General features: G+C 35.1%; 35 protein-coding genes and 1 pseudogene (1 of these 36 cut by a window edge). 11 read left to right on the top strand and 25 right to left on the bottom strand.

The window, feature by feature from the left end:
• Positions 1 to 1,805, bottom strand: a pseudogene (locus EV145_RS20845) (hypothetical protein); the annotation flags it as partial.
• 287 nt (positions 1,806 to 2,092) lie between these two features.
• Here EV145_RS20845 and EV145_RS20840 point away from each other — a divergent pair.
• Both EV145_RS20840 and EV145_RS20835 read left to right on the top strand, forming a co-directional pair.
• A complete protein-coding gene (locus tag EV145_RS20840) occupies positions 2,093 to 2,563 on the top strand; it encodes a regulatory protein RecX (RefSeq protein WP_133527119.1) in 471 nt (156 codons plus the stop codon).
• Positions 2,564 to 3,045: 482 nt separating this feature from the next.
• Complete coding sequence (locus tag EV145_RS20835) at positions 3,046 to 8,202, top strand: T9SS sorting signal type C domain-containing protein (RefSeq protein WP_208110924.1); 5,157 nt, start codon at positions 3,046 to 3,048, stop codon at positions 8,200 to 8,202.
• Between the two features lie 82 nt (positions 8,203 to 8,284).
• On the opposite strand, the gene EV145_RS20830 is transcribed toward EV145_RS20835, so the two are convergent.
• The 17 genes from EV145_RS20830 to EV145_RS20750 all read right to left on the bottom strand — a co-directional run bounded on the left by EV145_RS20830 (position 8,285) and on the right by EV145_RS20750 (position 27,138).
• Positions 8,285 to 9,454, bottom strand: coding sequence for a beta-ketoacyl synthase N-terminal-like domain-containing protein (locus EV145_RS20830; RefSeq protein WP_133527117.1), 1,170 nt, complete (start codon positions 9,452 to 9,454; stop codon positions 8,285 to 8,287).
• Positions 9,455 to 9,596: 142 nt separating this feature from the next.
• Positions 9,597 to 10,868 (bottom strand): adenosylmethionine--8-amino-7-oxononanoate transaminase, encoded by a 1,272-nt coding sequence (bioA, locus tag EV145_RS20825; protein WP_133527116.1) that lies wholly within the window; start codon positions 10,866 to 10,868, stop codon positions 9,597 to 9,599.
• A gap of 62 nt (positions 10,869 to 10,930) precedes the next feature.
• Positions 10,931 to 11,548, bottom strand: a complete 618-nt coding sequence (gene bioD, locus EV145_RS20820) for a dethiobiotin synthase (protein WP_133527115.1) — start codon at positions 11,546 to 11,548, stop codon at positions 10,931 to 10,933.
• Between the two features lie 70 nt (positions 11,549 to 11,618).
• Positions 11,619 to 12,236, bottom strand: a complete 618-nt coding sequence (locus tag EV145_RS20815; protein WP_133527114.1) for a hypothetical protein — start codon at positions 12,234 to 12,236, stop codon at positions 11,619 to 11,621.
• Positions 12,226 to 12,729, bottom strand: coding sequence for an RNA polymerase sigma factor (locus tag EV145_RS20810; RefSeq protein WP_035652894.1), 504 nt, complete (start codon positions 12,727 to 12,729; stop codon positions 12,226 to 12,228). The genes EV145_RS20815 and EV145_RS20810 overlap by 11 nt, the downstream gene beginning before the upstream one ends.
• Positions 12,730 to 12,736: 7 nt before the next feature.
• Positions 12,737 to 13,600, bottom strand: coding sequence for a TraB/GumN family protein (locus EV145_RS20805; RefSeq protein WP_133527113.1), 864 nt, complete (start codon positions 13,598 to 13,600; stop codon positions 12,737 to 12,739).
• Positions 13,601 to 13,677: 77 nt separating this feature from the next.
• Positions 13,678 to 13,872: a hypothetical protein gene (locus EV145_RS20800; RefSeq protein WP_133527112.1), complete on the bottom strand. Its 195-nt coding sequence runs from the start codon at positions 13,870 to 13,872 to the stop codon at positions 13,678 to 13,680.
• 77 nt (positions 13,873 to 13,949) lie between these two features.
• Positions 13,950 to 14,147, bottom strand: coding sequence for a hypothetical protein (locus EV145_RS22555; protein ID WP_133527111.1), 198 nt, complete (start codon positions 14,145 to 14,147; stop codon positions 13,950 to 13,952).
• A 146-nt stretch (positions 14,148 to 14,293) separates the two neighbouring features.
• A complete protein-coding gene (locus EV145_RS20790; protein WP_133527110.1) occupies positions 14,294 to 14,698 on the bottom strand; it encodes a GxxExxY protein in 405 nt (134 codons plus the stop codon).
• Positions 14,699 to 14,739: 41 nt separating this feature from the next.
• A complete protein-coding gene (locus EV145_RS20785) occupies positions 14,740 to 15,876 on the bottom strand; it encodes an aminotransferase class I/II-fold pyridoxal phosphate-dependent enzyme (RefSeq protein ID WP_133527109.1) in 1,137 nt (378 codons plus the stop codon).
• A 105-nt stretch (positions 15,877 to 15,981) separates the two neighbouring features.
• Positions 15,982 to 16,263, bottom strand: a complete 282-nt coding sequence (locus EV145_RS20780; protein ID WP_133527108.1) for a F0F1 ATP synthase subunit epsilon — start codon at positions 16,261 to 16,263, stop codon at positions 15,982 to 15,984.
• Positions 16,264 to 16,342: 79 nt separating this feature from the next.
• Entirely contained in the window at positions 16,343 to 17,854 is a 1,512-nt protein-coding gene (gene atpD, locus EV145_RS20775; protein ID WP_133527107.1) for a F0F1 ATP synthase subunit beta, read from the bottom strand.
• Positions 17,855 to 18,086: 232 nt separating this feature from the next.
• Entirely contained in the window at positions 18,087 to 19,658 is a 1,572-nt protein-coding gene (locus EV145_RS20770) for a G-D-S-L family lipolytic protein (protein WP_133527106.1), read from the bottom strand.
• A 92-nt stretch (positions 19,659 to 19,750) separates the two neighbouring features.
• Positions 19,751 to 22,540 (bottom strand): TonB-dependent receptor, encoded by a 2,790-nt coding sequence (locus tag EV145_RS20765; RefSeq protein ID WP_133527105.1) that lies wholly within the window; start codon positions 22,538 to 22,540, stop codon positions 19,751 to 19,753.
• A gap of 305 nt (positions 22,541 to 22,845) precedes the next feature.
• Positions 22,846 to 24,696: a glutamine--fructose-6-phosphate transaminase (isomerizing) gene (gene glmS / locus EV145_RS20760; protein WP_133527104.1), complete on the bottom strand. Its 1,851-nt coding sequence runs from the start codon at positions 24,694 to 24,696 to the stop codon at positions 22,846 to 22,848.
• Positions 24,697 to 24,705: 9 nt separating this feature from the next.
• The gene (locus EV145_RS20755) at positions 24,706 to 26,313 is read right to left on the bottom strand and encodes a DUF4270 domain-containing protein (RefSeq protein WP_133527103.1); all 1,608 of its coding nucleotides are present in this window, start codon (positions 26,311 to 26,313) and stop codon (positions 24,706 to 24,708) included.
• 18 nt (positions 26,314 to 26,331) lie between these two features.
• Positions 26,332 to 27,138 carry a glycogen/starch synthase gene (locus EV145_RS20750; RefSeq protein ID WP_133527102.1) on the bottom strand — a complete coding sequence of 269 codons (807 nt, stop codon included), beginning with the start codon at positions 27,136 to 27,138 and terminating at the stop codon, positions 26,332 to 26,334.
• Between the two features lie 78 nt (positions 27,139 to 27,216).
• Between EV145_RS20750 and panC the strand changes: the two genes are divergently transcribed.
• From panC to EV145_RS20725, 5 genes are all read left to right on the top strand, one after another.
• Positions 27,217 to 28,095 (top strand): pantoate--beta-alanine ligase, encoded by an 879-nt coding sequence (gene panC / locus EV145_RS20745; RefSeq protein WP_133527101.1) that lies wholly within the window; start codon positions 27,217 to 27,219, stop codon positions 28,093 to 28,095.
• A 14-nt stretch (positions 28,096 to 28,109) separates the two neighbouring features.
• Positions 28,110 to 28,460 carry an aspartate 1-decarboxylase gene (gene panD, locus EV145_RS20740; RefSeq protein WP_035652866.1) on the top strand — a complete coding sequence of 117 codons (351 nt, stop codon included), beginning with the start codon at positions 28,110 to 28,112 and terminating at the stop codon, positions 28,458 to 28,460.
• Positions 28,461 to 28,662: 202 nt separating this feature from the next.
• Positions 28,663 to 29,817 (top strand): alpha/beta hydrolase, encoded by a 1,155-nt coding sequence (locus tag EV145_RS20735; RefSeq protein ID WP_133527100.1) that lies wholly within the window; start codon positions 28,663 to 28,665, stop codon positions 29,815 to 29,817.
• A complete protein-coding gene (gene radA / locus EV145_RS20730) occupies positions 29,817 to 31,178 on the top strand; it encodes a DNA repair protein RadA (RefSeq protein ID WP_133527099.1) in 1,362 nt (453 codons plus the stop codon). The genes EV145_RS20735 and radA overlap by 1 nt, the downstream gene beginning before the upstream one ends.
• A gap of 20 nt (positions 31,179 to 31,198) precedes the next feature.
• The gene (locus EV145_RS20725) at positions 31,199 to 33,163 is read left to right on the top strand and encodes a transglycosylase domain-containing protein (protein WP_133527098.1); all 1,965 of its coding nucleotides are present in this window, start codon (positions 31,199 to 31,201) and stop codon (positions 33,161 to 33,163) included.
• A gap of 282 nt (positions 33,164 to 33,445) precedes the next feature.
• Here EV145_RS20725 and EV145_RS20720 read toward each other — a convergent pair whose 3' ends face one another.
• From EV145_RS20720 to EV145_RS20710, 3 genes are all read right to left on the bottom strand, one after another.
• Positions 33,446 to 34,483, bottom strand: a complete 1,038-nt coding sequence (locus EV145_RS20720) for an aldo/keto reductase (protein WP_133527097.1) — start codon at positions 34,481 to 34,483, stop codon at positions 33,446 to 33,448.
• 244 nt (positions 34,484 to 34,727) lie between these two features.
• Positions 34,728 to 35,672 (bottom strand): OmpA family protein, encoded by a 945-nt coding sequence (locus EV145_RS20715; RefSeq protein ID WP_133527096.1) that lies wholly within the window; start codon positions 35,670 to 35,672, stop codon positions 34,728 to 34,730.
• A 184-nt stretch (positions 35,673 to 35,856) separates the two neighbouring features.
• Positions 35,857 to 36,618 (bottom strand): exodeoxyribonuclease III, encoded by a 762-nt coding sequence (locus EV145_RS20710; protein ID WP_133527095.1) that lies wholly within the window; start codon positions 36,616 to 36,618, stop codon positions 35,857 to 35,859.
• Positions 36,619 to 36,739: 121 nt separating this feature from the next.
• Between EV145_RS20710 and EV145_RS20705 the strand changes: the two genes are divergently transcribed.
• A complete protein-coding gene (locus EV145_RS20705) occupies positions 36,740 to 38,542 on the top strand; it encodes a GNAT family N-acyltransferase (RefSeq protein ID WP_133527094.1) in 1,803 nt (600 codons plus the stop codon).
• A 68-nt stretch (positions 38,543 to 38,610) separates the two neighbouring features.
• On the opposite strand, the gene EV145_RS20700 is transcribed toward EV145_RS20705, so the two are convergent.
• Together EV145_RS20700 and EV145_RS20695 are read right to left on the bottom strand one after the other, a co-directional pair.
• Positions 38,611 to 38,886, bottom strand: a complete 276-nt coding sequence (locus EV145_RS20700; protein WP_133527093.1) for a TM2 domain-containing protein — start codon at positions 38,884 to 38,886, stop codon at positions 38,611 to 38,613.
• A 191-nt stretch (positions 38,887 to 39,077) separates the two neighbouring features.
• Positions 39,078 to 40,040, bottom strand: coding sequence for a 2-hydroxyacid dehydrogenase (locus EV145_RS20695; protein WP_133527092.1), 963 nt, complete (start codon positions 40,038 to 40,040; stop codon positions 39,078 to 39,080).
• 182 nt (positions 40,041 to 40,222) lie between these two features.
• Between EV145_RS20695 and nhaA the strand changes: the two genes are divergently transcribed.
• Genes nhaA through EV145_RS20680 form a run of 3 tightly spaced genes read left to right on the top strand, consistent with a single transcriptional unit; the run spans position 40,223 to position 42,086 of the window.
• A complete protein-coding gene (nhaA, locus tag EV145_RS20690; protein WP_133527091.1) occupies positions 40,223 to 41,359 on the top strand; it encodes a Na+/H+ antiporter NhaA in 1,137 nt (378 codons plus the stop codon).
• Positions 41,360 to 41,369: 10 nt separating this feature from the next.
• The gene (locus EV145_RS20685; RefSeq protein WP_133527090.1) at positions 41,370 to 41,669 is read left to right on the top strand and encodes an antibiotic biosynthesis monooxygenase family protein; all 300 of its coding nucleotides are present in this window, start codon (positions 41,370 to 41,372) and stop codon (positions 41,667 to 41,669) included.
• A gap of 15 nt (positions 41,670 to 41,684) precedes the next feature.
• The gene (locus tag EV145_RS20680) at positions 41,685 to 42,086 is read left to right on the top strand and encodes a c-type cytochrome (RefSeq protein ID WP_133527089.1); all 402 of its coding nucleotides are present in this window, start codon (positions 41,685 to 41,687) and stop codon (positions 42,084 to 42,086) included.
• A 70-nt stretch (positions 42,087 to 42,156) separates the two neighbouring features.
• Here EV145_RS20680 and proC read toward each other — a convergent pair whose 3' ends face one another.
• A complete protein-coding gene (gene proC, locus EV145_RS20675) occupies positions 42,157 to 42,942 on the bottom strand; it encodes a pyrroline-5-carboxylate reductase (protein WP_133527088.1) in 786 nt (261 codons plus the stop codon).
• 113 nt (positions 42,943 to 43,055) lie between these two features.
• Positions 43,056 to 43,521: the end of a magnesium transporter gene (gene mgtE / locus EV145_RS20670; RefSeq protein WP_133527087.1), read on the bottom strand. Its footprint extends 884 nt past the window's final position; only the last 466 of its 1,350 coding nucleotides appear in the window; its start codon lies beyond the right edge, outside the window — the gene reads right to left on this strand; the stop codon is at positions 43,056 to 43,058.

Raw genomic sequence — 43,521 nt, 5'->3', positions numbered from 1 at the left:
GTAGTGGCAGTAAGACCCGCAGGAGGAAGATAAGTCGAGCTTGTAGCGCCGCTTATAGCCGCCGCATAGCCGTCGGCAGAAGATCTCCATGAATAGGTTATAGGTGTCACACCACCGCTTGCATCAGTAGTGCTTCCGATTGTTGTTGCCGGTGTTCCGCCGTAACAGATGGTCTCGCCAGTTGAAGCGATAGTTCCTGTTGAAAACTGGCTTCTTACCGTTACTTGCCAAGTTCCTGTAGCAACTGCTGGTGTTGTGCTGCAGGTATTGTCTTTTGCGTATCTTCTGTAGCTTGTAGTGGCAGTAAGACCCGCAGGAGGAAGATAAGTCGAGCTTGTAGCGCCGCTTATAGCCGCCGCATAGCCGTCGGCAGAAGATCTCCATGAATACGTTATAGGCGCATCGCCACCGCTTGCATCAGTCGTGCTTCCGATTGTTGTTGCCGGTGTTCCGCCGTAACAGATGGTCTCGCCAGTTGAAGCGATAGTTCCTGTTGAAAACTGGCTTCTTACCGTTACTGTTACAACACCAGAATTTACAGCAGGACACAGCCCAGTAGTTACAACAGCTCTATAATAACGTGTAGCAGTTAGCGCTCCAATTTGTGCACTAGTTAGCGGGCTACTTGTTGCCCCTAACACATCACTAAATGCAGAATTATCAGAAGAAACTTGCCATTGAATAGTTCCTGTATTTCCTGTCAATGTTATATTATTTGGTTGCGTGTTATAACAAATTGTTTGATTTGCAGAAACCGCTCCTATTGAACTCGCTACTAAAGTAGCTGAAGAATTAACACTGTTACTACATAGTGAAACTGATGGATTTGCCGATTCACTACCAGATCCTAAATTTGTAATTCTTATTGTACTACCGACTGTTGATATATCTGTTGTCAAAAAGCTTCCCGATCCAGGAGTTGTCACTGTCATTGTAGCAGTTCTCCCGGTTAACGTTGGAGTAGTAGTATTATATGTTACAGTATAAATACCTACAGGTAAACCTGCTGCAGTTCCTGTTAAGGTGATTGATGATGCACCAGATGAACCACAAATTATCCCAGCAACTGATGTAATACTATATGTTTGACAGGTATAGGTAACAGCAACTTTACCAGCTGCTCCATCACCTCCGGCTCTACTCCCCCCAGTTTGAGAAGTTCGAGCTCCACCTCCACCCCCTCCAAAAATACTTCCCGCTACTCCATTATTAGTTCCATCCCAAAAATCGCGCACTCCGCCACCTGCTCCACCACCTGTGCCAGCACCTGATCCACCTGCCCCTGATTCAATTCCGAAACCTGTATCACCATCTCCACCGTTATTACCTGCGGTACGAGTAAAAGTTCCCACAGAATTAGCGACCGTACCTCCTGCGCCACCTAAAGGAGATCCGCCAGAAATATTTCCTTTTCCTCCACTTCCTCCCGCAGCTCGAACAGCATTATTTAGAGAAGGAATACTTGAAGTTATATTAGAAAATCCTCCATCATTACCATCTGCACCAGAGTTACCAATTCCTCCAACTCCAACTACAGCATTAATTTGATTGCCACCAGTAACTGTCAATACAGATCTTGCATAAGCACCCCCTCCGCCTCCAGCTCCTCCTTTTGCGCTAGTTCCGGATATATTAGTTGATCCCCCACCAGCTCCACCTCCACCCCAGCAATCCACTGTTATAGGAGTTGATCCAGCTGGAACTACAAAACTTGTGTTAGTCGTATAAGTCCTAGTTGTTTGTCCGAAAACAACAGTTTGCAAAAAAATAAAAAATAAAAACGAATAAAGTAGTTTTCGAATCATATAAGGCGTGGTATTAAATTTGTTTTTGGCGTTATAAAGAAACAAAACCGCATTGCATTTCTTGGGCAATGCTTTAATTTTGGCTTTTAAAACTTTACTATCAAAGGTTAAAACCCTGTTTTTCAAGCAGTCTTAACTTACGATATTATCGTACAAAAATATTATAATTCCGCACACACACAACATTTTAGCTGTTTTCTTTTTAAGAAATCGAAAAAAATTATCATAAAATTTAACAACAAAATGACTATTTTTAATATTTATAGTTAAAAAGCAAGAAAAAACACATGAATTCAATTTGTACTCCAAAAGAAGCTTTACAGAAATTAGAACACTTTTGTGCGTATCAAGAACGCTGTCACGATGAAGTAGTTTCAAAATTATACAGCTTAAAAATGACGGCAGACGAAATTGATATAATTGTGGTTCAGCTTATTGAAGGGAATTTTTTGAACGAAACTCGATTTGCCTGTTCTTTTGCAAGAGGTAAACATCGCATGAAATCTTGGGGAAAAATCAGAATTACCAATGAACTCAAACTCCGAAATATATCTTCAACAAATATCACTTTGGCACTAAAAGAAATTTCAGCAGAAGAATATGAAATCACTTTTAATGAACTTTCTGAAAAATGCTGGAATAGCATCCAAGAAAAAAATCAACTTAAGAAAAGAAAAAAGTTTTGCGACTATCTTCTTCGTCGGGGTTATGAGAGCAATTTTGTTTATGAAAAAGCTAAAGAACTGGAACAAGAATAACTTCCATTTTTCTCACATAATACTTCTTCTTAATTTCCTGAAAAACAACCAATTTATCAGAAAATACTTTCCTATACAAATGTCGTTTTCTTGCGAATTACGCAATATGTTAGACGTTTTTTGGTTTGAAATTGCAAAAACACAACTGTTTTACCTGATATGTTGCGACTTTTCTTATAATTAATTTTACTGTTTTATAAGAATTACCATAAATACCGCATTTTCAACATGCATTTCAACGATTAATCTAAACACTTCATCGATTAATCACCCTTTCTAAAACCATCTTTTTTCGAAACTCGTAGATGTATATATCTTTGCTAGGTTAAATGCTATGCCAGCATAACATCCTGATTGAAACCACTTAACATGACTACTTGGCTTCTTTTGGATGTAGCTTTTTCAAGAAATTGATGGCATACGAACGTTAAACAAAACAAAATAAAAAAACCGTTTTTAAAAATTAAATGCCACGATTTAATATGATTAGAAAATTACTTTTAAGTTTTTTATTTTTACTATTGCCTTTTTTTGGATTTGCCCAAGCTTTAACCGGTCGTGATTACACAGTTGGTGGTTCAGGCTCTGATTTTCCCACTTTAGCGGATGCAGTAAGCCGCATCAACAGAGACGGAATAAGTGGCGCAGTAACTTTACTTTTAAATGAAAATCAACCACTAGCATCACAAATTGTTATTGATCAAATTGTAGGCTCTAGCGCAACCAACACTCTTACTATTAAACCGAATGTAGGCAAAACTATTACAATTTCTGGAGGTCAAGTTTGGACAAATACTTCGCTAATTAAACTAAACGGAGCTGATTATGTCATTATTGATGGTAGTAATACAATCAATGGCACAACTAAAAACCTGACAATAAAAAGTACTGTTGCTGCCGACAATAACAGCGAAAGCGTAATTTGGATTGGTAGTGCTTCAAACTCTAATGGAGCAACTTATAATACTATTAAAAACACTATCATTCTTGGAAGCCTTAATACTCCAAGTAATGAGAACAGCACTTGCTTAAATGGTATTCTTTCATCAAGTTCTTCTGACATTACAAAGGAAGAAGACAGTCCAAACAGCTACAACACTATTACCAACAATACCATTTCGGCTGTGAGAAATGGTATAAATATTAAAGGAAATAAAAACTCCACTTCAAAAAACTTGACTATTTCAAGTAATGATTTTGGAGGTTCTGGAAAAGAGATCACGCTTAATGGAATTATAATTGATAATGCAGATTCTTTCAGCATCACCAAAAATACTTTAGATAATTTTTTAAGAAGTGACAACAGCACCTTTATCTACGGTATTACAATAAAAGGAAAATCATCAAACGGTTCTATACTTCAGAATAAAATTTCAAATATTAAATCTGTTCAGTCTGGTTCACGAGGAATTTATATTGATTTAGATAATTCTGTTACATCAAATTCAACTATTGCAAATAACTTTATCAGTTCCGTCTATACTTCTCCTTATAACAATAAGGATGATTACAATAATGCAGGACATGGTATCTATATTAACAACGGAAAAAAAATAAACATCTATTACAATACTGTATCATTAAATATGAATCAGAATGTTTTATCAGCTTGTTTATTTATTGCCGATGGCAGTGTTTTGGACATACGAAACAATATATTCTCTAATTCTCAAACTAGTGGTACTCGCTTTGCAATTTATACTAGTACAAATAAAAATGCTTTTTCATTTATAAGATATAATAATTACGTAACCAGCTCTGGTGGCAAGATCGGACACATGGGAAGCCCAAATTCTGATTCATCAACGATTACAGAATGGCAAACAAGTACAGGTCAGGATACGGGTTCACTAAGTGCCGTGCCAACATTCTCATCTGAGTTGTTTTTAGCTGCAGGAAATATAATCAACGAAAGTTTAATTGGGGATTCTACATTATCAGCAATAACAAATGACATTCAAGGCGATAGCAGGACAAAACCTTACATGGGTGCAGATGAAATTTTTAGCTGCACATCACCTTCAATCACAACTCAGCCTGCAATTCCAGCTACTACTTGTTCAGGAAACGGTACGCAGTCAATGACTGTTGCGGCTTCAGGAACAGGATTAACTTATCAATGGAGAAAAGGTGGCATTAACTTGTCAAACGGAACAGTCATTGGCGGGGCAACATCAGCCACGCTTACCTTAACTAATCCGACAACTTCTGACGCAGGAAGTTATGATGTAGTTATAACTGGAACTTGTTCTCCAATCGTAACTTCTAATCCAGTTACTGTCACAATAAATTCCGCTCCTACAATAACAACACAGCCGACTGCTCCTGCAGCAACGTGCTCAGGAAGCGGTACCCAGTCAATGACTGTTGTAGCTTCAGGAACAGGGCCATTAACTTATCAATGGAAAAAAGACGGTACAAATGTAACAAACGGAGGAGTTGTAGCCGGGGCGACAACAGCAACGCTTACTTTAACTAACCCAACAACAGCAAACCAAGGAAGCTATACTGTACAAATCAGTGGTTCTTGCGCACCAGCTGTAACTTCAACTCCTGTTGCTGTTACAATAAATACAGCGACAGCAATAACAACACAACCAACTGCGCCTGCAGCAACTTGTTCAGGAAATGGCACACAGTCAATGACCGTTGTAGCTACAGGAACAGGATTAACTTATCAATGGCGAAAAGACTTAACTCCAATTACAAACGGAGGTGTTATAAGCGGGGCAACATCTGCCACGCTTACTCTAACTAATCCGACAGCTTCTGACGCAGGAAGCTATGACGTAGTTGTAACTGGAACTTGTGCCTCAGCAGTAACATCAACTGCCAGAACAGTAACTGTATATACTCCAACAATTACTACAACACCAAAAGCAAAAACCTGTGCAAATAGGCATATAGCGTATGATACTCAAGGAGGAAAGTCTAATTATATATGGTCTGTTTCAGGAGTACTTAATACTGATTACAAACTTATTGATAAAGGAACTGCTACTGATAGCTATATTGTAATTGAATGGTTAACTACAGGATCAAAAACAGTAAGTGTTAATTATACCAATGCCAATGGATGCACCACTTCTACTCCCGGCACATACACAACAGAAATCGTAATGCTGGACCAAGGTCAAGTTAATGGCGGAAAACATATTTGTCCTGGCGAAACATTACCACCATTAACATTTAATACTTACGCTAATCGCAATGTACCATATCCAGATAGATCAGTAATTGTAAAATGGCAATATAGCACTGGAGGCAACGTAAACTATATCGACATTCCAAATACTGCCGGAGAAATTACCTATACTCCAACATCAATGTCTGGAACAACCAGACAATACCGAGTTGTGGTTGATAACGGAGCATGTAGTGCAGAATCTATATACAGCGCAATAGATATTGACGTAACAACTGCAATTACAGTTGAGTCAATAGCTGGACAGTCAGTATGCAGCGGTACCGCCTTTACACCTATTTCTGTTACTGCAGTAGGAACTCCAAGAGGAGGTCAATCTTCTATTGAATATCAATGGTATAGAAACACAACAAACAGCACTATAGGTGGGACGTCATTAGGCACAGCAAATAATGCTAACACCAATACTTATACTCCACAACCTGGAACTGCAGGAACATCATATTATTACTATTGTATTGTTACCGGAAATTGTGGTACCGCAACAAGTAGTGTTTCAGGCGCCTTTATTACTAATGCAAAACCAACAGCTCCTTCAGCAACCGTAACTACACAGCCAACTTGCTCTGGAACTAAAGGAACTATTACAATTACTCCAGTCAGTGGACTTACCTATAGCATCAACGGAACTGATTATTACAATCAAACTGTATTCGACTCACTAGATCCAAATACTTATATCGTAACTTCAAAAAATGCTTTGGGCTGTATTTCACCAACAGGAACATCATTACAAGTTAATACTCCAATGTCTAAAACATGGACAGGAGCAACAAGCACAGATTGGAATGTAGCAGGTAACTGGAGTCCATCAGGAATTCCATCTGCAACAGACTGTGTTATTATACCTGCGGGCGTAGCAAAAAACCCAGTTATTTCAGATGAAAATTTGGACTCCTACGCCTATACACTAACTATTAATGATCAAGCTTCACTACTTGTTAAAAGCAGTACTACTTTGAGAGTTTACAGTGCCGTTAAAGTTTTATCATCTGCCTCAACATCAGGCTCATTATTTTTCGAAAACAAAGCAAGCTTAATTCAAACAGACAATACGCCAAACATAAACAGCGGTAAAATTTCCTATCAGCGTACAACTCCAGGAATTCGTCAAGCTGATTATACTTATTGGTCAACACCTGTACAAGGGCAAACTCCTGCTGGAATTTCTCCTTTAACTGATCCAAGCAAAATCTATTATCATAGTGGTTCTGGATGGGTTGCAATGTCTAAAACAGGCGTTATGACTCCTGGCAAAGGTTATATTATTCGTGGTCCAGAAAATTATTCGAATACGGACAGAGTTACTTACACGGCGACTTTTTCAGGAATACCAAATAACGGTACTATTAATACTGAAAACTTGAATGCTGACAAATTTTATCTTGTTGGAAATCCTTATCCATCAGCTTTGGATGCTGAAAAATTTATACTTGCAAATCGTGACATGTTAAAAGGAACTCTTTATTTCTGGACACATAACACACCCGTAGTATTAGGAGGTGCATATCAATATGGTTCAGATGATTATGCTACTTATAATCTTACCGGTAGTGTAAAAGTCGCAGAACCGGCAGGATCGGCAAATAATTCAAACAACTATGCAAGACCAAGCGGTCAGATTGGTGCAGGACAAGCTTTCTTTGCGGGAACAAAAACTCCTGGATCACTAGTTTTTACCAACGCTATGCGATCAGGAGGAAAGGATAATGGCCAATTCTATAAGCCAGGAAAAGATTCTAAAACAACTGGATTAGAAAAACATCGTGTATGGTTAAATATGACCAATACAGAAGGCGCTTTTAAGCAGTTAATGGTAGGTTATATTGAAGGAGCGACTGATGCATATGAAAGCCTTTTTGATGGTACCACTTTTGACGCAAATAAGTACCTGGACTTTTACAGCATCAATGAAAGTGATAAATTAGTAATTCAAGGACGTGCGCTTCCTTTTAAAGAAGCAGATATCGTACCATTAGGCTATCGTACGACCATTAATGGCAATTTCACCATTTCTATTGACGAAGTCGACGGAAACATGACTACTCAGAAGATTTATTTAGAAGACAAAACCACTTCTGTAATTCACGACCTAACGGCAAGCAATTACACTTTTACAACTGTCGCAGGAACTTTCCCAGACCGATTTGTACTTCGCTACACTAATAAATCTCTAGGTACAGGTGATTTCGAAAATATCGAAAACGGAGTTTTAGTTTCAGTAAAGGACAAAACAATAAAAGTGCTTTCGTCTAGTGAAATTTTAAAAGAAGTAAATATTTATGACATCTCAGGAAAATTGCTTTACAATAAAACAAAAGTTGCTTCTAACGAATTGCAAGTTTCAAATTTACAGTCAAGCAATCAGGTTTTAATTGTAAAAGTTACTTTAGAAAATGGCTTCACAGTTTCGAAAAAGATTATTTTCCAATAAATAAAAGACACCATTTCATAAAAAAACCATCCGCCGTCACGGATGGTTTTTTTTATTATATTCAGAAGTTTTTCTTCTTTAATTATCTCTTTTCAATTAACACACTGACTGCATTTCCGCCAAAACCAACAGCATTAATTAAAACCTTTTTTATCGCTTTATTCTGATTCTGTTTTTCTCCAAATGGCACAGCAATAAACGTATCCTGCTGCATCATCATAAGCGCTAATTCTAAACTCAAAATTCCAGAAGCACCAAACGTGTGACCTATTTTCCACTTATTAGTGGTCAGCAAAGGCAATTTCGCTCCAAAGACTTTCTCAATTGCGCGCAATTCGGTCAAATCTCCCTTGATTGTTCCTGGTGCATGCATCACGATCGCATCAATACTTTCTAAATCTTCCTCTTTCAAGGCCATTTTCATTGATTTCTGAAAACAAGTTGCTTCCGCAGAAATCGAAATATTATGTTCTAATACTTCCGTTGCATAACCTACTCCGGTTACATAAGCAATGGCATTTTCTGTTTCTCCTGCTTCCAGACAGCAAACTGCTGCTCCTTCCCCTAAAATCATTGTATTTTGCGTTTTCTCAAAATCAAAAGCCAGATTTGGCCAAGCTTCCTGATCTTGATCAATACGAGAATAGATTTTCAAAGCTCTCATTTGAGCAATAGTAAAATCGGTCAATGGCGCTTCACTTCCACCTACCAAAAACTTATCTGCCATTCCAGATTTCAGCCAAGCAACGCCATTTAATAAGGCATGAAGCGCTGTGGAACAAGTTATAGAATGCGAAATTTCTGGACCTGTGCTTTGCAAATCATGAGCAATCCAAGACGAAATATTTCCCAATGTAGTCGTCGGCGAAGCTAAAGTCTGAGCTTTCCCCGTGTTGATATATTCTTTAAAATGTTTTTCAAATAAATCAGTCGCTCCTCTTGAAGAGCCAATATTTATTCCGAAAACATCATCTGAGCTCCAGCCTGCCTGTTCAACCGCTTTACGCGAAGCTGCCAAAGCAAACAAAACCGAATCATCTAAAAACTTATATTTAGGATCTGATTCCCTAATCTCAGAAACAATCTGTTTTGATTCCGCACTTAAAGCAGCAACAGAAGTTTCCTGCTGATCTAAAAATCGTTTCGAAAAGCAGTGTTGGTTATCGAGGTATTTTTTCCAAACTTCATCAGTATTATTTCCTAAAGGAGAAATAGAAGAAAAAGCTGTTATGGAGATTTTTTGTGTATTCAAAATATTGTTTTTATGCTAATTGCATTTAACCGCAAAGGTCGCGAAGGTTTACGCAAAGGTCGCAAAAGTTTATAAAATGTTTGAATTAATTGTCTATAAAGTTTACAAAGCTTTATTAAAAATGGAACACGGATGACGCGGATTAAACCATTTCTATGGCCTCTTCAATTGTCTTATAGACTTTTTGAAGTTGTTCATCTGTCATTATGTATGGAGGAAGAATGTAAACGATGTTTCCAACCGGTCTTAAAATAACTCCTTTATTGATAAAGAAATTATACAATTTTGTACGCATCGATCCATAGTAGCTTTCCTCCGAATCAGATTTGATTTCTACAGCAAAAATAACTCCCAACGTTCTGGCTGTTATTACTTTTGCATGACTTTCAATTTTCTTTTGAAATGTTAAGTGGCTTTTATGGATTCTTTCAATATTAGCCTGCATTTCATTAGTCTGCAATAAATCGATACTGGCCAATGCTGCAGCACAACCTGTTGGATTTGCAGTAAAAGTATGACCGTGAAATAATGCTTTATTGATATCATCGTCATAAAAAGCATCAAAAACTTCTTGGGTAAAAGTCGTAATCGCCATTGGAATTGTACCGCCGGTTAACGCTTTCGACAAACAAATCATATCTGGATCGGCATCGACATAATCCATTGCAAAGGTTTTTCCCGTTTTACCAAAGCCTGTCATTACTTCATCGGCAATGGTTAAAACATTGTTTTCTTTGCAAATTCCGATCAGTTTTGATAAGGCTTCTGGTTCGTACATTACCATTCCGGCTGCACCTTGAACCAAAGGCTCGAAAATGAATCCAGCGCAATTATGTTTTTCAATTACATTTTTCAGTGCCTCAAAACTTGCTTCCTCCTGCCCTTTTATCGGAACCGGAATTCGGACAACATCAATAAACATTCCTTGAAAAGCTTGTGTATAAAATGAAATACCGCTTGCCGCCATGGCAGCAAAAGTATCTCCATGAAAGGCATTTTCGAAAGCAATTATAGTTGTACGCTTTTCATTTTTATTGAAAAAATATTGCAATGCTACTTTAATTGCCACTTCAACCGCAGTTGAACCATTATCAGAAAAGAAGATTTTTTGCTGATTCTTTGGCAAAATTTCCATTAATTTTTCAGCGACTTTTATTGCAGGTTCGTGTGTAAAACCTCCAAATAAAACATGTTCTAAAGTCGTCAACTGTTTGTAGATCGCATCGGCAATAAATTTATTGCTGTGCCCAAACGGATTAACCCACCAAGACGCAATTGCATCAATATATTCTTTATTGTTTTCGTCCCAAAGCAATGCGCCTTCTCCTCTAGAAATGGCAATTGGTGTTTGTGATGTTTTGTGCTGTGTATAAGGATGCCAAAGGTATTGGCTGTCTTTTTCTGTTAATGTCATAGTGGTGAAATGTTTTTTGTTAGATGTGAGATGAAAGCATTTTACTTTTTACAAAACACATTTTACATTTTCAAAAGGTTTTCTCGAAACAAATCAGCGTATTCGCGAATGACGTTTTGATCGAAATAAGGTTCTTCATCAATTCTTCCGATACATTTAATTCCAGTTTTATTCAGAATTAAACTTTCAGTCGATTTGTTTTCGCTTCCGCTGAAGATAATTCCGGCGACTTCAAAACCTCTATTTTGAATAGCTTCAATAGTCAACAAAGTATGATTGATGCTTCCTAAATAATGTCTCGAAACCACAATTACTTTATAATCCTTCTGAATCAAATCTACAATCGTATCTTTTTCATTTAGCGGAACAAAAATCCCTCCCGCTCCTTCAATAACCAAATGATTTTCTGTTTTTGGCTCTTGAATATTTTTCAAATCAATTGTAATTCCATCAATTTCAGCTGCCAAATGCGGACTTGCCGGCGTGTTTAACTCGTAAGCATTCGGAAAAAAATGCGATTTTGAATTGGAAATTTTAGCTTTCACCTTGTGAGTGTCGCTCAAATCTAAATCTCCGGCTTGTATCGGTTTCCAATAATCGGCCTCTAAAGCTTCAACTACAATAGTCGAAGCTACAGTTTTGCCAACATCAGTAGAAATTCCTGTAATAAATATCTTCATTTTTTTATTTTAATGAAATACAAAAATACCAATAAAAACAAGAAACCCATCAATTACGATGGGTTGAGTTTTATTCTTCTTTTAGTTCGTCAATTACTTTTTTGATTTCTTTGGCATATTTTCCATAAAATTTATGCACCCACCATTCTAAAGCAACTCCCATAAAAAGCATGCTAAAAACAACAATTCCAAACAATACGACCAATTGATAATTTGTTATTCCTGTAGTTAAAAAGCCAGGGATTTTTTTAGAAAGGTCATTATACAAAAGACCTATTGTGGCCATAATCATAAAAGGAGTTAATGCAAATCCCCAAGTTTTGTACAATTCCATATTCAGTCTAATATCAAAATAAGTTTCATACAAACTGTCTTTTGTTTTTAATGTGATAGCGCCCAATCTTTTATAAAAGAAATAAAGTTTTGCTAAATAATAAACGCAAATCGCCACAAAAAAGCTAAAAAGTAAGTAAAACAACATTATTCCTTTTTGCGGAAAATCAAATATTAAAGGAATAAATCCGATAAGGACAATTGAAATGCTTTGATGAAAAAATTCCATTTTTAAATTTTTCTTAATCTTATCCAATGGTGTATTGGCCGACTGTATTTTTTCTAAATTATCTGGAAGAACGACATTTTCAGTCTTCTCGTTATTCCATGCGTTTTGTATATCGTTAAAATCCATATCCCTGATTTTTAATTATTTCTTTTAATTTTTCTTTTGCTCTGTTTAATTTCACTCTTGCGTTTCCTTCAGAAATTCCAAGATTCTCTCCAATTTCCTTATGCGAAAAACCCTCGAGTTGATAGAAGATGATAGCTTTGTCAATTTTTTCCAATTTCTGAACTGCTTTATAAAAATGATCCAGCTGACTTTCTTTTATATGCGAGTCGCCTTCATCATCTTTAATATTCTCCGAAGCAATTTCGTATTTATCCACCTTTCGTTTTTCTTTTCTCAGGAAAACGATAGCGGTATTAACGGCCACTCGATACATCCAGGTCGAAAATTGGCTTTCATTTCGAAACGTATCATACGATTTCCAAAGCTGACAGACAATCTCCTGAAACAAATCCTGCTGATCATCATAATTGTCCATGTACATTTTTGAAACTTTGTACAGAATTCCTTTGTGACTTTCTATCCGATTTAAAAACTCTTGCTCTTTCTCTTTCAAAATTGTTTTAATTCATTACTGGTTTTACAATATATCCTGCTTTTCTTAATAAATTAATTAATCCCAACTCTCCGCCCAAATGTCCAGCTCCCACGGCAACAAATACACTTTCTTTTTTCATCATTTCAGGCAATTGCGTTACCCAATTTTCATTTCGATTGTCAAGCATATATTTTCTTGCCTTCGCATTCATATATTTTTCATCTGTGATACCTTTGAACAACTCACCTAAATTTTCACTTTTATAATTCGTTACTAATTTAGTAGTTTCATTTGTATTATACTCTGCCAAAGAAGCAATCATTTCATCATCAGAAAACGCTTTGTCGACACTTTCTAATTGCGATTTAATTGTTTCAAGACCCACAGTTTCAATATTTCGAGATTTAGCCATTTCTATAAAGCTCATCTCATAAAATTTTAAATCTGTACAACCAAATGTTTTCACCGAAATTAAACTCATAACTGTCATTAGAGTAAAGCTATCTACTTGTTGAACACTCATTCCTGTCGTTGTTTTCAATATTTTATCTAAATCGGCGAGTTGCGTTGGCGTTAATTTTTTACTTAATGGTTCTTTACCCATTGCCATTTTTTGCATATCACTCAATTCTTTTGGGTCAGCCAGATTTACCTCTAAAACCAATTTCTCTGACGATGCAAATGCTTTTTTTGTTTTTTCGGTAAGAAAAAAATCTCCCGCACAAATCATATGAACGGTTCCGTACAGATAGGATGGTTTTGCTAAACCGTTTCCTGAAACTTCCCATAAAAGAGAATTTTCTAGTTTTGGAGATTTTGTTTGCGCTTGAGTTTTTCCACTAAAAACTAATAAGATTACTGCGATTGCTGATGTAAGTAAATTTTTCATAATGTTGATTGATTTTGATTGATGATGTTTGATTGATTTGATTTGATTGATTTGATTGATGATTTTAAAACTTCTTATTATTTGCTGTATTTTTTTCTTTGCCAACAAGCCAAAGAAGCAAAAAACAAACAAAGCATAGTTAGAAGCAGGTCTTTATTTGGTTTGTCTAAAATAAATTGGTTTACAAGAGAATAAGCTAGTCCTGCAGAAGCTAATTGAACAAACAAGAAATTGAAGATTTTTTCGCCGATTGAAGTTGATGTTGTTTTCATAATTGATTTGATTTATTGATTAATGATTGATGATTGAATAAAATTTGATTGATTGATTTGATGATTGAAAAACGCTGTTAATTCTTCATGAATTTTTTTCGTTGCCAAGAAGCGATTGAAATCACAAATAAACAAATCATTACAATGAGCGTTTCTGTTCTTGGTTTATCGAAAATAAAATGGTTTGCTAAAGTGTACCCTAATCCGAGAGAAGTACAAAATATAAATACAAAGCTTGAAGTTCTTTCTTTTTTTGAAGTTGATTGTGTTTTCATAATTATTTTGGTTTATTTGATTACGGCTCGTAAGTAATCGAATAATCAAAACGTTACAAAAAATTTTCAACTTTTTTTAAAAAGTGAGGAAATACAATACTTTAGAGAAGAAAAAAAAAGCCCACCGATCGAACTGATCCAACAGATTATCGCAGATTATTGATATTTTGTTTTCTATTTTTTGTGTAGATAATGCGCTTAAATTCTGGCGTTTCTCCAAAATTCAACAACAAGCCAACTTGAATTTGAGTTGATTTTAGATAGTTCATTAATTGAGCTATATGAGAACTGATAAGATATTCACAAACCTTGAGTTCAACAATTATTGTGTCTTCAATTAATAAATCAGCATAAAATTCTCCGACTAACTGATTTTTGAAATAAACTTTTATTTGCTTCTGAGCTTCTACTTTATAGCCTTGTGCTTTTAATTCGAAGTACATTGCATTTTGATATACTTTTTCAAGAAAGCCATAACCAAGTTCGTTATAAACATCGTAAAAAATTTTCAAAATTGGTTTAGAAATTTCCTTGTGTAATAAATCTGCCATAATCATCTGCGACAATCCGCTAAATCAGCGTCATCTGTGCGCTAAAATACGAAATTTCTTAATAATTCTAAAGCCAGATTGATTTCTTCTTCAGAATTATAACTGTGAATACAAAAACGAAGTCGTTCCTGACCTTCAGGAACTGTAGGTGAAAGAATCGGTTTGACATCAAAACCTTTATCTTGCAGTTGCTGTGCTAACTGTTTCACTTTTCCATTTCCCGGAACAATAGCAGATTGTATTGCCGATTTACTTCGGACAAACATTGTCTTTAATCCCAATAAACTTTTCTGCTGATTAAAGAAAATGATATTCTGACGTAATTTTTCAATCGATTCTTTTTCTGATTCTAAGTGTTGGTAAGCAATCAAGATCGTAGCAACAGCATGTGGAGACAAACCTGTTGTGTAAATAAAACTTCTGGAGAAGTTTACAAGATATTCTTTAAGTTCAAAACTTCCCAACACCACCGAACCGTGACAACCAAGACCTTTTCCGAATGTCATAATTCGGGCAAAAATTCTGTTATGCAGTTGCAGATATTGCGTCAAGCCTTCTCCTTTTTCTCCAAAAACACCCAGAGTGTGGGCTTCATCGACTATTAAGTAGCAATTATATTTTTCTGTTAAATCTACTAATTCTTCTAAATTAGGACTATCACCATCCATTGAAAAAACAGTTTCGGTAACAACATAGATATTTGTATCAGGAAACTTTACAATCAGACGCTCTAAATCTTCAAAATCGTTGTGATTGAATTTATAAGATTTTGCATTTGACATTGCAATTCCGTCACGAATAGAAGCATGACTTAACTCGTCATACAAAATAACATCATTTCGTTGCGGTAAAGCACTAAAAAAACCAACATTGGCATCGTAACCCGAATTAAAAATTAAAGCCGATTCAGCCTCATGAAATTGCGCTATAAAAGATTCCGCAACTTGGTATAAAGAATGATTACCTGATATTAATCGTGAACCAGTAGCTCCATTTTGAACGATTTCATTTTCAATTAAATAATGGTGCGAAAGTTTAAAAATAGATTCCGATTTTGAAAATCCGATATAATCGTTTGACGAAAAATCAACAAGGTTATTAAAACTTGGCAATTTTCTTAACGAATTATTTTGCTTTCTGTTCTCAAGCTTTTGAATAAGATTTTCAGGTAATTTCATGAAAGCAAAGTTATGAAATTGAATTAGAAATTAAATAAAAGAAACTTTTGGACATAAAAAAAGCCAAACATTACTGTTTGGCTTTTCATTTATTTTGAAATTGTATTAGTCAACTAAAACAATTACTTTATTGTCTTTCATTTCGATTGTACCTGACGTAATCTCTAATGTATAAGTTTGGTCATTAACTCTCATAAATTTATCTGCTACCTCTTTAGAAAAATTAAAGCTTGGCGCTGCAATTTTTATAGTTCCTTTTTCAAGAATAGAAACAATAGGAGCGTGATTATTCAAAATTTGAAAGCTTCCATCAACTCCAGGAACCGTAACTGAAGTCACTTGTCCTGAAAATAATTTTGCTTCTGGTGATACTATGTCTAAAATCATATTTTTTTTAGTTAATAGTTGATCGTTGATGGTTGATGGTTGCTTTCTAACAACTAACAACTAACAACTAACAACCAAATTATGCTTCAGCCAACATTTTTTCTCCAGCTTCGATAGCATCCTGAATAGAACCTTTCAAGTTGAAAGCTGCTTCTGGAAGGTGATCTAACTCACCATCAATAATCATGTTGAAACCTTTGATCGTATCTTTAATATCAACTAATACTCCAGGAATACCAGTAAACTGCTCAGCAACGTGGAACGGCTGAGACAAGAAACGTTGTACACGACGTGCTCTAGATACAGATAATTTATCTTCTTCAGATAACTCTTCCATACCAAGAATCGCGATAATATCTTGAAGTTGTTTGTATTTTTGAAGAATCTCTTTTACTCTTTGTGCACAGTCGTAGTGCTCATTTCCTAAAATTTGAGGAGTCAAAATTCTTGAAGTAGAATCTAACGGGTCAACCGCTGGATAAATACCTAACTCAGCAATTTTACGAGACAATACTGTTGTAGCATCTAAGTGAGCAAACGTTGTTGCTGGCGCCGGGTCAGTTAAGTCATCCGCAGGAACGTAAACCGCTTGTACAGATGTAATAGATCCTTTGTTTGTAGATGTAATACGCTCTTGCATAGCTCCCATCTCTGTTGCTAGAGTTGGTTGGTATCCTACTGCAGAAGGCATACGACCTAAAAGTGCTGATACTTCAGAACCTGCTTGTGTAAAACGGAAAATGTTATCAACGAAGAATAATACATCTTTACCTTGATCAGTTCCAGCTCCATCACGGAAATACTCAGCGATAGATAATCCTGAAAGTGCTACACGAGCACGAGCTCCAGGAGGCTCATTCATTTGTCCGAAAACGAAAGTAGCTTTAGACTCTCTCATTCCTGGAACATCTACTTTAGATAAATCCCATCCTCCATTTTCCATAGAGTGCATGAAATCATCACCGTATTTAATAATTCCTGACTCTAACATCTCACGAAGCAAGTCATTTCCTTCACGTGTTCTTTCTCCTACTCCTGCGAATACTGAAAGTCCACCGTGACCTTTTGCGATATTGTTGATCAACTCCTGAATCAATACTGTTTTACCAACACCAGCACCACCAAACAATCCAATTTTACCTCCTTTTGCATAAGGCTCGATCAAATCGATTACTTTAATACCTGTGAATAAAACTTCAGATGAAGTTGATAAATCTTCGAATTTAGGAGCTTGTCTGTGAATAGACAAACCGTTTTCTCCTGTTTTTGGCAAGTTTCCTAAACCATCAATTGCATCTCCAATTACATTGAATAATCTTCCATATACGTCTGGACCGATTGGCATTTGGATTGGATTACCAGTTCCAACTACTTCATATCCTCTAGACAAACCGTCTGTAGAGTCCATAGAGATTGTACGAACAGTGTTTTCTCCAATGTGAGATTGTACTTCAAGAACTAATAATGTTCCATCTTTTTTTGTGATTTCTAATGAATCATAAATTTTTGGAAGTTCAACATCCTTACCGTTGAAAACTACGTCAACTACTGGTCCAATGATTTGAGCAACTTTTCCTATTACTTTTGACATTACTTATGTATTTATTAAATAGCTATTTAGGTTTATCGAAAATACCTCTTTTTTCAGAGCGCAAAGATAATTTTTTAAAATATAAAATCAATTTTTTTTTCATAAAAAATAGCATCATTTTGTTTGATTCCTAAAACTAAGCCCTCAAATAACTAAAATTGTATTTTTTAACAAAATAAAAAAAGCCACTGCATTTTAAAAATGAGTGGCTTTTTACTAAAAAAAATTGGCATTATTGAATTACTTGCGGATATTGAATTGGATACAAAGCCAAATCAACATGACGCAAAGTTGAACCATATTTTGCATTAATGGCGTCTATAAAAATATTAGCAATCAAACCATAACCTCTTGCACTTGGATGAACTCCGTCTAATGAGAAAGCACCACCAGTTGCAAAAGAAGATGACATTACAAAATTACCAAATCTAATTCCACCACTTGATAATTGCGTCAAAGTTGCCTTTGTATCAACAAAAGCCAGATCTTTTGCTTTAGCAATACTTTCAATAGTAACATTATAAGCATCGGTAGCTTTTTTAACCTCTGCTGTTTCTGTTGGAACCAATACATGTTTATCTTGTAACGGATACGTTATCCCAAATTTATCCAAAGGAGCCGGAGGTGCAATTCCTAAACCAGAATTTGCTGCGGTCGGAGCAGTACCAATATCAGCTCTAGTAGTCAAAACTACTAAATCGGTAGCTTTTGCTTGTCTTGCCTGACCAAACACTGCGCCATAAAAAGCAGCTGTTTGCGCTCCCAATGTTGGAGTAAATGCAGCAGTCAACTGCGCTGATAGATTTGTCAAACTTTCATCTTTTATAAGAAGCGGAAGATTTGTAGCTGTTTCTGACAATAAATTAATTCGGTCTCCTGCACCAAAAGCAGTCAATGCTTGTTTTAAAGGACCATATAACTGAGCATTTAATGCTTGTATCGTTGCTTTACCTACTGCTTCGTTGCCATTTCCAAGAATTTTTGGCGTAAGCGGATTATAAGGAACTGTTGTAAAATAAGGCAAAGCGGTAATGTATGGCAAATTTGCCACTACTCCTTTTGCGCCTTTAGCAGTTAAACCTGTAACCAAAGTATTATACATATTTGCAAATACGGTTGGATCTGTAATATCGCTTCCTCCGTATGTCGCCGGATTTGTATTTCCTGTTTGATCTTTTCCTACCCCTCCAGAAGTTGCATAAGCTAAAACATCATTTCCTCCAATAAATAAAGAGAAGAACGTCGGGTTTTGAGCAATTGCATCAGCTAAAACTGTAGTTCCCGGTGCACTAGAAAATCTAGCAAAATAAGGATTAGCAGCACCAGTAGCAACTCCTGCCACATTTCCGTAACCAGGAGCTAGCAAATGAAAACTTTTTGCCCCCGGAACACCTAAATTACCAAATGTCCCTGTTAAATGCGTCGTAACCTCTGTTGTTGGTTTTCCAGGTACATTTGTTGGAGTTTGAGTCTGTCCAACAAAATACAAACGTGTTCCTGCAATAACATTACCACCCAAAAGCAAACCTCCTATATTATCATTCACTAAAGGAGTTTTAAATTCTCCTCCTCCCGCTGCAGCTAATTGCTGCGCTAAAATATTCGGATATGCATTAGTTTGACCTTTTATAAATAAAGCATTATCACTATAACCAGCAGCAAAAGAATCTCCGAGCGCAACATATTTTGTAAAAACTGCCGAACCAGGAACAACCGGAACTTCTGCAGGCGTATCATTATCATCACTATTACATGCCATAAAGGTTAGAGAAACCAATAAAAGCCATTTTATATTTTTTTTCATGTTATTAAAATTTAAAATTATTACTTCTTTCCATTTGATCCATTTGAAAAAACAGAAAGAAAACCCTACTTCATCAAATTAACTTCTTTCAATTATGGATTAATTGTCCAAGAAGCAAACCACATCTGACCAATTGCTCCAGCACCAATTACCTGAAGATAATCTTTTCCGAAAAGGTTAGTTGCCCCCACTTTAATAACTGATTTAAGCTTTGGAAGACCGTAATTAACCTGCGCATCAAGAACAGTGTTCTCTGGAATCATTCCATCTCCGAAAGAAGACTGCCATAAATACTCAGTGTTCCATCTTACATTCACATTAAATCCTAAATTTTTAGCCACTTTTGCATTTCCAAGAGAAGCTTTGATTCTATGTTTTGGCGTATTAAATCCAGCCACAAAACTTGGATCTTCTGACTGATCAAAGTCAAACTGCGCGTAGTTGTAGTTCACACCTAATTCAAAATCTTTATATACTTTTTTAGACAAACCAACACCAACACCAAAAGAAGAAATTTGAGCAGTTGTATTTGTATAAACTTGATAAACTCTTCTGTCGCCAAAAGCAAGTGCAGCATAAGTCATTTGAACATTTGGATCTGATGGATTTGTTCCTACTGTACCGTAGTAAGGAGAAATAACTCTAGCCGTATTCATGAAATCATTGTAGATGTTGTAATATGCATTCAAGTCAATTGACAAGTCATTTTGAACCACAGAACGATATCCTGCTTCAAAAGCCTGAACTTGCTCTGGTTTTACCAAACCAATATTGGCCACCTGAAGATCTCCAGGATTTGCAGAAGCCGCGAATGCCTGAACAGAAGCTACAGTATACGCATTATGATAAGCGTTTTGACCAGATAAATTTACAGTCGCCGGAGCACCTGCAGCCTGACCCGCTAAACTAACTGGCATTGTTTCTTGAAATCTGTCTAAGTTTTCTGGTGCAGAACCAATTAAGGCAAATGGCCCTAGATCTAAACCAATATATTGATCTTGTGTTGTTGGATTACGGAAACCTGTTTGATAAGACAATCTGAAGTTATGTCTTTTTGATTCACCTGCAGCATATGTAAACGAAACTCTTGGCGAAATATTTCCATCAAAATTTTGACTTTTGTCATAACGTAAAGATCCAGTAAATTTAAATCTGTCATCAAGCCATTTTTTTTGCAATTGAGCATACGCTCCATATTCTTTATATTCAATTGGGCCATCATAATCAGTAAAGATAGTACCTTCAGAATCCATGATGTATTTTCTCCAAGAACCACCCACTTGAATTTCTGCCCATTTAACCAAATCTTTAAAATTATAATTCACATCTGAATGATATAATTTTGAGTGATCGATAAATTTAGCACCCTGAGTCAAATCAGGATTCGAAATTACTTTAGCAAGAGCATTGTTAAATTGTGCTGAACCTGGTTCAAATCTAGCAGAACCTGTTGGTTTTGGAAGAAAAGACAAAGCAGGAGGAAGAACATTATAATCTGCAAAATTTCTTGCAATTGCAGCAGATTCATTTGCATTTGTTCCCATCACAGCGCCTGAATATTGATAAGCTGTTGCATAATTAGTAAACCATTCCTGATCTGATTTTGCAGCTCTGTTTACGTTCCACGCCGCAAATCTCATGTCATAAGAATCTCCAGCATCTTCACTTGTAAAATAAACTCTTCCAAAGAAGTTTTTCCCTTTCACCTCAAATTTACCTTGTTGCATTAAGAAATCTTTCAAAGCATATCTATTTGCTCCTTGATAAATAGTACTTCCTGTACCAATTTTATATTGCAAGATAAACTCAGTATCATCTTTCCAAGGTTTAAAGTGTGCACTGAAATCAGCTTTCATACTCTTAACTTTATTGTCAGTCAAGTCTTGCTCGCGATATCCAGTTCTGCTCACCTGTCCTACGTTCGGAATAAAAGTAGTAACCTCGTCACCATAAATATTTAATCCATCATAATTCTGATTCATTGCATGCCCCACAGAACCGCCAGTCATACTTCTAGTATCAGCAGCAATCCATTCTGAAGCTTCCATGTAAGTGAAATTAGCTTTTAAAGCGAAAGTTTCTGTAAACGCTTTAGCCGCTCTAATTCCAAAATCATTATAATCGTTTGTTCCTGCAGCATCTTGAGAAGTCTGCCCATATTTATAGTAAACACTAATTCCTTCATTAGTAAAAGGGCTTTTACTATTCATAAACATAATACCATTAAAAGCATTTGCACCATAAAGAGCTGAAGAAGCTCCAGGCAAAAGCTCAACACTTGACACATCAATATCTGAAATACCAATTAAATTACCCAAAACAAAATTTAATGCTGGCGAAGAATTATCCATTCCATCAACCAATTGCATAAAACGAGTATTTGCTACAGACGCAAATCCACGTGTATTTATTGATTTAAAAGATATACTGCTGGTATTAAAATGCACCTCTTTTAAATTTTCTAAACCATCATAAAATGTTGGTGCTGTTGTGTTTTTAATTTCTTGAAGCCCCATTCTTTCAACAGTTACGGGAGATTCAATTATTCTTTCAGGAGTTCTGGAAGCCGAAACTACAATTTCATCCAATTTAGTTTCTTCATCTTTCAGTACTACATCAATTTTTTGATTCAAAGATGTAACACTAATTGTTTTAGTTTCAAAACCTACTGCCGAAACCTTAATTGTAAAAGGTGGCTTAGAAGCAGTATTCAACTTAAAAGTACCATCAAAATCAGTTGAAGTTCCACCTGAACTTCCTACTATATTAACATTGGCACCAGGGATAGATTGTTTGTTACTATCGGTAACAGAACCAGAAATTGAATTCTGCGCAAAGGAAACGCCGCAGAAAAACAACATAATCAGCAAATAGATTCTCATTTGGGTTAGGTTTTTGGTTAGTTTATCTAGCCAAAATACAAATATTTTTGATATTAATAAAAAAACGTTAAAAAAAATTAATATAACGCATAAATATTGTTACTATTTTAACTTTTTCACATTGTATTTTATTCAATTAACAGCAACAACGGGGCTTTTCAAATCTTAAATAGTATGCATACATATAAAATTTGATTAAAAAGTTGAGGATTTAATAAAAATAGCGGGGTTAGAAAAAAAATCTGATAATAAAAAAAAGCGAGACCTAAATCTCGCTTTTTTAACATTTATATATTCTATGTCTATTACTCTACCGTCACAGATTTTGCCAAATTACGTGGCTGATCAACATTACAACCTCTCATAACTGCAATATAATAAGAAAGTAATTGCAATGGAATAGTTGTAATTAACGGAGATAATGCATCAGATGTTTCCGGAATTTCGATTACGTAATCTGCTAATTCACGAACTTGAGTATCACCTTTAGTAACAACAGCAATAATTTTACCGCTTCGAGATTTAATCTCCTGAATGTTACTTACAATTTTATCGTAATGTCCTTGTTTAGGTGCAATTACAATAACCGGCATATGCTCATCAATCAAAGCGATAGGACCGTGTTTCATTTCTGCTGCAGGATATCCTTCAGCATGGATATATGAAATTTCTTTTAGCTTTAAAGCTCCTTCAAGCGCAACTGGGAAATTATACCCACGACCTAAATAAAGACAGTTTGGCGCATCTTTAAAAGCCGCAGCAATTTCTTTTGCTCTATCATTTGTTTCTAATGCTTCAGCCACTTTTTCAGGAATTATTTCTAATTCTTGCAAGTAAGTATGGAAATCACTATTAGTCAAAGTTCCTTTTGCTTTTCCTAATCTTAACGCAATCATTGTTAAAACTGTGATCTGCGTAGTAAAAGCTTTAGTAGAAGCTACTCCAATTTCTGGCCCCGCGTGTGTATAAGCACCAGCATGACTTTCTCTTGAGATAGAAGAACCTACAACATTACAAACTCCAAAAACAAAAGCACCATTTTCTTTTGCTAATTTAATAGCCGCCATTGTATCAGCCGTTTCTCCAGATTGAGAAATTGCAATTACAACATCATCTTTATTTATGATAGGATTTCTATATCTAAACTCAGAAGCGTATTCTACTTCAACAGGTATACGAGTAAATTCTTCAAAAATATACTCCGCTACTAAACCTGCGTGCCATGAAGTTCCACAAGCTACAATTAGAATACGTTTTGCATTTAAGAATTTCTCCAAATTATCTTCAACACCAGCCATTTGAACAATTCCTTCATTTGCATGAAGTCTTCCTCTGTATGTATCTTTAATTACACTTGGCTGTTCGTAGATTTCTTTTAGCATGAAATGATCATAGCCCCCTTTTTCAATCTGCTCCAAATTCATCTGAAGTTCTTGAATATAAGGATCAACTAATGAGTCGTCTTTTATTTTTCTAACTTTAAGAGGCTTATGCAATCTAATATTTGCCATTTCGCCATCTTCAAGATAAATTGCATTTGAAGTATATTCAATAAAAGGAGAAGCGTCAGAAGCAATAAAATATTCACCCTCGCCAACACCAATTGCTAACGGGCTTCCTAATCTTGCCGCAACGATTTCATCAGGATTTTTTTTATCAAAAACTGCAATTGCATAAGCGCCTACAACTTGATTCAAAGCAATTTGCACTGCTTTTCCTAATTTGATATTTTCGTTTTTTTGAACTTCCTCAATTAAGTTTACTAAAACTTCGGTATCTGTATCTGATTTAAAAGTATAACCTCTCTTAATTAACTCTTCTTTCAGCGGTGCATAATTTTCAATAATTCCGTTATGAATAATAACTAGTTCACCAGAATTAGAAAGGTGCGGATGCGAATTCACATCATTTGGCACTCCGTGGGTTGCCCAACGCGTATGCCCAATACCAATAGTTCCGTTTGTTGTAAAATTATCTTTAGCCTTAGCTTCAAGATCCGAAACTTTACCTTTTGTCTTACAAAGTTTTACTCCAGTTTCGTTGTCAAACAACATCACACCGGCACTGTCATAACCTCTGTATTCGAGTCGTTTTAATCCCTTGATAACAATAGGATATGCCTCTCTATGGCCAATATATCCAACAATTCCACACATATATATTTATTAATTTGGTTTCGTGTAGTAAATTTCAAGTCTCAGTCTTTTATCCTCTGCAACAGAAGATTTCCCTCCATACAGCACGGTACCTAATGGCCCCATAACCGAACCTCTTGGCGCTTCTGAAATAACGCTGTTTTTTAATTTTAATTTATTTGATGTAATCACACCAATATCTTCTGTAACAACTAAACCTAATTTTACGTTTACAGCCGTTGCATCTTTTATAAGATTTCGAATATGATTTGTAATTCTAATTTTATACGATTTGCCTCGTTTTGTAGTTTCATCAATATTAATAATACCTCCGAAAACATATTTTGTAGCTTTAGGATCATTAGCCAAAGAACCAGAAGTACCGTCAGAATAGTCAATTAAAGGTACATTATTAGTCAAATCATACAAATAAACTCTTTTTGGTTCATCTGCCTGTAAATTGCCAGCGCCTTTCGCCGCCATTTTATCTGAATCAATATAGAAAACTAAATTCGCTTCATTAACAAGCCAATTTTTAGTTTTAATTTCAGCCAGCTTAGCTGCGAAACCACTCAATTCTATTACCGCAACCGATCCTTGACCACCTTTAATATAAAGACTCTCATCACCCTCTGTCCTATTTATATTTGACTCACTTATTGCATTAGCATAATTTGCGCTCTTGGCATCTTGCTGAAGACTTGCGGTTGCACCAGTCAAGTTAATCACAATGCTCTTCTCCTCCAATGTTCCATCAGGATCGGTAGTAATTGCAGTTTTAGCCTTATACTTAATGGTAATTTTACCTGCTTTTGCAAAATCAATCAAAGCTAAATTTACTGGATATGCTCCTGATCTTGCTACTTTGAAATATAATCCTCTAAACCAATCTTGGAATAAAGTTGGTGTTGCTAATTTTTCCGCAGGAGCCTCAAGAATTTTTTCTTTAAAAAATTTAGTATCCAACATTAAGCGCATTTCCGGAGCCACTTTCGATAAAGTTGCTTTTCCGTTAGCATCTACAGTCTTGTCTGTTATTTCAGCACTATCGAAAAAGAATTCTGTGTTTTGGGCTTTTTTAGTTGAAGTATTAAGTTTTGCACCAATATTTCCATCAAAATCTGCATCATTTTCACTTGTATAATAGAGTTGAGGCAATTGCGTACCATTTTCAAAAAAACTGTTGCGCATTACGACTTTAGACTCATATACACTTAAATCAAGTTTTCCTTCTGCAGCTCCAAAAATAGAATCTAATTCATATGTACGCTTACCGCTAGCGTCAGTAGACTTAACATGACTAAAATAAGGAACACTTAAATACACACTATCAATAACAGCACCTTCACCAATTGTTGGAGCATACTCTGCCAAAGCCACTTGAGTAACATAATTTCCTGTTGTGGTACCCAAAACCGGATTATCATAAATACCCAAAGCATTTGTCGCCAATCCGTTTGACTGAACCGGTGTTACTTCTTGATTGTAGGCTAAAACATCATATTTCTCCGGTGTCAAATCAAAGTGATTATCTCCGATTAACTCATCACCTATCGCATTAAAATCTCTATCACAGGAATATAAAAAAACAACTGTTGCCGCTGTTAGAATTTTCTTAATAAAAGAAGTATTGTACATGTTTAAATTTAAAATTAATTAAAGACCCATTTTTCTGTAGAAATTTGTATACGCTTCAGCGAATGCATCTTTCGGGCCGAAAGGTAAAAAAGGTTTTCCTGAAGATTCTATAAATTTTGTTAAACTTGGGGAAACATTTTCAGACGCAATAATTACAGCATCTGAATGTAATATACTTGCTTTTAATATATTCTCGTAATTAGGAACTTCCAAGTCAGAAACAGATTCATGAGGCACACCGTCAAATTTAACTTTGTTGATCATTTCCATATCTAAATTTTCATCGAAAGACTGTCCGTAAACCGATGTAACAATTTTAGTTTCAGAAAACAAAGCTTCATTTTTATAATAATGCTTCATATATATAGGAAGCATCGCTGCAAGCCAACCGTGAACGTGAATAATATCTGGAACCCAGTTCAATTTTTTAACTGTTTCAACAACTCCTTTAGCAAAAAATATGGCGCGCTCATCATTATCAGGATACAATGCGCCTTCTTCGTCTGCAAAAGTTGCTTTACGTTTAAAATACTCATCATTATCAATAAAATAAACCTGAATTCTCTCTTTAGGAATTGAAGCAACTTTAATAATCAATGGCATATCTAAATCATTCACTACCAAATTCATTCCAGAAAGCCTGATCACTTCGTGTAATTGATGTCTTCTTTCGTTGATATTTCCATATCTTGGCATGAAAATTCTTATCTGACCTCCTTGATCGTTAATCATTTTTGGAACGTCATACGACATTAAAGAAACCTCATTTTCAGCCAAATAAGGCACGACTTCAGATGATACATATAATATCCTCTTATCTTTCATAATAGTATTTTACTTAATTTTTGGTAATAAAAACGTTGCAAAATTACAAAATTTTATGCAGTTTATAACTAATATATTATGTTTGCACTAAATTTTAATAATACCGCCATGCATATTTTTTACGGTAAAGTAGCTCTGATAGCCTATTTAAAAACTATCAAAACAGCAAATTCTACAATCGGATTTGTACCAACCATGGGGGCTTTACACCAAGGGCATCTAGCTTTAATGCAGCGATCACTTAAAGAAAACAACGACACTGTTGTAAGTATTTTCGTAAATCCGACTCAGTTCAATAATCCCGAAGATTTAGAGAAATATCCTCGCACTCTTGAAGAAGATGTGAAAAAAATGAGAGGATTAAGTGACAAAATAATTTTATATGCTCCTTCTGTCGAAGATATTTATGAAGGAAACACAACTTCACAAACATTTGATTTTGACGGATTAGAAAATCAAATGGAAGGAAAATTCAGACCAGGTCACTTTAACGGAGTGGGAACTATTGTAAAACGTCTTTTTGAAATCGTAACACCTACCAATGCATATTTTGGAGAAAAAGATTTTCAACAGCTTCAAATTGTTAAAAAACTAGTCGAAAAAAATAATTTGCCAGTAAATATTGTTGGCTGTCCAATTTTTAGAGAAGAGAACCTTTTAGCGATGAGCTCGCGAAATGAACGCCTTTCTGTTGAGGAAAGAAAAGAAGCTTCAATTATATACAAAGTAATTACCGAGGCCAAAGAAATATTCCAGAAAAGCTCTCCAGAAGAAACCATTAAATTTGTCGAAGATGCTTTCAAGGACAATCCAAGATTTGAACTTGAATATTTTGTAATTGCTGACGAATCTACATTATTACCTATTGATCATAAAATTATAGACAAAAAGTACCGTGCATTTATAGCGGTATTTGTTAATTCTATAAGGTTAATTGACACCATTTCATTAAATTAAATTACCTTTGCTGCATGCAAATTCAAGTTATAAAATCAAAAATTCATCGAGTAAAAGTTACTGGAGCTGATTTAAATTATATTGGCAGTATTACTATTGATGAAACTCTTCTAGAGGCCTCAAATATTATTGAAGGCGAAAAAGTATCTATTGTTAACATTAATAATGGCGAACGCTTTGAAACTTATGCTATAAAAGGTATAAAAAATTCAGGCGAAATCACTCTTAATGGCCCGGCCGCAAGAAAGGTTCAAAAAGACGACATCATTATCATTATATCCTATGCAACCTTGGAATTTGAAGAAGCTAAAACCTTCAAACCATGGATCATTTTCCCAAATGAAAATGATAATTCGCTGACATAAACCGTATTTTACGCTTACTTTCAATCTTAATTTGTCAAAAATATTTTGCACAAACAGATTTTCTTTTGCCTTAAATCAAAAAACGAATTAAGCGTAGGAAATCATTGCTTTTTTTTCAATCCCAAAATATCTAAAAGCAAATAAAGTATTATATTGCCATACAATTTTCAATACTTTTTAACTCACTGAAATGCCACAAATCATGAAAAAAGTTTACCTGCTGCTGACATTCATTTCCATTTCTGTTTTTTCTCAGAAAAAATTCGACAATATTCAGTCTGAAAAACTGGGAGAAGAAAGACGAATAACAATTGGACTTCCTCCTTCTTACGATGAGAAATCAGATAGAACCTATCCTGTTTTATATCTTTTGGATGGAGATTATTTGTTTGATCCATTTTCTGGAGCAGTGAGTTATGGTTCTTACTGGGATGATATTCCGGAAATGATCATTATTGGAATTCATCAAAACAAAAATGGTGAGCGTGAAGACGATTCGACAATTGATCAAAATGAAGGTCTTCCGTTTGAAAAAGGAGCGAAATTTTTTGAATTTATAGGTGCCGAATTAATTCCGTACATCGAAAAAAAATACCACACTGCGCCTTTCAGAATTATTGCAGGTCATGATATTACAGCGAGTTTTGCTAATTTTTATTTGTACAAAGAAAATCCGATTTTCAATGCATACATCTGTTTAAGTCCTGAACTTGCACCAAAAATGGAAGTTCGAATAGCTGAAAAATTTGCAAAAATCCAAAAACCGATATTCTATTATCTTTCTGCAGGAGAAGGCGATATTAAAAAAATAAAAGAGCCAATTGAAAAATTGAACAGCAATATTAAAATCGCTAATAATCCGTTAGTAAATTATAAATACGACGTATTCAAAAACGCAACACATTATACCGAGGTTCTCCATTCGATTCCGAGTGCTTTGTACCAAATTTTTGAATCTTACAGACCAATAAATTCTGCTGAATACAATGATAAAATTGCCATTCTTGAGACAGGTTATGCCGATTATCTAGAAAAGAAATATGCAACGATGTCAGAAATATTAGGCTATCAAGTTCCTGTCAGAATGAGCGATTTTAAAGTAATTGAAAACATTATTCTAAAGAAAAATGCTTACGATGAGTTAGGAAAAATGGCCGAAATTGGAAATGTAAATTATCCGAAAGCCATGTTGGGAGAATATGAATTAGGCTTGATGTACGAAAAAATGGGCGATCCTAAACATGCTTCAAAAAAATACCAAAATGCCTCTCAAATGGAGCCAATTGGAGATTTGAACAAAGACATGATGTATGAGAAAATTGACGAAATGAATACGCTTTCTAAAAAAAGTAAATAATGTCAAAAGTTAAAACTTCTTTTTTTTGCCAAAATTGCGGTACCCAATATTCTAAATGGCAGGGACAGTGCAACGCATGCAAAGAATGGAACACAATTGCTGAAGAAATAATTCAGAAGCAGGAAAAAGTGGCTTGGAAAAGCGAACCAACTTCGTCAAACAAAGCGCCAAGGCCTTTAAAAATTGATGAAATTGATTCGGCTCAGGAAATTCGCATGGATACTACTGACGGCGAATTGAATCGAGTTTTAGGCGGTGGCATCGTTCCAGGATCTTTAACCCTTTTGGGTGGCGAACCAGGAATCGGAAAAAGTACACTTTTACTTCAAATCTCATTAAAATTACCTTATAAAACTTTGTATGTTTCTGGAGAAGAAAGTCAGAAACAAATAAAAATGCGTGCCGAAAGAATCACGCCAAACAGCGACAATTGTTATATTCTGACAGAAACTAAAACACAGAATATTTTCAAACAGATTGAAGCGATTCAGCCCGAAATTGTAATCATCGATTCAATTCAGACTTTGCATACCGATTATATTGAATCGACAGCCGGAAGCATTTCTCAAATTAGAGAAACAACTGCCGAATTGATAAAATTTGCTAAAGAAACCAATATTCCGGTTATTTTAATTGGGCATATTACAAAAGACGGAAATATTGCCGGACCAAAAATTTTGGAACATATGGTTGATACCGTTCTTCAGTTTGAAGGTGACAGAAATCATATCTATAGAATTTTACGCTCATTGAAAAACCGTTTTGGTTCCACTTCTGAACTCGGAATTTATGAAATGCTCGGGAGCGGTTTGCGCGAAGTAAGCAATCCATCAGAGATTTTAATTTCGCATAAAGACGAAGAACTATCAGGAACCGCAATTGCCACAACTCTTGAAGGCATGCGCCCATTGATGATCGAAATTCAATCGCTTGTAAGTACAGCTGTGTACGGAACGCCTCAAAGAAGCACAACAGGCTACAACGCCAAAAGACTAAATATGATTTTGGCTGTTTTAGAAAAAAGAGCTGGATTTCGCTTAGGTGCAAAAGACGTTTTCCTAAATGTAACTGGCGGAATTTCTGTAGATGATCCCGCAATTGACTTAGCTGTTGTTGCCGCTATTTTATCATCAAACGAAGATATTCCGGTTGGAAAAGGTTTTTGTTTTGCAGGCGAAGTTGGATTATCTGGTGAAATTCGTCCAGTAAACCGAGTTGACCAGCGCATTCAAGAAGCTGAAAAATTAGGTTTTGATACGATCTTTGTTTCTAAATACAACAAAATAGCTTTAAAAAATACAGGAATCAAAATTGAACTTGTAGCAAAAATTGAAGATGTTGCCAGTATTCTTTTTGGTTGATTTCTGATAAAAATACCACTATGAATTTTCCAAAACAAAAAATATTCAAAGCTCTAAAAATACTTGCTGTAGTATTGATTTTGCTTTGCATCGGTTTATACTTTTTTCGCAATTCACTTTTAAAACAAGCAATTGCAAAAGTTACCCATAAAATGGCGGTTGATTATAACAGTGATTTTTCTATTAAAGAAGCTTCGTTCGATGGCTTATCGAGTATAAAGTTGACTGATGTTGTTTTAGTTCCAAAAAACGCAGACACACTTGTAAAAATTGAAAAAATCGAAACAAGCATCAGCTTAAGCAATTTATTAATTGGCGATGTTCAAGTTGGGACTTTAAAAGTGAACAACGGCTACATTCAATTAGTAAAAAAGGGAAAAATCAGAAATTTTGATGCTTTCTTAAAAAGAAACAGCGATGATTCTGAAAAAAGCGAAAAACGTAAATATGGCGCTTTTGCTTACCGGATTATTTCAAAATTACTCAATCTGGTTCCGACCGATATGAATTTGGAGAACTTCCAATTCAAAATTGATGACAACGGAAAAAAGACAAATATTGCAATCAATAAACTTGTTTTAGACAACAAACAGCTCGAAACCAATATTCATGTTGTGAGCAAAGATTTTGACCAAAAATGGAATCTAAAAGGCTTTGCAGACCCAAGAAATCAAAAAGCTGATATTCGTTTTTTTAATCTAGACACTGGAGCGATTAAAGTTCCTTATCTTGATGAACGATATAACCTAAAAGCTAGTTTTGATTCGATCCGATTAAATGTCGAAAAAATTGACAAAAGCGGCAGCGAACTTCATATTGACGGCTTTACTTCGATTACCAATTTAAAAATCAATCACCCAAAAATCGCCAGCAAAGATGTTGTCATCAAAAATGCGCGTTTTGATTATCGGTTTTTATTAGGGGATAGTTTTATTTCTATTGACAGCACTTCGACCATGCAGTTAAATAAAATAAAAGTACGCCCGTATATTTCTTACGACACTGAAAAAGACACTGTTTACACATTGAAAGTAGATATTCCTAAGATGAATGCCCAGGATTTTATCGTTTCGCTTCCTGATGGTTTATTTACACATTTTCAAGGAATGCAGGCAACTGGAAATTTCGATTATAAACTAGATTTCAAATTCAACAAAAACAAGCCAAATACACTTGTTTTTGACAGCAAACTAAACAAAGAAGATTTAAGAATTACCAAATACGGTGAAGCCGATTTAAATAAATTAAATGGCGAATTTGTATACCGCGCGATTATTCAAAACGTTTTGCAACGACCAATTTTAGTTGGAAATGCAAATCCGAATTATACGCCTTTAGACCAGATTTCACCTTACTTAAGAAAATCTGTTTTAACAACAGAAGATCCGTCATTCTTTTCACATCGAGGTTTTATAAATGAAGCTTTCAAACAGTCGATTCTAAAGAACATAAGAACTAAAAAATTCTCGCGCGGCGCCAGCACGATTAGTATGCAGTTGATTAAAAATGTGTTTTTAACCCGAGAAAAAACGCTTTCGCGAAAGCTTGAAGAAATCCTATTAGTTTACATTTTAGAAAACAACCGAATTGTAAGCAAAGAAAGAATGCTCGAGGTTTATTTCAATATTATTGAATGGGGACCAAATGTTTACGGAATTGGCGAAGCGAGTCATTTTTATTTCCAAAAACCTCCATCAGCATTAAATGTTGATGAATGTTTGTATTTGGCAACAATTATTCCGAAACCAAGAAAGTTCATGTATCAGTTTAATGATCAAGGAAATTTGAAAGATTATGCATTAAAGAATCAGAAGTTCTTAAAGAATTTAATGTTCCGCCGTGGACTTTTAGTTCCTGAAGATACACTTGGACAGTTGCCGGTTTATATTTCAGGAACTGCGCGTTCTTTAATTAAAATCAAAGCGCCGGATTCAACTGCGGTCAAAAATGATTCTTTGCCTGTTGATGATGAGTTTGATTTGTAGATTTGTCACAAATACACTAAGTCATTAAGATTTTACTCTCGCAAAGACGCAGCGTCGCAAAGTTTTTCTATAGCCCCTAGCTTTAGCTAGGGGAATAAAATTAAAACAGAAAAGGGCTTTAGCCAAACTAGTAAAAGTTTGGCTAAAGCCCTTTTATTTATGTTTATATTTCCATCCAGCTGAAGCTGGACGCTATTGAATTTAATAGTTAAACTTTGCGACGCTGCGTCTTTGCGAGATTAAATAAACATTTGTGTCTTTGCGCCATCGTGGCAAATAAATTTAAGGCGCCGGATCAGGAATAATTGCCTGAACAGCATCAATCTCAGCAAGAATTTCTTTAGAAAGCACTATATCAATTGTATCAATATTTTCTTTTAATTGTTCCAATGTTGTAGCGCCTATAATTGCACTTGTCAAAAATGGCTGTTGCAATACAAATCCCATTGCCAATTGCGTTAACGTTAAGCCATGTTTTTTGGCAATTTCCTGATACAATTTTGTCGCTTGCGTACATTGATCGCTATTGTAACGTTTGTATTGCGGAAAAAGATTGATTCTCGCTTTCGGGTGGCTTTCTCCAGTTAAAAATTTCCCGGTAAGAACACCAAATGCTAATGGCGAATAAGCTAACAAACCCACATTCTCATATTTTGAAACTTCTGCAGCATTGACTTCAAAAAGTCGGTTCAATAAATTATAAGGATTTTGAACGGTTTTAATTCTCGGCAGATTTTGATATTTACTCTCTTCTAAAAGACGCATCATTCCCCATGAATTTTCATTTGAAACTCCAATATGTTTGATTTTCCCTTCTTTAATTAATCCGTCAAATGTCTCCAGAATTTCTCTGAAATTATCTTCCCAAGCATCATTATGACCGTGAAAAGCGCGCTGTCCAAAGTTATTTGTCTTTCTTTCTGGCCAATGCATTTGGTACAAATCAATATAATCGGTCTGAAGTCTTCTTAAACTGTTTTCAACAGCGAATTTTATACTTGCGGGAGAAAAATCTAATTTCTCTCGCATATATCCAAAACTCGCATTTGGACCCGCAATTTTTGACGCCAAAACCACTTTATCACGATTTCCTGATTTCTTGAACCAAGTCCCGATAATTTTTTCTGTACTTCCGTAAGTCGCCTCACTTGCCGGAACGGAATACATTTCGGCAGTATCAAAAAAATTAACACCTCTTTCAAGCGCATAATCCATTTGTGCGTGACCTTCAGCCTCTGTATTCTGTTGACCAAAAGTCATTGTTCCGAGATTGATTTTACTAACTTTTATATCAGTGTTGGGTAATGTAGTGTAGATCATTTTTTTTAGTTGCTAAGGTTCTGAGATACTAAGATGCTAAGTTTTTTTCTTTTCTTAAATTATAGTTTCAAAGATACAACGGGATTCTTCAAATGAAAATAGTACAGAAGTTAAAAAATCTACAAGATTTTTTTGAGATTCTGAGATGCTAAGGCTTTATTTTTGGAGAAAAAAAAGGGTTCAAAGCAAAACTTTGAACCCTTTTTTAAATCTTAGCATCTTAGAACCTTAGTATCTCAGAATCTTAGTTAATGCTATTAAGCATTTCAGCAATCTCATCTAATCTTGGTGTCAAGATAATTTCGATTCTACGGTTTTTAGCTTTTCCTTCTGGAGTCGCGTTGCTTGCCAAAGGAGAAAATTCGCTTCGTCCTGCTGCAGTCAATTTTTGTTTGTTGATTTTAGCATTTTCGCTTAAAATATTTACAATCGCAGTAGCTCTTTTAGTCGATAAATCCCAATTGTTTGCAATTGGTCCTGAACCAGCATATGGATCATCATCTGTATGACCTTCAATCAAAACCGAAAGATCTGGATTGTCGCCCAAAACTTTTCCAAGTTCTACAACTGCTTTTCTTCCTTCAGTTCCAACCGCCCAGCTTCCTGAATTAAAAAGTAATTTGTTTTCCATAGAAACATATACTTTTCCGTTTTTCTGTTCTACAGTCAAACCTTTTCCTTCAAAACCATTTAAAGCTTTAGATAAAGTTTCTTTTAGTTTGCGCATCGATTCTTCTTTAGCAGCAATCATATCTTCAAGCTCTTTTAATCGGCTTGCAGTTTTATCTAGACGAGCTTGTTCATCGGCCAATTTTTTAGATTTAGCTTCTAATTGTGCCAACAAATCACGGTTTTTCGCCATGTTGCTTTCTAATGCATCATTGCTGTTTTTCTCCAATGCATTATAAGAATCCTGTAAAACTTTGTATTTTTTTTGCTCCGCTGCTAGATCAGCTTTTTGCTTTGCAAGATCATCTTTTGTGCTTGCCAAATCTTTTGTCAGTTTATCACGATCTAATTCTAATTGATTTTTTGCGCTTTTCAATCCAGCGTTTTCATCGGCAATAGAACGGTTTTCTTTTTTTAAATCTGAATATTTTGTTTCAAGATCGTTATAAATCTTTTTGGATACACACGAAGTTGCAGACAAAGCTAAAACTACTAATCCGATGGAGGCTTTTTTAATCATTTTACTTTTTAGTTTTTATTTGGGGCTATATTAATAATTCACATTTTCTTGTTACCTAGAGGCCCTAGCCCTGATGGAAACGGCATCCTTTTGTGGCGGGGTTCGCCGCAAAAGATATAGTGTACAGCAGGAAACAGCTCCTAGAACAAAATCTATACATTGTTAACAAGAACAATACCAAACTTTACTCGATTTCGACTAAAACTGGGCAATGATCTGAGTGAACAGCATCTGGAAGAATGACAGCGCGCTTTAATCGATGTCCCATCGAATCACTCACTAAATTGTAATCAATACGCCAGCCTTTGTTGTTTCCTCTGGCTCCGGCGCGGTAACTCCACCATGAATAATGATGCGGATCTTTATTAAAATGACGGAAACTGTCTATAAAACCTGATTTCATAAACGCATCAAGCCAAGCACGTTCTGCCGGCAAAAATCCAGAAACCGTTTTGTTGCGAACAGGATCATGAATATCAATTGCTTCGTGACAAATATTATAATCGCCACAGATAATCAGATTCGGAATCGTCTGTCTCAGTTCATTTATGTAGGTTTGAAAATCGTCCATAAACATAAATTTATGATCTAATCTTTCAATATTTGTCCCCGACGGTAGATATAAACTCATTACAGAGCAGTCCTCAAAATCAGCACGCAGGTTACGTCCTTCAAAATCCATATGATGAATTCCAGTTCCGTACACCACTGCTTTTGGCTCAATTTTCGACAAGATTGCAACGCCGCTGTAACCTTTTTTAGTAGCTGGGTAATAATATTGATATGGATAGCCCGCCGCCGTTATAGCTTCAACCGGAATTTGATCCTGTGTTGCTTTGATTTCCTGAAGACAGATTACATCAGGGTTTGCCTGCTGTAGCCATTCAATAAAACCTTTAGTTATTGCGGCACGAATTCCGTTTACATTATAAGAAATAATTTTCATCTTGCTATTTTTTTTTAGGATTCCAAATGTAATAAAAAAGTGGAAAGTTTATAATTGCATAAGGGAAAAGTAGAGTTTTTTGTTATCTTTGTTGGCTGCTCTAATAATTTAAAAATAGTACATGGGTTTAGTTACCGCGAAAGAAGTTGCAAAGGCAATAAATGTTGATAAGTACGGAGTATTCGGTACTTTTTCAGGCTGGATTCTTATGAAGGTTCTTAAGATCTCAACTCTTAATAAAATTTATGACCATAATAAACATTTAGAGGATGTTGCGTTTCTAAACGGAATTTTGGATGAGATGGAAATCAAATTTGAAATCCCGGAAGAAGATTTAAAACGTTTGCCAAAAGATGGCGCTTATATTACTATTTCTAATCATCCGCTTGGAGGAATTGATGGTATCTTACTTTTGAAATTAATGCTCGAGAGAGAACCAAATTTCAAGATTATTGCAAATTTCTTACTACATAGAATCGTTCCGCTTAAAAAATACATAATGCCGGTTAATCCTTTTGAAAATCATAAGGATGCAAAATCAAGTGTGGTTGGAATCAAAGAAACTTTACGCCATTTAAGCGATGGAAAGCCTTTAGGAATTTTTCCTGCCGGAGAAGTTTCAACGTACAAAGACGGAAAATTAATGGTTGATAAGCCTTGGGAAGAAGGCGCTTTGAAGTTAATCAGAAAAGCAAAAGTTCCTGTTGTGCCTATTTATTTTCACGCTAAAAACAGCAAATTATTCTATTGGCTTTCAAAAATTGATGACACTTTGCGTACAGCAAAACTTCCGTCAGAATTGCTTACGCAGAAAGACCGTGTAATCAAAGTTCGTATTGGAAAACCAATTTCAGTTAACGAACAAAACGAAATTGAATCGTTTGAAGAATACTCAGAATTTTTAAGAAAGAAAACCTATATGCTTGCTAATCCTTTTGAAAAGGATACCAAACTTATTGACACAGCAAGCTTAAAAATTTCAAAAGCACCTAAAAAAATCGCTACTCCAGCTAACGAATCAAAAATGATAGCTGAAGTTGATGCTTTAAGAAATAGTGATTGCCGTTTATTACAAAGTAAAAACTACGAAGTATTTTTTGCCAGAGCAAAATCAATTCCTAATATTCTACATGAAATTGGCCGTTTGCGTGAAATCACTTTCCGCGAAGTTGGCGAAGGAACAAACGAATCGATCGATTTAGATCAATACGATCAATATTATCACCACATGTTTTTATGGGATGATGACACTAAGAAAATCGCCGGAGCTTACCGAATGGGATTAGGCTCTGAGATTTATCCGAAATATGGAATTGAAGGTTTTTACCTAACAGATCTTTTTAGATTTGAGCAGGAACTTCACGATATGATGCACAAATCTATTGAAATGGGACGTGCCTTCATCATTCGCGAATATCAGCAAAAACCAATGCCATTATTCTTGCTTTGGAAAGGAATCATTCACACCACTTTACGTCATCCAGAGCATAAATATTTGTTAGGAGGCGTAAGTATCAGCAATCAATTCTCTGATTTCTCTAAATCATTGATGATTGAATTTATGAAGTCGAATTACTACGATCCTTACATTGCACAATATATTCATCCGAAGAAAGCTTATAAAGTAAAACTGAAAGATGCTGATAAAGACTTTATTTTTGATGAAGCCGAATCTGATTTGAACAAATTTGATAAGATAATTGACGAATTAGAACCAGGAAATTTACGTTTGCCGGTTTTAATCAAAAAGTACATCAAACAAAACGCGAGAGTTGTTGCTTTCAATGTCGATCCGTTATTCAATAATGCCGTTGATGGCTTAATGTACATCAGAATTGCTGATATTCCTGAAAGCACGATGAAACCAGTAATTGAAGAGTTTCAAATTGAATTAGAGAAAAAGCTCTCTGAAAAAGAAGATTAAATTGCAATTGCTATAAAAAAAATCCCATCCGTGAAAACAGATGGGATTTTTACATATTTATAAGTTAATTAAAACCAGCCTCGATAACCTACTTGATAAGTCTGATAAAACTCTTCGTCTGTTTTTGTCAAATACAAAATTCCTTCAATTATACCAATCACACCACCAACACCGCACATTAAGCCCAAAAGTAAATGAATAATTCCTTCTTTTGTATAACCTAAATAAAATTTATGAATCCCAAAAACACCAACTAAAATAGCCAGAATTCCTGCTGAAATTTTTTTATTTTCTTCTCTTGGCCTCGATGGGGTATTCCAAGCCTCATACTTTGTATTTTCCATTTTTTATTAGATTAATTAAATCCTACTCTTTTAAGGATTTTCGGCCGCTCCTTTTCGAAAATATTGTTAAAAATCTGATAACAATATTAAAAAAAAATAACTTTAAAAACTAATCTCATCCATCAAACTTACAGAAAATACTTATTATTAAATTCGCTTAAAAGCTATAATAAAGCAAAAAGCGGTTAAAATTATGCTTTGAAAGCTCCATTTGAATAAATCTCTTTGATTTTATCGACAATTACCTGAGCCAAACGTTCATGACTTTCAAAAGTCCATCCTGCAATATGAGGCGTGAGTAAAACATTTTTAGCTTCCAGCAAATATTGAAATGCTTCTGGCGTGTTTTTATCTTGAAATAATGTTTCGAAAGATAATTTTTCATACTCCAAAACGTCCAAACCTGCGCCTAAAACCTTTTTAGACTTCATAGCTTCAACTAAATCTGCCGTAACGATATTTTTACCGCGTGAAGTGTTTATGACCCAAAATGGCTTCGAAAATGCGTTTATAAAAGTTGCATCGACCATTTTATCCGTTTCTGGCGTCCAAGGCAAATGAAGACTCAAAACATCAGCTTTTTTTTGCAGCTCCTGCAATGAAACTTGTTTGGCATTTTCATCACCAATATTTTCTAAAATATCATAAAACAAAACCTCCGTATCAAAACCGCGTAGTTTTTTAGCAAAAGCTTTTCCCATATTTCCGTAACCAATAATTCCAACCGTTTTTCCGTCTAATTCATGACCGCGATTGCTTTCACGGTTCCACTGCCCGGCTTTAATCTCGGCATTGGCCTGATTTAAATTATTAAAAAGCGATAATATTACGCCTAGAGAATGTTCTGCAACAGCATTTCTGTTTCCTTCTGGAGCCGCGATTAAGTGAATTCCTTTTGTTTCCGCATAATCACAATCGATACTTTCCAAACCTGCTCCTACTCTTGCTATAAATTGCAAGTTAGTTGCACTATCTAAAAAAGTCTTATCGATCTTGAAACGGCTTCGAATTACAATTCCGTTATAATCTTTAATTTTAGCTTCGATTTCTTCTTTCGAAGATTTAAAATCGGTATGATTCTCAAAACCCGCTTCTTCTAATTGATTCCATAAAATAGGATTATTACTGTCTATGTGAAGAATTTTTACACTCATTATATTTTGAATTTTATAAGTACAAAAATACAGTTAATTTAATATTCCATCCCTATTAAAAACCGCTATATCGCTTCGACTTTGTGGCGAAACTTTTTTATTGTTCAGATTTTCTTTAACTTTGAAAATACAAGCCTTCGAAGAAATTCCTTCCTTTTTAAATCTTCAAAACCTTTTCGCAAATGAAATTAACTGTAACTTTTAAATCTTTCTTTAATAACGAAAAATCTGGAGGCCTTCTCTTATTATTTGTAACAATATGCTCTTTGTATTTAGCAAATTCCGCTTATTCTGAAGCATATGTCGCTTTTTGGGAAAAAGATTTCGGCGGGCATTCTATCACACATTGGATTAACGACGGTTTAATGACCATTTTTTTTCTTTTAATTGGCTTAGAATTAGAACGTGAAATTTATCACGGAGAATTATCAAACATAAAAAATGCTTCATTACCAATTATGGCTGCTCTTGGCGGTATGCTGGTTCCAGCTGCGATTTTTCTGGCCTTAAATTTTGGCACCCCAACCCAAAATGGAGCAGGAATTCCAATGGCAACTGATATTGCTTTTGCAATTGGGATTTTGTCCCTGCTAGGAAAAAAAGTTTCACCGTCACTAAAAGTATTTTTAACCGCTCTTGCCGTAATTGACGATTTAGGTGCTATAATTGTTATCGCTATTTTTTATACAACCTCAATTGCTTTTGTGAATCTCGCAATAGCTTTAGGAATTTGGGGTTTTCTTTTTATTCTCAACAGAATGAAAATACACAATATCATTCCGTACTTGATTGGCGGTATTATTATGTGGTATTTTATGCTGAATTCTGGCGTTCATGCTACTATTACAGGCGTTATACTGGCGTTTGTAATTCCGTTTGGAGATGGCAGCAAAAATTCAGCTTCGTACAAACTGCAGCATTTTTTACACAAACCTGTTGCTTTTATCATATTACCGTTGTTCGCCATTGCAAATACCTGTATTGCCATAACAAACGATTGGCACGAAGGCTTGAACCATCCTAACACTTTTGGAATTATACTTGGCTTAGTAATTGGAAAACCGCTCGGAATTGTTCTTTTTTCTTCGATTGGCGTTACTGCGGGATTATGTGCGTTGCCAAAAAGTTTAAAATGGTCACATCTTTTGGGCGCTGGAATGCTAGGCGGAATTGGTTTTACAATGTCTATTTTTATTACCATTTTAGCGTTTAAAGATCCTGAAACAATTGTTTTTTCTAAAATTGCTATTTTAATTGCGTCGTTACTTTCAGGATTTTTTGGATTCGTCTTTTTAAAATATACGTTGAATAAAAAATAAATTTAAAATCATGATCGCAAGAATCTGGCACGGAAAAACAAAAGTTGACGATTATGAGGTTTACACCGAGTTTATGATCAAAACTGCTATTCCCGATTATGAAAAAACAACAGGATTTGTGAAACTTTCCTTTTTGAGAAATATCAAAAATAACGAAGGACATTTTACACTTATAACGTATTGGGAAAACCTAGAAGTCATTAAAAATTTTGCTGGGGAAGATTTTGAAAAAGCAAAGTATTACCCAGAAGATGAGCAGTTTCTTTTAGAATTTGAAGAGAATGTTGAACATTTTGAAGTTTTTGCGTAATCAAAAGATATAATAATGAAAAAATCCAGGCTTTTATATCTTTCCTCCCTAATAATTATCCTCCTCATAGCAGGAACAATTATTTATTCGAGATTTAGCAACTGCGAAAATCCTGGCTGTGCAACGCAAAGTCAAAAACAGTTTAAAAAAAACAATTTAACTGCCAATCAAAAAAAGGGAAAAATACTATTTGATTCAAATTGTGCTGCCTGCCACAAAAAAGATTCTAAATCAACCGGGCCGGCACTTCATAAAATTGACTCAATTATATTTATTAATTGGCTTACCAATAAAAAGCATAAAATTGATAGCACAAAAGTTGAAGCTCTAGCTATAGACTATCATAAAACACTGTTTTCTAAAACACTATCTACAAAAGATGTCAATGATTTAATTGATTATTGCCACGCCGAATAAATTACTAAAAAACAAAAATTCCAAACTCCAACTATGAAAATTGGAATTTGGAATTTTATGATTTATAATTTTACTTCAATAAACCTTTAATCTGCTTCAAAGAAGTTTTGATTCCTTTTATTAATGACGAACTGAAACCGTTATGTTCCATTTCATTCAAACCAACAATTGTACAGCCTTGAGGTGTTGTTACACGGTCGATTAATTGTTCTGGGTGCACTTTTTCCTCTAATAACATTTTTGCGGCTCCTTTTGCTGTTTGTGCGGCTATTGCCAAAGCTGTATTGGAATCAAATCCAATTTCAATTCCGGCCTGCATAGAAGCACGAATATAACGCAATGCGTAAGCTGTTCCGCAAGCGCCTAAAACAGTTGCTGCATCCATTAATTTTTCATCGATAATCGGAGCAGTTCCCAAATCTTGAAACAAATCTACAATTGGCATCGCTTCTTCACGATCTGTTTCAGGAAAAGAAATACAAGTTGCCGATTCTCCAAACTGTGCCGCAATATTTGGCATGATACGCACAACAGGATATTCGTTCATTGTTTTTGACTGAAGCATATCCAAAGACAATCCACTTACCGCCGAAGCGATCGTTTTGTCTTTGATTACAGGCAAAATTTCATCTAAAACCGTATCAACCTGATAAGGTTTTATAGTCAAAATCACAACATCAGCTTCCTGAATATTGTGTTTATTATCGTTAGACACTGTAATTCCGTATTCAGTCAAATATTGAATACTGGCAATGTTTCTTCGTGTAACAGTAACTTGGTTGTTTTTCGAAAATTTAGCAATTCCCAAGGCAATAGAAACGCCAAGGTTTCCTCCTCCAATAATGTGTACTTTCATTTTGCTTGGTTTTAATTTATTTCTGGCAGATTAACACCTAATTCTTCAGATTGCAAATTACATAGAATTTAAAGATTTTAAATCACTGTAATCTATTAATTTGTGCCAAAAATCTAAAACCCTAGAATCATTTTAGCGACTCCAAAATAAAGCATAATTCCAAACACATCATTAGTTGTCGTAATAAACGGACCCGTTGCAATGGCAGGATCAATTTTATTTTTATGAAGAAAAAGCGGTACGAGAGTTCCTAAAGTTGCAGCGAACAAAATCACAACAATCATTGAAATTGAAATAGCCACACCTACTAAATATTGTCCATACATAAGAGAATGATATCCAAGCAAAAGAAATGAAATAATACTTCCTGAAATCATTGAAACGGTAAGTTCTTTACTAAAATAACTACGGCTGAATTCCTTAAGAGTTCCATTTGCCAAACCTTGAACAACGATTGCCGAAGCCTGAACACCAATATTTCCGGCAGTTGCTGATAGCAAAGGCACAAAAATAATTAAGGTGGAATATTTTTGAAAAGCACTTTCATTATCTTTCAAAACAAAGGAAGCAACAATCTCG

The organism is Flavobacterium sp. 245 (genome assembly GCF_004362055.1).
GTDB lineage: Bacteria > Bacteroidota > Bacteroidia > Flavobacteriales > Flavobacteriaceae > Flavobacterium.
This window is presented reverse-complemented; position numbering and strand designations above follow the sequence as displayed.

Bases quoted from the DNA above. Each gene is read 5' to 3' on its own strand.
- EV145_RS20840 (WP_133527119.1), top strand. From the start codon at position 2,093: ATGAATTCAATTTGTACTCCAAAAGAAGCTTTACAGAAATTAGAACAC.
- EV145_RS20835 (WP_208110924.1), top strand. From the start codon at position 3,046: ATGATTAGAAAATTACTTTTAAGTTTTTTATTTTTACTATTGCCTTTT.
- bioA (WP_133527116.1), bottom strand. From the start codon at position 10,868: ATGACATTAACAGAAAAAGACAGCCAATACCTTTGGCATCCTTATACA.
- bioD (WP_133527115.1), bottom strand. From the start codon at position 11,548: ATGAAGATATTTATTACAGGAATTTCTACTGATGTTGGCAAAACTGTA.
- EV145_RS20815 (WP_133527114.1), bottom strand. From the start codon at position 12,236: ATGGATTTTAACGATATACAAAACGCATGGAATAACGAGAAGACTGAA.
- EV145_RS20805 (WP_133527113.1), bottom strand. From the start codon at position 13,600: ATGAAAAATTTACTTACATCAGCAATCGCAGTAATCTTATTAGTTTTT.
- EV145_RS20800 (WP_133527112.1), bottom strand. From the start codon at position 13,872: ATGAAAACAACATCAACTTCAATCGGCGAAAAAATCTTCAATTTCTTG.
- EV145_RS22555 (WP_133527111.1), bottom strand. From the start codon at position 14,147: ATGAAAACACAATCAACTTCAAAAAAAGAAAGAACTTCAAGCTTTGTA.
- EV145_RS20790 (WP_133527110.1), bottom strand. From the start codon at position 14,698: ATGGCAGATTTATTACACAAGGAAATTTCTAAACCAATTTTGAAAATT.
- EV145_RS20785 (WP_133527109.1), bottom strand. From the start codon at position 15,876: ATGAAATTACCTGAAAATCTTATTCAAAAGCTTGAGAACAGAAAGCAA.
- EV145_RS20780 (WP_133527108.1), bottom strand. From the start codon at position 16,263: ATGATTTTAGACATAGTATCACCAGAAGCAAAATTATTTTCAGGACAA.
- atpD (WP_133527107.1), bottom strand. From the start codon at position 17,854: ATGTCAAAAGTAATAGGAAAAGTTGCTCAAATCATTGGACCAGTAGTT.
- EV145_RS20770 (WP_133527106.1), bottom strand. From the start codon at position 19,658: ATGAAAAAAAATATAAAATGGCTTTTATTGGTTTCTCTAACCTTTATG.
- EV145_RS20765 (WP_133527105.1), bottom strand. From the start codon at position 22,540: ATGAGAATCTATTTGCTGATTATGTTGTTTTTCTGCGGCGTTTCCTTT.
- glmS (WP_133527104.1), bottom strand. From the start codon at position 24,696: ATGTGTGGAATTGTTGGATATATTGGCCATAGAGAGGCATATCCTATT.
- EV145_RS20755 (WP_133527103.1), bottom strand. From the start codon at position 26,313: ATGTACAATACTTCTTTTATTAAGAAAATTCTAACAGCGGCAACAGTT.
- EV145_RS20750 (WP_133527102.1), bottom strand. From the start codon at position 27,138: ATGAAAGATAAGAGGATATTATATGTATCATCTGAAGTCGTGCCTTAT.
- panC (WP_133527101.1), top strand. From the start codon at position 27,217: ATGTTTGCACTAAATTTTAATAATACCGCCATGCATATTTTTTACGGT.
- panD (WP_035652866.1), top strand. From the start codon at position 28,110: ATGCAAATTCAAGTTATAAAATCAAAAATTCATCGAGTAAAAGTTACT.
- EV145_RS20735 (WP_133527100.1), top strand. From the start codon at position 28,663: ATGAAAAAAGTTTACCTGCTGCTGACATTCATTTCCATTTCTGTTTTT.
- radA (WP_133527099.1), top strand. From the start codon at position 29,817: ATGTCAAAAGTTAAAACTTCTTTTTTTTGCCAAAATTGCGGTACCCAA.
- EV145_RS20725 (WP_133527098.1), top strand. From the start codon at position 31,199: ATGAATTTTCCAAAACAAAAAATATTCAAAGCTCTAAAAATACTTGCT.
- EV145_RS20720 (WP_133527097.1), bottom strand. From the start codon at position 34,483: ATGATCTACACTACATTACCCAACACTGATATAAAAGTTAGTAAAATC.
- EV145_RS20715 (WP_133527096.1), bottom strand. From the start codon at position 35,672: ATGATTAAAAAAGCCTCCATCGGATTAGTAGTTTTAGCTTTGTCTGCA.
- EV145_RS20710 (WP_133527095.1), bottom strand. From the start codon at position 36,618: ATGAAAATTATTTCTTATAATGTAAACGGAATTCGTGCCGCAATAACT.
- EV145_RS20705 (WP_133527094.1), top strand. From the start codon at position 36,740: ATGGGTTTAGTTACCGCGAAAGAAGTTGCAAAGGCAATAAATGTTGAT.
- EV145_RS20700 (WP_133527093.1), bottom strand. From the start codon at position 38,886: ATGGAAAATACAAAGTATGAGGCTTGGAATACCCCATCGAGGCCAAGA.
- EV145_RS20695 (WP_133527092.1), bottom strand. From the start codon at position 40,040: ATGAGTGTAAAAATTCTTCACATAGACAGTAATAATCCTATTTTATGG.
- nhaA (WP_133527091.1), top strand. From the start codon at position 40,223: ATGAAATTAACTGTAACTTTTAAATCTTTCTTTAATAACGAAAAATCT.
- EV145_RS20685 (WP_133527090.1), top strand. From the start codon at position 41,370: ATGATCGCAAGAATCTGGCACGGAAAAACAAAAGTTGACGATTATGAG.
- EV145_RS20680 (WP_133527089.1), top strand. From the start codon at position 41,685: ATGAAAAAATCCAGGCTTTTATATCTTTCCTCCCTAATAATTATCCTC.
- proC (WP_133527088.1), bottom strand. From the start codon at position 42,942: ATGAAAGTACACATTATTGGAGGAGGAAACCTTGGCGTTTCTATTGCC.